At 35.2% G+C, this 57,671-nt stretch carries 49 protein-coding genes (1 of these 49 running past the window's edge); 17 read left to right on the forward strand and 32 right to left on the reverse strand.

Features of this window, described 5'->3' with window-relative positions:
* The 12 genes from OO013_RS00005 to OO013_RS00060 form a co-directional block, all read right to left on the reverse strand.
* Positions 1 to 1,346 (reverse strand): hypothetical protein (locus tag OO013_RS00005; RefSeq protein WP_439651809.1); only part of this gene is annotated, 1,346 nt, incomplete at its 3' end.
* A 62-nt stretch (positions 1,347 to 1,408) separates the two neighbouring features.
* Positions 1,409 to 2,749, reverse strand: a complete 1,341-nt coding sequence (locus OO013_RS00010; RefSeq protein ID WP_266054458.1) for an SBBP repeat-containing protein — start codon at positions 2,747 to 2,749, stop codon at positions 1,409 to 1,411.
* Positions 2,746 to 3,762 carry a porin family protein gene (locus tag OO013_RS00015; RefSeq protein WP_266054459.1) on the reverse strand — a complete coding sequence of 339 codons (1,017 nt, stop codon included), beginning with the start codon at positions 3,760 to 3,762 and terminating at the stop codon, positions 2,746 to 2,748. The genes OO013_RS00010 and OO013_RS00015 overlap by 4 nt, the downstream gene beginning before the upstream one ends.
* 19 nt (positions 3,763 to 3,781) lie before the next feature.
* Entirely contained in the window at positions 3,782 to 6,907 is a 3,126-nt protein-coding gene (locus OO013_RS00020) for an nSTAND1 domain-containing NTPase (protein ID WP_266054460.1), read from the reverse strand.
* Complete coding sequence (locus OO013_RS00025) at positions 6,907 to 8,349, reverse strand: DUF4062 domain-containing protein (protein WP_266054461.1); 1,443 nt, start codon at positions 8,347 to 8,349, stop codon at positions 6,907 to 6,909. Before OO013_RS00025 ends, OO013_RS00020 begins: the two co-directional genes overlap by 1 nt.
* A gap of 102 nt (positions 8,350 to 8,451) precedes the next feature.
* A complete protein-coding gene (locus OO013_RS00030) occupies positions 8,452 to 11,640 on the reverse strand; it encodes a hypothetical protein (protein ID WP_266054462.1) in 3,189 nt (1,062 codons plus the stop codon).
* A 135-nt stretch (positions 11,641 to 11,775) separates the two neighbouring features.
* Positions 11,776 to 12,429, reverse strand: a complete 654-nt coding sequence (locus tag OO013_RS00035; protein WP_266054463.1) for an OmpH/Skp family outer membrane protein — start codon at positions 12,427 to 12,429, stop codon at positions 11,776 to 11,778.
* Positions 12,430 to 12,477: 48 nt separating this feature from the next.
* Positions 12,478 to 13,179: a rhomboid family intramembrane serine protease gene (locus OO013_RS00040; protein WP_266054464.1), complete on the reverse strand. Its 702-nt coding sequence runs from the start codon at positions 13,177 to 13,179 to the stop codon at positions 12,478 to 12,480.
* A gap of 43 nt (positions 13,180 to 13,222) precedes the next feature.
* The gene (locus tag OO013_RS00045) at positions 13,223 to 14,128 is read right to left on the reverse strand and encodes a histone deacetylase family protein (protein WP_266054465.1); all 906 of its coding nucleotides are present in this window, start codon (positions 14,126 to 14,128) and stop codon (positions 13,223 to 13,225) included.
* 42 nt (positions 14,129 to 14,170) lie between these two features.
* Positions 14,171 to 14,659, reverse strand: coding sequence for a hypothetical protein (locus OO013_RS00050; RefSeq protein WP_266054466.1), 489 nt, complete (start codon positions 14,657 to 14,659; stop codon positions 14,171 to 14,173).
* 2 nt (positions 14,660 to 14,661) lie between these two features.
* Entirely contained in the window at positions 14,662 to 15,000 is a 339-nt protein-coding gene (locus OO013_RS00055; RefSeq protein WP_266054467.1) for a phage holin family protein, read from the reverse strand.
* A 27-nt stretch (positions 15,001 to 15,027) separates the two neighbouring features.
* Positions 15,028 to 15,543, reverse strand: a complete 516-nt coding sequence (locus OO013_RS00060; protein ID WP_266054468.1) for a DinB family protein — start codon at positions 15,541 to 15,543, stop codon at positions 15,028 to 15,030.
* A 37-nt stretch (positions 15,544 to 15,580) separates the two neighbouring features.
* Here OO013_RS00060 and OO013_RS00065 point away from each other — a divergent pair, with 37 nt between their 5' ends.
* Positions 15,581 to 16,969 (forward strand): M14 family zinc carboxypeptidase, encoded by a 1,389-nt coding sequence (locus tag OO013_RS00065; protein ID WP_266054469.1) that lies wholly within the window; start codon positions 15,581 to 15,583, stop codon positions 16,967 to 16,969.
* On the opposite strand, the gene OO013_RS00070 is transcribed toward OO013_RS00065, so the two are convergent.
* Positions 16,959 to 17,471: a gamma carbonic anhydrase family protein gene (locus OO013_RS00070; protein ID WP_266054470.1), complete on the reverse strand. Its 513-nt coding sequence runs from the start codon at positions 17,469 to 17,471 to the stop codon at positions 16,959 to 16,961. The two genes, OO013_RS00065 and OO013_RS00070, sit on opposite strands and share 11 nt — an antisense overlap.
* A gap of 73 nt (positions 17,472 to 17,544) precedes the next feature.
* Here OO013_RS00070 and OO013_RS00075 point away from each other — a divergent pair, with 73 nt between their 5' ends.
* The 6 genes from OO013_RS00075 (at position 17,545) to secG (ending at position 23,326) form a co-directional block, all read left to right on the forward strand.
* Positions 17,545 to 18,318: a YceI family protein gene (locus OO013_RS00075; RefSeq protein WP_266054471.1), complete on the forward strand. Its 774-nt coding sequence runs from the start codon at positions 17,545 to 17,547 to the stop codon at positions 18,316 to 18,318.
* Between the two features lie 129 nt (positions 18,319 to 18,447).
* Positions 18,448 to 19,929 carry a tRNA (N6-isopentenyl adenosine(37)-C2)-methylthiotransferase MiaB gene (gene miaB / locus OO013_RS00080; RefSeq protein ID WP_266054472.1) on the forward strand — a complete coding sequence of 494 codons (1,482 nt, stop codon included), beginning with the start codon at positions 18,448 to 18,450 and terminating at the stop codon, positions 19,927 to 19,929.
* A 16-nt stretch (positions 19,930 to 19,945) separates the two neighbouring features.
* The gene (locus OO013_RS00085) at positions 19,946 to 21,241 is read left to right on the forward strand and encodes a sigma-54 interaction domain-containing protein (protein WP_266054473.1); all 1,296 of its coding nucleotides are present in this window, start codon (positions 19,946 to 19,948) and stop codon (positions 21,239 to 21,241) included.
* Positions 21,225 to 21,758: an LptE family protein gene (locus tag OO013_RS00090; protein ID WP_266054474.1), complete on the forward strand. Its 534-nt coding sequence runs from the start codon at positions 21,225 to 21,227 to the stop codon at positions 21,756 to 21,758. Before OO013_RS00085 ends, OO013_RS00090 begins: the two co-directional genes overlap by 17 nt.
* Positions 21,759 to 21,794: 36 nt before the next feature.
* Positions 21,795 to 22,976, forward strand: coding sequence for a DUF8458 domain-containing protein (locus OO013_RS00095; RefSeq protein WP_266054475.1), 1,182 nt, complete (start codon positions 21,795 to 21,797; stop codon positions 22,974 to 22,976).
* A gap of 5 nt (positions 22,977 to 22,981) precedes the next feature.
* Positions 22,982 to 23,326, forward strand: a complete 345-nt coding sequence (secG, locus tag OO013_RS00100) for a preprotein translocase subunit SecG (RefSeq protein WP_266054476.1) — start codon at positions 22,982 to 22,984, stop codon at positions 23,324 to 23,326.
* A 47-nt stretch (positions 23,327 to 23,373) separates the two neighbouring features.
* Here secG and OO013_RS00105 read toward each other — a convergent pair whose 3' ends face one another.
* A complete protein-coding gene (locus OO013_RS00105) occupies positions 23,374 to 24,087 on the reverse strand; it encodes a hypothetical protein (RefSeq protein ID WP_266054477.1) in 714 nt (237 codons plus the stop codon).
* 225 nt (positions 24,088 to 24,312) lie between these two features.
* Here OO013_RS00105 and OO013_RS00110 point away from each other — a divergent pair, with 225 nt between their 5' ends.
* Both OO013_RS00110 and groL read left to right on the forward strand, forming a co-directional pair.
* Complete coding sequence (locus tag OO013_RS00110; RefSeq protein WP_266054478.1) at positions 24,313 to 24,591, forward strand: co-chaperone GroES; 279 nt, start codon at positions 24,313 to 24,315, stop codon at positions 24,589 to 24,591.
* A gap of 29 nt (positions 24,592 to 24,620) precedes the next feature.
* On the forward strand, positions 24,621 to 26,261 hold the full coding sequence (gene groL / locus OO013_RS00115; protein WP_266054479.1) for a chaperonin GroEL: 1,641 nt from the start codon (positions 24,621 to 24,623) through the stop codon (positions 26,259 to 26,261).
* 57 nt (positions 26,262 to 26,318) lie between these two features.
* Here groL and OO013_RS00120 read toward each other — a convergent pair whose 3' ends face one another.
* The 6 genes from OO013_RS00120 to dnaG all read right to left on the reverse strand — a co-directional run bounded on the left by OO013_RS00120 (position 26,319) and on the right by dnaG (position 32,487).
* Positions 26,319 to 26,714 carry a DUF1987 domain-containing protein gene (locus OO013_RS00120; RefSeq protein ID WP_266054480.1) on the reverse strand — a complete coding sequence of 132 codons (396 nt, stop codon included), beginning with the start codon at positions 26,712 to 26,714 and terminating at the stop codon, positions 26,319 to 26,321.
* A 156-nt stretch (positions 26,715 to 26,870) separates the two neighbouring features.
* Positions 26,871 to 27,683 carry a hypothetical protein gene (locus OO013_RS00125; protein WP_266054481.1) on the reverse strand — a complete coding sequence of 271 codons (813 nt, stop codon included), beginning with the start codon at positions 27,681 to 27,683 and terminating at the stop codon, positions 26,871 to 26,873.
* 141 nt (positions 27,684 to 27,824) lie between these two features.
* Positions 27,825 to 28,610: a 5'/3'-nucleotidase SurE gene (gene surE / locus OO013_RS00130; RefSeq protein ID WP_266054482.1), complete on the reverse strand. Its 786-nt coding sequence runs from the start codon at positions 28,608 to 28,610 to the stop codon at positions 27,825 to 27,827.
* Positions 28,603 to 29,274 (reverse strand): hypothetical protein, encoded by a 672-nt coding sequence (locus OO013_RS00135; protein WP_266054483.1) that lies wholly within the window; start codon positions 29,272 to 29,274, stop codon positions 28,603 to 28,605. The genes surE and OO013_RS00135 overlap by 8 nt, the downstream gene beginning before the upstream one ends.
* On the reverse strand, positions 29,213 to 30,418 hold the full coding sequence (locus tag OO013_RS00140) for a bifunctional 3,4-dihydroxy-2-butanone-4-phosphate synthase/GTP cyclohydrolase II (protein ID WP_266054484.1): 1,206 nt from the start codon (positions 30,416 to 30,418) through the stop codon (positions 29,213 to 29,215). The genes OO013_RS00135 and OO013_RS00140 overlap by 62 nt, the downstream gene beginning before the upstream one ends.
* A 113-nt stretch (positions 30,419 to 30,531) precedes the next feature.
* Positions 30,532 to 32,487, reverse strand: coding sequence for a DNA primase (gene dnaG, locus OO013_RS00145; RefSeq protein ID WP_266054485.1), 1,956 nt, complete (start codon positions 32,485 to 32,487; stop codon positions 30,532 to 30,534).
* A gap of 187 nt (positions 32,488 to 32,674) precedes the next feature.
* On the opposite strand from dnaG, the gene OO013_RS00150 reads away from it, so the two are divergent.
* From OO013_RS00150 to OO013_RS00180, 7 genes are read left to right on the forward strand one after another with little or no spacing between them, the layout of a single operon-like run.
* Positions 32,675 to 33,766, forward strand: a complete 1,092-nt coding sequence (locus OO013_RS00150; protein ID WP_266054713.1) for an Mrp/NBP35 family ATP-binding protein — start codon at positions 32,675 to 32,677, stop codon at positions 33,764 to 33,766.
* A gap of 8 nt (positions 33,767 to 33,774) precedes the next feature.
* The gene (locus OO013_RS00155) at positions 33,775 to 34,053 is read left to right on the forward strand and encodes a NifU family protein (RefSeq protein WP_266054486.1); all 279 of its coding nucleotides are present in this window, start codon (positions 33,775 to 33,777) and stop codon (positions 34,051 to 34,053) included.
* A 1-nt stretch (position 34,054) separates the two neighbouring features.
* Complete coding sequence (locus tag OO013_RS00160; RefSeq protein WP_266054487.1) at positions 34,055 to 36,175, forward strand: M43 family zinc metalloprotease; 2,121 nt, start codon at positions 34,055 to 34,057, stop codon at positions 36,173 to 36,175.
* 50 nt (positions 36,176 to 36,225) lie between these two features.
* Positions 36,226 to 37,302 carry a D-alanine--D-alanine ligase family protein gene (locus tag OO013_RS00165; protein WP_266054488.1) on the forward strand — a complete coding sequence of 359 codons (1,077 nt, stop codon included), beginning with the start codon at positions 36,226 to 36,228 and terminating at the stop codon, positions 37,300 to 37,302.
* Positions 37,303 to 37,305: 3 nt separating this feature from the next.
* Positions 37,306 to 38,139, forward strand: a complete 834-nt coding sequence (locus OO013_RS00170; protein WP_266054489.1) for a PASTA domain-containing protein — start codon at positions 37,306 to 37,308, stop codon at positions 38,137 to 38,139.
* Between the two features lies 1 nt (position 38,140).
* Entirely contained in the window at positions 38,141 to 39,961 is a 1,821-nt protein-coding gene (locus tag OO013_RS00175) for a T9SS type A sorting domain-containing protein (protein WP_266054490.1), read from the forward strand.
* Positions 39,958 to 40,275 (forward strand): rhodanese-like domain-containing protein, encoded by a 318-nt coding sequence (locus OO013_RS00180; protein WP_266054491.1) that lies wholly within the window; start codon positions 39,958 to 39,960, stop codon positions 40,273 to 40,275. Before OO013_RS00175 ends, OO013_RS00180 begins: the two co-directional genes overlap by 4 nt.
* A gap of 52 nt (positions 40,276 to 40,327) precedes the next feature.
* On the opposite strand, the gene OO013_RS00185 is transcribed toward OO013_RS00180, so the two are convergent.
* Both OO013_RS00185 and OO013_RS00190 read right to left on the reverse strand, forming a co-directional pair.
* Positions 40,328 to 41,116, reverse strand: coding sequence for a porin family protein (locus OO013_RS00185; RefSeq protein WP_266054492.1), 789 nt, complete (start codon positions 41,114 to 41,116; stop codon positions 40,328 to 40,330).
* An 82-nt stretch (positions 41,117 to 41,198) separates the two neighbouring features.
* A complete protein-coding gene (locus tag OO013_RS00190; RefSeq protein WP_266054493.1) occupies positions 41,199 to 41,798 on the reverse strand; it encodes a DUF4136 domain-containing protein in 600 nt (199 codons plus the stop codon).
* Positions 41,799 to 42,180: 382 nt separating this feature from the next.
* Here OO013_RS00190 and OO013_RS00195 point away from each other — a divergent pair, with 382 nt between their 5' ends.
* On the forward strand, positions 42,181 to 43,062 hold the full coding sequence (locus OO013_RS00195; RefSeq protein ID WP_266054494.1) for a peptidoglycan-binding protein: 882 nt from the start codon (positions 42,181 to 42,183) through the stop codon (positions 43,060 to 43,062).
* 54 nt (positions 43,063 to 43,116) lie between these two features.
* On the opposite strand, the gene manA is transcribed toward OO013_RS00195, so the two are convergent.
* The 10 genes from manA to OO013_RS00245 form a co-directional block, all read right to left on the reverse strand.
* Positions 43,117 to 44,319, reverse strand: coding sequence for a mannose-6-phosphate isomerase, class I (gene manA / locus OO013_RS00200; RefSeq protein WP_266054495.1), 1,203 nt, complete (start codon positions 44,317 to 44,319; stop codon positions 43,117 to 43,119).
* 11 nt (positions 44,320 to 44,330) lie between these two features.
* The gene (locus tag OO013_RS00205) at positions 44,331 to 44,840 is read right to left on the reverse strand and encodes a hypothetical protein (protein WP_266054496.1); all 510 of its coding nucleotides are present in this window, start codon (positions 44,838 to 44,840) and stop codon (positions 44,331 to 44,333) included.
* Entirely contained in the window at positions 44,837 to 46,120 is a 1,284-nt protein-coding gene (locus OO013_RS00210) for a glycoside hydrolase 5 family protein (protein WP_266054497.1), read from the reverse strand. The genes OO013_RS00205 and OO013_RS00210 overlap by 4 nt, the downstream gene beginning before the upstream one ends.
* Positions 46,121 to 46,187: 67 nt before the next feature.
* Positions 46,188 to 50,276, reverse strand: coding sequence for a two-component regulator propeller domain-containing protein (locus tag OO013_RS00215; protein WP_266054498.1), 4,089 nt, complete (start codon positions 50,274 to 50,276; stop codon positions 46,188 to 46,190).
* A gap of 17 nt (positions 50,277 to 50,293) precedes the next feature.
* Positions 50,294 to 51,475 (reverse strand): AGE family epimerase/isomerase, encoded by a 1,182-nt coding sequence (locus OO013_RS00220; protein WP_266054499.1) that lies wholly within the window; start codon positions 51,473 to 51,475, stop codon positions 50,294 to 50,296.
* 22 nt (positions 51,476 to 51,497) lie between these two features.
* Positions 51,498 to 52,922 (reverse strand): MFS transporter, encoded by a 1,425-nt coding sequence (locus OO013_RS00225; RefSeq protein WP_266054500.1) that lies wholly within the window; start codon positions 52,920 to 52,922, stop codon positions 51,498 to 51,500.
* A complete protein-coding gene (locus OO013_RS00230) occupies positions 52,906 to 54,078 on the reverse strand; it encodes a glycoside hydrolase family 130 protein (protein ID WP_305067167.1) in 1,173 nt (390 codons plus the stop codon). The genes OO013_RS00225 and OO013_RS00230 overlap by 17 nt, the downstream gene beginning before the upstream one ends.
* Positions 54,071 to 54,250 carry a hypothetical protein gene (locus OO013_RS00235; RefSeq protein WP_266054501.1) on the reverse strand — a complete coding sequence of 60 codons (180 nt, stop codon included), beginning with the start codon at positions 54,248 to 54,250 and terminating at the stop codon, positions 54,071 to 54,073. The genes OO013_RS00230 and OO013_RS00235 overlap by 8 nt, the downstream gene beginning before the upstream one ends.
* Entirely contained in the window at positions 54,247 to 56,871 is a 2,625-nt protein-coding gene (locus OO013_RS00240; protein WP_266054502.1) for a T9SS type A sorting domain-containing protein, read from the reverse strand. Before OO013_RS00240 ends, OO013_RS00235 begins: the two co-directional genes overlap by 4 nt.
* Positions 56,868 to 57,671 carry the 3' portion of a glycoside hydrolase family 26 protein gene (locus OO013_RS00245; protein WP_266054503.1) on the reverse strand. The gene runs 327 nt beyond the window's last position, so 804 of the gene's 1,131 nt are visible here — the last part of the coding sequence; its start codon lies off the right edge, out of view — the gene reads right to left on this strand; its stop codon occupies positions 56,868 to 56,870. The genes OO013_RS00240 and OO013_RS00245 overlap by 4 nt, the downstream gene beginning before the upstream one ends.

A 57,671-nucleotide genomic window follows, 5' to 3' on the forward strand; every position in this document is an offset into this window, starting at 1 on the left:
CCACTCACTTGTGGTGATACAGTTACGGTCGCACTGCCCGTTGGTGTTGGATCACTACATCCGTTGTCATCCGTCACACTGACTAATGTATAAGTCGTCGTTGTTGATGGAGAGACACTTACTGTCGCCCCATCGGTGATATTATTTGCTGTAAAGTTGGTCGTGCCATCGGTATACACCACATCAAATGGTGCCGTACCAGCTGTAAAGTTAAAGGTCAAATTCGTTGATCCACCGACACATACGGTTGCTCCACCTGATAGACTGCCATCCGGTAGTGGATTCACGGTCACTGTTGGTGTGCCACTCAAGTTAGAAGTAGTCGTACATCCTGAAGCATTTGCGGTAATGCTGGTCAGGCTATAAGTAGCCGTTGCTGTCGGGGTGATTGTTTCTACATGCCCATTACTGATTCCTGTTAAGGTCACCGGAGTGGTGCCATCGGTATAAGTTACATCATACGTTGTCGAAGATCCAGATAAGGTGAAGCTTAGATCAACTGATTCACCAGCACAGATTGCTGAGGGTTCGGCTGACAATAACCCTGAAACAGGTGATTCGATAGTAATGGTAGCAGAGCCTGCAGGATCCTGATCTATACAACCGGCATCATCAGTAACGCTTACTAAAGAATATGTAGTCGTCGTTGATGGAGACACGCTTACAGTTGACCCATCAGTAATATTATTTACTGTGTAATTAGTTGTACCATCGCTATAAACGACATCATAGGGAGCGGCCCCACCAGTCAAATTAAATGTTAATAATGTACTTGTTCCAGGACATATAGAAGTCGTCCCCGATATAATACCCTCAACATTTTTAAAATTAAGATTCCCAGCATTTGTTCCGTTAAGCCCAAAAACATTTGTTCCAGGGTCACTAAAGGTAATATTTCCAGATGTTGCAGCCCCGGTTAAGCGAACTTCTAATCCTGAATAAGTAAGTTCATCAGCAGGCCCCCCTGTTGCAGAAGATACGGTTATATTAATTCTTGCTGTCGATGTAGTTATATAAGCAGCTGTATTTATTGTTATCTTATTTCCATTAGAAACAGTTATTGTACCGGTTGCAGTATTAAACTCAAATCCCGCAGGAAGTACGAGATCTATATCGTAGGTCCCGGCACTAAAGTCAGAGTTGGTAGTTTCAGTAACTATAATATTACTTAAAGGGATAAAACTCCCATCACCACAAATATTAGTCCCGCCAGTTGCTGGTGTAACAGTTACCTGGGAAAAAACCGAGAAAGTTGATAAAAACAGAACAACATACAGAAAAAGCTGTAAGAAACTGTTTTGTGTCTTATTTCGATTATTATTAAAAATTACATTTAAGCTTTTCATTAAAAAATGGCTCTAATATCGTGTATAAAAAGTCTTTTATATCTAAATCTTAATATTCATGATTATTCAACAAAACCTTCAGAATTTGTTTTAATAAGACAAATCATTGTGTTATTACTTTCAATCTGGTCATCAAAACCTATTGTCCCCACTAAAACCAAACCATTATCTGAGGTTTGAATAATATTTCCTGCTTTATCATTACTATTAAATCCGTGTAGCCGTGGAACAGTGTTCCATTCTACATCTTCAATAAAGCTATTAAATGCATTTATTCTATAAGCTGGTAATACAATATCAGTATTACTTCCTGCTTCACTATAATAATTTGTTGAAGATGCTGTAATTATTCTAGCACCAGCTTCAGTAGAAAAATAGGTTAACCCGTTAATTTCACTATTCCCAAGATTATAAATACTCTGAGATATAAATTGCGGGGGTTCTAATGGCTCTTTTCTAAACGATATAATTCTTTGTTCAGGTGTTGGATCAGAAAGACTTGAATAATAATTAGCTGCAAAATAATATATTAAATTATTGCCTGGTCTTGAGACTATATCAGTTGTTTTTAAATAACCATCTATATTATTTGAAGCTTTATTAAATGATGGTTGGGTTTCACTAAAATATTTAGCATCAACTAAAAACACAAAGTCCCCTGTTTGGGAACTTTGACCATCTATTCCTTGAGAAGCATCAGCTAATATAGCTATATTTAATTGATTTATCCCCAGATCAGAATCATCAAAATTTAATAGAAATTTCCCCTCATCCACTCCTTGAAAACCATCAATAATCGTATCTAAAAAAGTGAAACTTGAAAGCTGGTATGCACTAGTTAGAATATCTACAGAATCACCAGTTCCTATTCTCCCATCCTTTTTACATTCTGTGCAACTAGTTTTACCGGTAACAAATAAAAAGTCATTAAAAAAATTGGCGGAATTGTAGGAATAGGAATTAATGCTATCTCCGAAATTATCTTCCATCAATAGCTCCCCTGTCATAGAAATCTTTGAAATATACCCTAATTTCACACCATTGTTAAGCCCTTTACTTCCTACTACTAAAATATTACCTGCAGGATCTATTAAGATATCTTTTCCTTCATCAAATCCAGGTCCACCCAATCTTTTTCTCCATAGTTCATTTCCCTGAGCATCTGTTCGGATCACAATAATATCCTGCCCCCCAAATTGCCCTCCGTAATTTGAATAACTATTTCCAAGGATTACATATCCGCCATCTGATAATTCTAAAACATCAACACCTTCGTCTCTTTGTTCTCCTCCATACATTTTAACAAAGATACGCTCTTTCTCAGGCTCAACATTGACACTGTCGCATCCGCTAACAAAGGCAATGAAAAATCCTATCAATATGTAAAAATACTTCCTAATCACAGCTTCTTATCCTTAATCTTTTTAACCTTATATATTGAATAAATATAACCTACACTAACGCTGAATACATTTAATTGAAAATCATCATCAACATATCCGAATCTATATAATAATTCCCGATCTCCATACCTGTTATCAACGGTTGAAAGATTAGGAAAGCCTTTTTGACCTCGAATATCAATTAAAATATTGTGAATACCAGTTTTAATCTTCACTCCAAAACCACCTATGGCACTAATGTTCACCCGATTTCTGACTCCCGATTCTACATAATCAAAGTTCGGACTTACAATTGGCCTTGTCTCAAACGAACCAACCCTACTTACATTTCCCACAGAAGAAATTAAATATGAAATATCTCCACCCAGATATACAAAAGGTCTAACTTTATTTCCTTTCAAGGTATATCTTACCCCAATCGGTAAACCAATCCAAGACTGATTTTCCTTAACTTCCTGTACATTAAAATCAAATAGGCTACTAGTCTTCGTGTATCTATTCTGTAGAAACTGAATCTCTGCAAAGGCCTGAAACGACTCATTGATCATATATTCACCCACTACACCAAATTGAAATCCTAAATTGATACTGGAACTCGAAGAATCTGCGATGGTATTGTCTACCCCATATAATTCCGTAAGATTAATTGTACTTATATTAGACCCTCCTTTTACTCCAATGCTAAAGGCTGGCCAGGTTTTAAAAGAATTGTATAAATTTATAAACTCGGAAGGATCAAAATCCTCATTGATTTTATAATCAGGCTTTGCATGAAGAAAAGTGATCATGGAAGTATCCGCATCATACCAATTATCTTTAAAGATATCTGTCAATACAAATAATTTTAGAGCCTGAACTTTCTCTTCTTTAGAAAATCCGCCGTCCATACAATCTTCCAGCAGTGGTGGAATATCTTTAAAATGCCCGATGTCATATAATTCCTGTGCCCTGCGAAGATTCTGACTACAAGTTGTTTCCTGTGCATTCACATCTATTGTGATGCATAAAATCATCAGAACTGCTAGTATATATTTATTGTACAATTTCACCACACGTTGTTTCATAATCAATATCAGGCGCTACATATTGATACCATTCTTCTTTTGTAAAATTTCTTTTCAGATACTCACACATATCATTAGCCATAATAGTAGCAGAAATTGGCCTTATGCGGAGATAATCTCTTGATGTACCGGCAATTAAATAATCACCATTTTGTGTAAACTTCAATGAAGTCACCCAGCCATCATGGTCATTCATTACAATTGGCAATTGGTTAACATCAGACATCGGCCAGACTAACACACTTCTGTCGAATGAAGCCGATGCTAGCAATTCATCATTTTGTCCAAATTGTAAAGTTGTAATTGCTGATTTATGACCTCTTAAACGAGCATATTGTTTTTTAATCTGAGGTTGCATTAAAATCACATCACTTCTGTTATTAGCTAATGTTAAACCAACAGCCATGAGAGTTCCTGCCTTATTAAATTCTAAGGCGGTGACAGGCCCTTCGAATTTTTTCCAGGTTACTGGTTTTCTGGAAACATCTGACATTTTTAAAACGTGGCCATTTTCAAGACCAACATAAATTTCTCCGGTAACCGGATTTACAGAAAGTGCATTTGGTCTGCTTTTAGTTTTGTAAAGCACATGGAATACTTCAAAATCATAGTAACCAATTATACTATCCAATCCGATAGATACAATTCCTTTATTACCTTTATAAAAATCGACTTCTACAATAGGTTCAAAATGTCCATTAACAACCTTAGGCTTTCTCCTTAATTTTTCAAGATCAAAAATCTGCATCACATTGGCTCCGGTACCATTAACAAGCCATTTATCATCGTTGCTGATAGTTAAAGTTCTGTTTTCAACTCCTTCATTATGGTAAATCTCTTTTTCTTCCAGTTCCCCATCATTCCATTCCCAAAGCATCAGTTTTCCATCTGATCCTGCCGAAACAAAGGCTTCAGAATTATTATAATGTGCAATAGCTCGGATAGCATCTTTATGTCCTTTTATTTTATTTAAAGGATCTTTATTCAATTCCTTAGTGGCATAATATAATCCATCGTAGATATAAGGGTCATAAATACTTCCACCATAATTTAGGTTAAATAAGTACGCTTGTTGAGCGAGCAATCCTTTTAAGTCTTCTTCATCAGTCTGCACAGACTTAACAGCCATACTCTGAGCAATAGCTCTGTATCTAGCAAACTCGGCATCCTGAGCATAAATATTTGCTTTTAGCCTTTGCTGAATTGCCTCTTCCCTTTTCTGATCAGCTAATTTTCTTAAAGAATCAGCTTTCTTCTTTTCGTTTCTTGCTTCAGCCTCACTTACTTGCAATCTTAAATTAGCTTCCTGGGCTTCTATTCTCAACAGTTCGTTTCGAGCTGCCTCGGCTTTGGCTCTTTCCTCACTTTCCTGAGCTAATCTTGTTTGTCTTTCGGCAATTATCAAGTTATTTTTTGCTTTTTCAGCCTGATAATTAGCTTCTACTTCCTTTCTTTCTGCTCTTTCAGATTCTTCCTGTGCTATCTGAGCTGAATATATTGCTGCTTCTCTTTGCTGTAAGGCAAACAATAAGAAAATAGTACAAATCACCGCAATAGCAGAAAACAAAATAGCAGCAAGGCGGGTTCTTCGTAGTTTTCTTTTTTGTAATTGCTCTTTTAAGAGAAGTTCTCTTTCATATTCTTCTTTTGAAGTTTTCAGAAAGACCATCGCCCGCTCAAAAGACGGGTCATATCGCTGTGCCCACTGTAAAGTCGGTTTATATTTTTCCTGCCAATTTAATGCAAGCTGGAGATCCGGTGGACGAAGCAATGATGCCTTTCCCATTTGATACTTTTCAGCAGCATCAGATAACCTGAGATACATTTGAGCTGCTTCAGACTCTTCTTCAACCCAGTTTCTCAGCCTTATCCAAATCCTCATTAAAGACTCATGAGAAATATCAACTACGGATTCACTATCAAGTTCCTTGTTATAAGGAGGCATCAATAAGGATCTTCCAGGCTCACGGAATTTGTCAATTACTTCTATGAGTTCAGATACAGAGCAACCACAAACAGTAGCGATATAAGAGACTTTTTCAGGCCTTCGAATACCAAAATTATCACTTCCTTTCTTTTCGGTGATTGTTTTAAATAAGGTTTCACAAATTTGCTTTTGCTCTGAGTTTAATTCATCATAGGCCTCATTTGCATGCAAACTCAGTGCCTCCCGGATTGTTCCGACAGCATTATAATGCTTTATATCTAAAGATTCGTCTTCCTCTCGATTATCTTCCCAATATTGCCAGGTTCGCATCAGTGCATGCTGCATTAATGGTAATTGATCCTGGGTATCTCCGATGTCATTTAACAATTGCTGAGTTAATCGTTTAGATATTTTTCCCCCACCAACTGCAACGGGACCTTCTATAGCCAGTTGCTTTTGCCCACGACTAAGCTGAGGAATCAGGTAATGGCTATTATTTATTTTTTTTGTCAACTCAGGGAACTGAGCACATTCTCCAATAAAGTCAGACCTCATTGTCAGGGCTACATATATGGGCTGTTCAGATTGATTTATTGCCTCTAAAAAAAGATCAACAAATGCTATGGACTCATTTACAGCATCACTATGATGCTCTGTACTGGCCCTGTAACGAAATAATTCCTCAAACTGATCAACCAGTATCAGGTAACTTTTTTCTTCATCTCTCCTATATTGTCTTATCAGATCAACCAGACCCAATGAAGATCCCCTTAAAATTGTAGAGTTTATAGCTTGGTTTATTTCAAAGTCTTCAGCATCGTTGTTATCAATATCTGATACCTTCAATACTGCTTCCGCAAGATTGGATATTGGCGATATACCCGGTCTTAGAGTTATAACTTCCCATTTACTTCCTGCACTATTAATAAATCCACCCTGTAACATCGGGAGTAACCCGCAATACATTAAAGAAGATTTACCACTTCCTGAATCTCCTACTACGGCAACAAACTTATGCTTTTCAAGCTTTGTAATTATATCAGAACTCTGCCCCTCACGACCAAAGAACAAATGACTTTCATCCGGACTAAATGGTCTTAGGCCGGGAAAAGGAATAAACAACTTTTCTTCAGTCAAAAATTTTATATGATCCTTATTATCGCTCATTAATTATTAGCTGTTTTTGCTAAAAACCCCTCCAATTTCTTCTCAAAATCATCACTTTGCAGTATGATAGGAAATTCCAGTTTATCAATTAAATCAGTGTTAATATCACAATCTGGTGTATAGATCACATTAAATTCGTAGCTGTGCGCCCTACCCAATCCTTTTGACTTAAGCACGTCCCTTAATCTTGATGTAATCCAATCTTTATTCTGATTTGTATTAAAAATTATTGTGGAAGAACAATTGTTAAGCAAATATTTATGCCTTTCGAAGGTATCAAAAGCATTCCCCTCATTTTCACATATTGAATACTTGACACCAAGTTTATTCAACTTTTCTTTTAATGAGATCACATTGTGCTTATCGTAATCGTTGTACATCAAATACGTCCCTTCACTATCTCCTGCACTATAATCAAGATTTATATCTTCTTGATATTGATCACTATTAATAAACTTCCTCACAAGTGATTTAAATTCTGCAAGCGGTAAATCCACTATTTCTGTCAGTAACTTATCTTCAGATTGCTGTATAACTCTTTCTGCAAAAAACCTTTGTCTATCTGACATTTCTGTCAAATGGGTAGACAACCATACTATTCTTTTAAATTTATTATTTCCCTGGTTTGCACGTTCAAGGGAAAGATCGTGTTCAAGTTCAGAAATGCTGGTTCTGAATTTTTCTGATATATGCCCATATTCTCCGCCAAGCATATGAACTGAAACAGAACAATAAGATAACTCCTCTTTAATCTTTGCACTCAGCTCTACTTTGTTATCAGGCATGCTGCCTTTTGGATAAACATTATATCCATGTCTCTTCAGGTCCCTGATTAATGCCTCTCTTGCCTCAAGGCACTCATTTACAACATTCGCGACGTATATGTTTTTCGATTCATTTTTAAAATATGAACGATCTCCGCTATCTCCTATACTAATTTCATTTCTTATATAATTGATAACCATAGAGCTTAGATCAGAAACACGGGACCAATATTTTTGATTTATACCGTCTTCGTTTTCTGCTTCATATACCACAGGCACATCCGAAAATGGCTCTAATTCGTAAAAATCAACTTTGGGAGATTCTTTAACCACATTATTCAACTCTTCTTCAAAAACAGGAAGATAAACAAGGGCATAAACACTATTACCAATTTTTAATGGATCGTTAGACATCCTTTTAAGATGTTTCCTCAAATACCCCTGACAAGTTTCAGATTGAAGAAAATTAGGGCTGATAACGGGAATGAATATATCAACATCTTCATAAGTATCCTCATCATCAGATAATTTATGAATTATGCATTTTCTCTCAGAAATTCGATCAAGAAATTTCTGAAATATTATTACGAATTGATCAATCCACCCTTTATTTCCAGATTCAAAGTTGGAGTTATCAACCTCTGAATAACATAATATGATTTCACAGGTTTCTTTCACTTTTAAAAAAAATTGGCTCTTTCTTTTTAAAAAATTATTACTAATATAGGTAAATATTAAAAAGAGTCAAACAATAGATGGAAAAATATAATTTTACCAATTTCACAAAACGAACTGTCTATTGTTCAACCTCAGTACCTTTTCAAGTACCTCCTTATGATTATTTAGTAATTCGAGATAATCATCATATTTAATTTTTAACCCAATTATATCTTTTTCAATTACAGAAAAGTAATCATCACCTGAAAGATGTATCCCCCCTCCGATGACGTGACCATTTCCGAATTTGAATGTCTCTCCTTTATTATTAACTAATGAGAGCTTTCCTTTAAATATTAATATCAGATCACTAAAACTATATTTACCCTTAATATTCAAAGTAGTTCCTTCAGGGTAATAAACTTCCTCACATATTTCGAGTACTTCATTTAAAACACTCGTACTCAAAGTATTGAATAACTCTATTTTCTTAAGGAATCTTGCTTTTCCAAACTTTAGTTTGAAAATATCATTTATATTGTGATTATCTATTTCAGGAATTAACTTGGTAATATATCTTTTTGACTGTTCCGGAATTCTTTTACTTAATATTTGAAAATCATAAGGAGAATGAGAGTATATTACCCATGCTGCTGTTTCACACAGTAATTGATCAGGATTGAAAAGTTGGGCAATCAGGTCATCTGAAACAATATCGTCTTCATCTAAAAATGCCATATTAAATAAAGCACATGCTTTAGTCCATCGACTTATTTGATTATAATCCCTATTGATGATGCTTTTAAAAAGATCTGCATCTGTTGCATCCACAAAAGGATCATAAATGTTAAGTTTTGACAACTTATCTTCTATAGGTATATCATCTAAAACTGGTATAATATATTCCTTAAGATCATCATCCAGAAATACATCTAATAATTCTATGGCAAATGTTATATTATCAGGATTATTACTTTCAATATTTTCTTTAACAATTGCAATAGAAGATTTATCATAGATCATTGCCAGTAAAGTGTAAATATGATCAAAAGTCTTTCGGTTTTCTTCTTCAAGTGATTCTATTAACTGGTTATCCATATCAATACGAACTGTTCGTATAGCAAGATGATTCCATACTATATTAATTAAATCACTCTTTATTATGTCTTTGATCTTCGATGCTCTTTCAGCATTAACCACCAGACCAATTCCAGATAAATTACCTAATACTTCTTGTTGAATTTGCTTATCTGGATAATCCATTTTATTCCATAACGCTTCTTTTGCTTTTTCAGAACCGATTCTGCCATAAGTTTTCAAAACTCTTCTCATGGTTTGTAATGACTGTCCTGACTTATAAAATACTGCTTCAAGCCTGCCTATTACTGGATCTCCTATAAGAGAAAGTGATTTTTGAGCGAGTGAACCAAAAGTATTAGATTGAATCAATTCTAAAAGCATTGGCCAAAATTCAGGTCTTTTTATTTTCCCCACTGCAATTATAGCAGACTTTCTTACCTGATTATTTGGATCTCTTAATAACAAATGTAAAAGATTGTCATTTTTACTATTTGATTCATGATTAGAAAGATAATGAGCAACAAATTCTCTTTCATTGACATTGGCTGATCTTGCCATTTGATCAAGCAAAAACCCTTCATCCATAATGCCTTTAAAATGGTAGATCATTGATCTTGCATTCTCAGCCATCATCTTAACCTGGCTATGCTTGGTATTTTCTATAACTTTATTTAATGGTTGTAACGATGAAAGTGGCTTTATTTCAGTAATTAATTTTAGCACATGCATTACCACTTCTTCCTTATCACTATTTAGTAAATAATATAATAGATCATAGTACTGGCCCGGTTCGATTTTTTTAACCAATTCTAAATTTAATTTAACCGTATTTAAATCTGATTTCAATAATCCCAGAATAACGTCATGACTCAAAACTGCAGAATTAAAAGGTAGATTAGAATCAGTACTTTTAACATTCTTTTTTAACGTTGATAATTTCCGATGAAGGACTTCATTATATTGCTTGTGCAAGGCATTTACTACAAAAACCATTAATACTACAATGAACAACAATGATAACAAGAAGTAAGCTCTTTCAAGATTTACATATGAAAGCAAAAGCATAAAACCACCTGCTACCAGGGTTGCAACCTGACCGATAACACCTTCAATTTTGGTCTGGATATCAAATCTGATATTGTCTTCTAATGGAAGGAAATATAATTTAAAGGCTGGATTTTCCATTGCATCCCGAAGCGAATTAGTAAAAACATACGCCCCAACTATAACAATGAAATATGCCGCAAAACCAGCGGATTCAACACCTGAGAAACCAAAAGCAGTTGTAATAAAAATAGCAACTATACTCAGGGTTCCTAAAATTACCGGCATAACCAGGACAGCTGTTTTAACCCCATAATCTGCTATTATTCTGTCATTAACAAAGGTCTGGATCAAAAAGCTCAATATCATTACAGTACCATTGGCGATACCAATAAAGGCAAAAAGACTTTGTTCGTCATTTACATATCTCTGTTCAAGAGCATTAGAATAAATAAACTCAATAAATTTGAACGCTATCATTGAAACGATCAAAAATACAGATAGCAATACGATGTATTTTCGCTTGAAAAGATTTTTGAATTTCAGACTTCTCTTTTCTGCTTTTGTCTTGATCTTAGTAAAATCGATATCGTATTTTTTCACAATTACCAACAGAAAAGCCAGGGAGATTATCAATGAACCATTGGTAATAATTAATATATCCGAAGGGTCTGTAAATTTATTTAAAAAAGGTAAAGTAAAAAAGGTCAAAATTGAAGCACTCAATTGACCACTATCGATTCCTCCTATAATTCTTTTTGACTGACGTAGATTGAATAACCGTAAGAAAACGCCCCAAAACCCCAGTATGATCAAAGCATTAATCGGGCCATACAAAATATACAATAAGTAAATCAACCAATCCTGGCTTCCGTAAAAATGAAAGCAAATACGAATCCCAAGAATGAGGAAAGTCACAAGGACTATATTGCCAATTACGAGTTTAGAATAATGTAGATTATGCTGTATTTTTGAATAAACCCAGGTAACAACAACCCCTAGACATCCTGTCAATACAAATGCTGTATCAAGTTTATCGGCTCCTATTCTGTTAATAAATAAGGTCTGGGCGGTAACTGTATATCCCGCAAGGAATATACCCATAAAAAACCCTTTTGCCAGCAACAACATCACCTTCTCTTTTTCATCCGGCCGGGCTCCAATCAGACCAATAAGCTTGTCTATCATTGATTTACATTAAAAAAATATCAAAAAATCATAATCTAAATATAAAAAAATTGATAGCAAATCAATAAAAATTAATAAAAAAAAGAGAGGCAGTTATTACATGCCACTCTTTTTATATCTTATTACCTGAAATTATTATTTGATAGAATCTTGTTCAGAAGTGCTTTTTTCTTCTTCAGAAGGGTTTTTCTCTGCCTCATAAGAAGCATTTAATCCGTCTACAACATCAGTAGTGATATTCATTCTTTCATCAGAATACCAAACGCTCTCATATTTTAAAATTATATGATATCCGTTTTCTTTGCTGTAAGATTCAATGAATTTGTTAATCTTATCTACAACTTCCTTAGTCTTTTCTGCTTCTGTTTGCCTTAAAGTTTGAGCAAAGTTTTCCCTTTGCATCATTAAGTTTTGCTGCTTTCTCTGCAGGTTTTCTTCAATATTTCTAGCCTGACCCATTGTCAAATTCTGAGCAGATTTTTGATAATCTTCAAATTCCTTTTGTAAACCTTGAGCTCTGCTTTCCAATTGTCTCTCTAACCTTGTTCTCTCAGATTCTAGTTCTTCAAGAACATCCTGATAGAATTTATAGTTTTTAGTAAGACTGTCGGAATTAACATATCCAACTTTTAAATCCGATGCAATTACATCTGAAGTAGTTGACTCACTCTCCTTACCCTCCGCAGTTTCTGAAGTTCCTTGCTGGTTACATGAAACAAAAAACAGCAATGCAACTGTTAGGACAGAACTATACTTAAAAATGTTTTTCATAAAATCTCTACTTTTCATGTTTTATATCGCCTGCAAAGATATAAATACATTTGATTTGAAGAAATTCTATTTACTTTCTTTTTCTTTAAATGTATAATTTATCGCATCTGATTCTTTACCTGTATGAGACTTGGTGTAATCGGGAAGCTCTATCTTATCTACTGGTTCCTCGTCATTATTAACTTTATCTTCAGGAATACTGGGCAATCCCAATAGCGGATGCCTTCTATATATGTACGCTCCAATCAACCCTGAAAATGCTCCTGCTAAATGCGATTCAAATGAAATAAAGGGGTCCCCAGGCAAAATCCCGGGAAATGTAGTCCCATATAACAAAAATACAGCTGAAGAAATAATCAGAGATCGATACTCCCTTCTGAATAAGCCACTAAAAAACAAAAAGAAGACTAATCCATAAACAATTCCTGATGAACCAATATGATATGCTTCACGGGCAAACAGCCAAACGAGAAATCCGCTTAACATGTATATTACCAGGAACACATGGACTGCCACCTTTCTATAAAAAAAGAATGTTCCTGTGATCAATACCAACAAAGGAAGACTATTACTAATCAGATGGTCGAAATTCCCATGAATTAAAGGTCCTGTAAATATTCCCAGCATACCTTTCCCATTGCCGGGAAAGACTCCAAGAAACCCTAAACTTAGGTTCATAGCTATTTCAAGGGCCTTTATACACCACAGAAGTGTTACAAAAAGGACTGCATAAAGAGCACTCATCCGCAAGGCCACCTGATCTTTCATATAACTAAAAACTCATGTAAAAAGAGGTTTGTTACATAATTTATCAGAAAAAAAGCTCTTGTGCCAGTCTATAAGTATTTGCGTGTGCTTCAATTATTAATTTAATATCTTCAGAATACCCACCACCCATACTGATCATTACCGGAATATCATTAACCTTACAGCTTTCAAGAACTTTTCTATCTCTTTCTTTGCAACCGTTTACGGAAAGCCCTAATCGACCAAGCTTATCAGTTTTAAGTACGTCTACCCCACTTTGAAAAAATATAAATTGAGGTTCGTGTTTCTCGATCAATTTACCTAAGTATTCATCGAGAATATCAAGATAAACTTCATCTCCGGTTCCATCAGCTAATTCAATATCAAGATCTGATTTTTCTTTATGTAATGGATAATTATTTTTACCGTGCATCGAAAAGGTAAAGACTTTTCTATTCCCTCTAAATATCTCTGCAGTACCATTTCCCTGATGAACATCCAGGTCAACAATTAGAATTTTATCAAAATTATGCTTGTTAATTAGGTATTGAGCAGAAACTGCAATATCATTTAACAGGCAAAAACCTTCACCTCTATTAGTAAATGCATGATGAGTACCCCCGGCAATATTCATTGCACAGCCAAATTTTAAAGCATACTCTGTGGCATCTACCGATCCCTGAATTATTTGTTTTTCTCTTTTTACCAAACCTTCAGATAAAGGAAATCCGGTTTTCCTTTCTTCAGAACGTGATAAGGTGAGTTGATTTAGTTTTTTTATATATTCTTCAGAATGTACAGTAGAAAAAATCACATCATCTTTGGGAATGGCTGGTGTGAAAAAATTATCGTTTTCCAACGTACCTTCATATAACAATTGTTCAGGGAGCAATGTATATTTTTCCATTGGAAACCTATGTCCTTCCGGTAATGGATGACAATAAGAATCTGCCCAAGCTACTTTTAACATAAATTCTTAACTGAACTAAATAATAAATTGTTAGCAGAATTATTAGTCAAGCTCAAATGAATACAGACTATCATCTAATGAAATTTCATCGTTATTAAATTTATTAATGAAATTAACGATCTCCGATTCAGACACCTCAGGAATATTCAACCCTGCTTCCACCATAAGCACTTCATCTTCATATTCTTCATAAATATGCTCACTTACTTGTATCTCTCCGTCTTCTTCAATTTGATCCATGACCTCCGTCAGGAACATTTCGATCTCTTCAGTTTTGTGTTCAGGAAGTTCCTTCCCTTTTTGCATTTTGGCGTATTCCGGATGACGTTTTAAGGTTTCTTCTTCAGCTTTGGCAAATACTTCAGACTGGTAATACATTTCCAGGGTATATAAAACCGCATTTACTAGTTCCTCCTCACCATTTTTGTCGGTGAGAAAAAAAAAGTTGGCATATTCCGGAGAATTATCTTCCTCCTCATTCATCAAATAGGCTTTCTTCTCCTTTTTAATTCTATCTATTATATCTTTCATATTTAATCTTTGTCAAACGATTCAAAAATACTCACCATAATCGAAACTACAATGGAAAACAATAATGCTGTCCAGAAACCACTCACATAAAACCCACCAACAAGGTAATCAGCCAATAATATAATAAGCGCATTGATCACCAGAAGAAATAATCCCAGTGTAACTACGGTTATGGGTATGGTAAGAATGACCAACAAGGGTTTTATAGTCACATTCAGAATTGTCAAAACTATAGCAAGAATAAGAGCCACTGTAAATGATTCAGTTTCTACTCCCGGAATCAGATAGGCACCGGCAAATACTGCCAATGTTGTAAATAGAATTTTAAGTAAAAATTTCATATTGCCTGAGGGTTTATCTTAATTTAACTAAATTTTGTAACGATCTTTTAAAATATTAACATGATGTTGAGCATGCCCACCTAAAATATAAGGTAGAGCACTGGTTTTAATTGGCGCTCCATTAGCATTGCCTACAAATTCAAGTGCATCCTGACTAATAGCATTAAGCATCATAAGATTGGCTCCTCGCTCATATTGCCACCATTCAGCCAGATCTTCTTTTTCCATATTAATATAAACTGAATTCCGGACGTAATCATCTTCACTAAATCCTGGTATCGAGGTATTATCTTTTCTTGAAAATGCAAGCAATCTGTATCCCATTACCTTTTCAACATCGATTATATGGCCAAAAACCTCAGCAATTGTCCATTTGTCAGGCCCATACCTATAATCCAATTTATTTTTAGAAGTATTTAAAATAAAAGTTTTAATTTCATGCCATTGATTTTCCAAAAATGGTTCTATTTGTTCGGGAACTGAATCAATATAAGATCCGTAGAAAGAGGGATAATTTTCTGGTGATGGTTTTGTGATCTTCATTAAATTTTCACTGAAAAGATTCTAAATAATTTTTTGAATGGAGAAAGATACTAAAGAAAAATTTTTAAAAACAATCTGTAACAACTTCCTTAACTTACAGGATGCAGATAATTATTTCAGATTCCCTTCGTATGATTTCCTAATTGAAAAAATAACCTCACTTGACCAAAATAAATTTGAGGTTAAAAAACTGGGGAGATCGGTAGAATTGAGAGATATATTTGGTATCAAATTCGGTCGTGGACCAATCAAAATCATGGCCTGGACACAAATGCATGGAGATGAACCTACCGCAACTCGCGCTGTTCTGGACTTTTTTTATTTTATTCAGAACCATCCTGAAGAATTTGATGAATTAATAAAATATATTTCAGAAAAATGCACCATGCTTTTTGTGCCTATGGTTAATCCTGATGGTGCAGAACACCATACACGAGAAAATGCATGGGATATTGACCTCAACAGAGATGCACTTCGATTGACAGCTCCCGAATCAAAAATATTAAAAATGATTTTTGATGATTTTCAGCCTGAATATTCTTTGAATATGCATAATCAAAGTAAATATTATGGCTGTGAAAGTACCGGGGAGCATGTGGAATTATCTTTTCTTGCAACCGCTCCAGATAAAGAACGGTCTCTTACTGTCAGTAGAAAAAGAGCTATTTCATTAATAAACAAGATCGTGGAAAAAATTGGTTCACTTGAAAACCAACACATTCCAATGGGAAAGTATGATGATAAATTTGAACCAAGAGCCTTTGGTGATAATTTTCAGGCTGAAAACTCTGGCCTGGTACTTATCGAGTCAGGATATGTTCCAGGTGATGAAAACGAAGAAAAACTCAGAAAACTGAATTTCCTTTCAATATTAATTACTTGTTTGTACACTGATGATCTTGATTATAATGAAAAGGATCTTCAAAAATACAATGAATTACCTTCCATCTCTGAATTTTATTTTGATGTAATAGTTAGAAATGCAACGCTGGAGCGAGATGGTCAGCAATTTATAGCTGATCTGGGGATCAAGCGGGAACGGGTATGGCAGGGAAAAAGCAAATATTATTATTTCGGTTTCATTTCCGAATTGGGAGATTTAAGCACACTGAAAGGCTTTGATGAAATTGACGCCACAAACTGCTTGATTAAACCTGTTAACACATATAGCCAATCCGTACCAAACATTGAAGATGTTAAAAGTTTAAATTTCAAAGAACTGCATAAAAAAGGGATCGCAAGTGTAAAACTTGACAGATTATCTCTTACCAAAGAATCCACTTCTATGCCTTTAAATATTTTACCTCTTCACGAAGATTGGTCACCGGAAAAACTTAGTCCTGCTACATTTCTTATACAGGATTTAATTTCCGGTGAAACAAAATTCATTATTGTCAATGGAGTGTATTTCCCGGTTAATCCTTAAACCAGGAAGCATACATCGGATAATTATCTGCTGTTCTTTGAATAAGTTCCTTCATCTTTTCTCCTCCATCTTTGATTTTTCTTGCAGGATTACCAACATATACAGCTCCTTCTTCAACATTAGTGTTGGCAAGGACTACTGCTCCGGCACCTATTACTGCCCCTTTATTAATAACAGCTCCATCCATTACGATAGCTCCCATCCCTATCAATACATTATCTTTTATTTCACATCCGTGAACTATTGCTCCGTGTCCTATTGAAACATTATCCCCAATCTTAACATCATATTTTTTATAGGTGCAATGTATCACAGCCTGATCCTGAATGTTGACCTTGTTGCCAATCCTGATTGAATTCACATCTCCACGTACTACTGCATTAAACCAGACTGTACACTCATCTCCCATTTTAACATCTCCTATCAAATAAGCATTAGGTGCAAACCAGCAATCATTTCCAACTGTTGGATATATGTCGTGAATTGATAAAAATTTTCCCATTAAATTTAAATTTGTTTAAACAAAAGTCTAACTTTGTCGTTAAACCAATAAAATTAATTAAAGCACGATTGTTATGAAAATTTTTAAAGGTATTGCTTTTGCTACAGTTACAGCATTAATGCTTTCTGCTTGCGGAGGAAGTTCTAACTCAGGAGATGCTGTTGTTAGTGAAGAAAAAGAAGCTGCGGAAGCGGGGGCTACTGCAGTAGTTTACACTCCTACTGATGATAGTCAGGTAACATGGATTGGAAGTAAACCAACAGGTAAACACAATGGATACATTCCGGTTTCTGAAGGAGAATTATTCGTAGAAGACGGAAATATCACAAGTGGTTCATTTACTATGAATATCACAGGTCTTGATGTTCTAGATCTTGAAAATGATCCTAATGATGATGAAGACATGTATGACAAGCTTACTGGTCATTTGATGTCTCCAGACTTTTTCGCTGCTGATTCTTTTCCGACAGCTACTTTCGAAATCACTGAAGTAAAGGAATTTGATCCATCAACAATGTCTGTTGAAGTTAAAGATCAGTTCGAAACAGAATACACTCCTGAATCAGCGAAAGAATTTATGGTAGAAAATCCAACTCATTGGGTAAGCGGAAACCTTACAATGAGAGGAACTACAAAAAATGTTGCTTTCCCTGCTCACGTAAATAAGGAAGGTGATAAGCTTACTGCTAAAGCTAAATTCAATATCGACAGAACTGACTGGGGTTTAATGTATGGTGATGAAGCAAGTGTTGCTGATAAAGCAAAAGATAAATTCATCTACAACACAGTTAATGTAGGTATCGATCTAACTGCTACTCCGGCAGAAGAGGTTGCTGAAGTTCAGTAAGGAATCAAAGAAAATACGAAGTGAAGAGGCAGTCAAATGACTGCCTTTTTTTTTGCTGACATTTTGTCATAAATTCTAAATCCAATTTAGTAGTTTTGCATATTGATAATAGGATAATAGCTTTAAAATATGAGTAAGCAAGAGTTAATCAGTGATATCGATATTTTAACTGAAGAACAGCAGCAGTCGGAAGAAGCTTGTGGAGTTCAGGTAAGTGAGGAAGAAAATACCGGAAAAAACAGAAAAGTTTATATAGAGAGTTATGGTTGTCAAATGAATTTCAGTGATAGCGAGATTGTGTCTTCTATCATGAAAAGAGAAGGGTTTGATACGACTTCTGATTTCTCTAAAGCTGACGTTGTTTTTCTGAATACCTGCTCTATAAGAGAAAAAGCTGAACAAACTGTCAGAAACAGGCTTTCACAATTTAACAAAGTAAAAGAAGACCGACCTGAAATGATGATCGGTGTTCTGGGTTGTATGGCTGAAAGACTTAAAGACAAGCTTCTTGAAGAAGAAAAAATTGTCGATATGGTAGTCGGACCTGATGCTTACCGGGATCTTCCTACATTAATAAAGCAAGTTGATGATGGGAATAAAGCTGTTAATGTATTCTTATCAAAAGAAGAAACCTATGCTGACATTAGTCCTGTAAGACTTGATAGCAATGGAGTTTCAGCCTTCATAAGTATAATGAGAGGGTGTGACAACATGTGTTCTTTTTGCGTAGTTCCTTTTACAAGAGGCCGCGAGAGAAGCCGTGATCCACATTCAATAGTAGCAGAAGCTAAAGAACTATTCGACAAAGGCTACAGAGAAGTTACATTGCTAGGCCAGAACGTTGATTCTTACAAATGGTCTTCAGAGGAGAATAATAAAGGAAGGCTTGAGAGAAAAGAAAAAAAAGAAAGCGATGTTTCAATTGTAAACTTTGCAAATCTTATAGAAATGGTTGCAAAAATCAGTCCCGATTTAAGGGTTAGATTTAGCACTTCTCATCCAAAAGATATTACTGACGAAGTACTTGAAACAATGAACAAGTACGAAAATATATGTAATTACATACACTTACCTGCACAATCCGGTAATAGCCGTGTTTTAAAATTAATGAACAGGACTTACGACCGGGAATGGTATATTGACAGAGTTGATGCAATCAGAAGAATTATCGGTGATGACTGTGGGATATCTTCAGATATGATAGCTGGCTTTTGCACTGAGACAGAAGAAGAACATCAGGACACTCTCACTTTAATGGATTATGTTAAATACGACTTTTCGTATATGTTTTTTTATAGTGAAAGACCAGGTACTCTTGCAGCCAAAAAATATGAAGATGATATTCCACTAAAAGTAAAGAAAAGAAGATTACAGGAGATCATTGATAAACAAAGAGAACATTCTTTAGAACGCAATAAAAAAGCGATTGGCAAAGTTCATAAAGTACTGGTTGAAGGAACATCTAAACGAAGTGATGAGCAGTTACAGGGAAGGAATTCCGAAAATAAAGTAATTATATTCCCAAGAGGAAACCAGGAAAAAGGCCAATACGTTAATGTTTTGGTACACGATTGCACCCCTGCAACACTTTTTGGAGAGGTAGTCGAATAAACACAAGGGCCGACAAATGCATCAATCAGATATATTAAGTGTAAAACAACGTTTTGGAATAATAGGTAACAGCCCGGAGCTGAACCATGCCATTCAACGGGCAATACAAGTAGCTCCGACGGATATGACTGTTTTAATTACTGGCGAAAGTGGTAGTGGAAAAGAGTCTTTCTCTAAAATAATTCACTCGCTCAGTCATCGAAAACATGGGCAGTTTATCGCCATAAACTGCGGTGCTATTCCAGAAGGAACAATAGATTCTGAATTATTTGGTCATGAAAAAGGTGCATTTACAGGTGCCCACGATAGTAGAAAAGGATATTTTGAAGTAACCACGGGAGGCACTATATTCCTTGATGAAATTGGAGAAATGCCATTACCAACACAGTCCAGACTGTTAAGAGTTCTTGAAAATGGTGAATTCATACGAGTTGGATCCTCAAAGGTGCAAAAAACAGATGTCAGAGTGGTAGCTGCTACTAATGTCAACCTTATGGAGGCTGTAGAAAAAGGCGATTTCCGTGAGGATCTGTATTACAGATTAAACACTTTACCCATTTACGTTCCTTCACTTCGTGATAGAGGCGATGATGTTCTTTTATTATTCAGAAAATTCGCTTCTGACTTTTCTGAAAATTACAGGGTCAAACCGGTGGAATTGGATGAAGGCGCTCAGGCTTTAATCAAAAAATATCGTTTCCCGGGTAATATCAGAGAACTTAAGAACCTTGTTGAGCAAATTTCTTTACTCGAAGAAAACAGGTTAATAAATGCTGAAGTTCTCTCTACATATTTACCTGATAGTTCGAGAAACGTACCTGCAATATTTCAACAAGAAAACACCCAGGGTCTTAATGAAAGAGATCTTTTATATCAGATCTTATTTGATATGAGAAAAGATATGACAGAATTAAAAAAACTGGTAGTATCAATTCTCAATGATCAACAAGATGGTGCAAAAATAATCCGGGAAAACCAGGAATTATTTGAAGACATAAAATACAGGTCATCACTACCAGAAGTTAAAAGACCTGGAAGTTCTGCTGAAACCAGTACTGAAAATGATTCACCATTTATTCTGCATGATAATCAGAATACTGAAAGCGATGAGGATGAGGAAGCATATTATGAAGATGTGTATCATGAGCCGGAAGAAGAGGAAGAAAACCTTTCATTAGAAAATAAAGAAAAAGAACTGATTATCAAGGCCCTCAGAAAAAACAATAATAAAAGAAAATACGCAGCAAAAGATCTCGGAATATCCGAAAGAACACTATATAGGAAAATTAAACAGTATGAAATTGAAGCATAATAAATATTTTTTTCTCGTATTATTTTTCATACTCAACGCCTGTTCTGTAAACTATTCTTTTACAGGAATCAGTATCGGTCCTGAAGTAAAGACTATTTCAATCAGTACATTCTTTAATGATACCGGTCAGGGACCACCGACGATTGCACAGCAATTTACAGAGCAATTGAAAGAATATTTTCAAAGAAACTCCAATTTATCAATCGTAGATTATGGAGGCGATCTTCAATTAGAAGGTGCTATAACAAGTTACAGAGCATCATTAAGAGGGGTTAGCGCAGGTACTGGTAATAATAGTATAGATCAAGCTGCTCAGGAAAGATTAACAATAACGGTGACTGCAACATTCATAAATACTTATGACGAATCGCAGAATTTCACAAATAGATCTTTTAGTTTTTACGAAGACTATGACCCGAATACTGCACCGCTCAATGCGAATGAACAACAGTATGTGGATAATATAATTGAACAGATTATATTGGATATTTTCAATACTTCTGTTGCTAATTGGTGATTTTTTTTATTCTTTTAAGCCAAGACTTTAAAATTCATGGTTTCTAAACACGACTTAATTAACTTTTTAAACGATCCGGAAAGAGTTTCTGACGATCAATTCGCTGAAATTCAAGATCTGGCAGCAAGGTATCCATATTACCAGGCTCTTCATATGCTTATTGCAAAAATAAAACAGCATAAAGAAGCAGATGACTCACAGGATGCCCTTCACAAAGCCGCGATCTATACTTACGACAGAGACGTTTTAAAACAATATATGGAAAGTTCCGGATCTCAGTCTGCTGAATCTGAAGAAGAGGATAATTATTCTTCCTCTTATGAAGAGGAGAATGTAGTAGAAGATGCTGAAATTGTCATAGAAAAAAATGATGAACAGTTTGAATCTGATGATGAGTCGGCATCAGATGAGAGCACTACTTACGAGGATAAATCTGAAACTGAAGAAAAAGAGGATGATTCAGAAGCAGTGCAAAAAGAGGATGAAACTGAATGGGCGTCAGGCTATGATTACCCTTCGGAGGATGACGAAGATGAGGAAGTAAAAAGTGAAGAATCTGATTCTGAAGTCAGCAGTGAAGAAAGTGTCTCTGATGAAGATGAAGAAGAATCTAAAGAGAGTGAAGGTGGTGATGACATTTATAGTGAATTAATGGCTAACCTAGCTTCTCTTAAAGAAAGCATGGGGGATTCTGGTGAAAAAGAAGAGGAAGAAGAAGAAAAAAAAAAGCCAATAGAAACTGATAAAGAAAGTGATGACGATTCAGATATAGCCTCAGTCAAAAAAATTGATGACGAAGAAGAGGAAAAAGAAGAGTCGTTAAAGGATACCTCAGAAGAACAAGAAAAACCTGAATCAGGATCAAAAGGGTCTATTCTTGATAGTCTTAAAAAGAAATCCGAACAATATTCTGAAGAGGAATCAGATAAAGATAAAAAAGACAGACAAAAGGATATTATTGATTCCTTTATTAGTCGAAGCCCTAATATAGAAAGGTTCCGTTCAGAAGATCAGGAAGAGCTCACCGACGAAGAAATGAGAGACCTTGCCAAAGACAGCACATCTGTAAATGAGAATCTTGTGTCAGAAACACTCGCTAACATTTATGCAAAGCAAGGGAAGACTAAAAAAGCTATTGAAATTTATAAAAAATTAATTTGGAAATATCCACAAAAAAAGGCTTACTTTGCAAGTCAAATTAGTAAGCTGGAAAAATAAAAAACATGTATATTTTAATTCTTTCTTTAATTATTATCGCAGCAGTATTGTTGGTGTTGGTTATCTTAGCTCAAAATTCAAAAGGTGGCGGATTGTCATCAACATTTGGACAAGCTAATCAAATGATGGGTGTAAAAAAGACAACTGACCTTCTTGAGAAAACCACTTGGGCATTATTAGTATTTATAGTTGCTCTGGCTTTGGTAAGTGCTCAATTCATTGAAAAAGGTGGTGATACTGTAAAAAGTACAAATGTAGAAGCGGTACAGGAAGATGCAGCTCCTGCAGCTATTCCTCAAAATGATGAATTAACTTCTCCTGCAGAACTTGAATCAGACACTGTTCAATAATACATAAAATACTTAATTAAAAAGCCCTGATCTGATCAGGGCTTTTTTTATGAGGCAAGTGATATGTATTTCAAAAAATTAACCTTTAAAACCGGCATTAAAGTTTCCTCGAAAGGCAAATCCCTCTTTGTTGAAATATAAAAAACAGCGGGATTAGGAAGTTCTTTATTCAACCTTGCTAAACGCATCTTATATCCTTCCATTGTATCTCCTATTCCCAATTCAATATCCTGCAAAAAAGATAAATTCAGCCCACGATAAGTATCTTCTGGTCTCTCAAAAATACCGGTTTTATATCTAAACACTTTTTTTCTACCATTAAATAATTGTAATAATAAATACCCCTCTTCCTTATAAAGAGGCACTATACCTACAGGTTCTATTTTCATATCCTCGCCAACAGAAACGAAAATTTCCTCTCCCCTTTCGAGCCAGATCTTCATTTGAGGCATTGAAAAGTAAATTAAATCTTCAATTGCCTTAATTATTTCATCATCATCCAAAATTTCTTTATAAACCAACTTAAGTTTGAGAAAATCTTCCATAGAAATTTCTTTAGGAAAGGATTCTTTCAACAATTCCTTATTTTCTTTAAGTGTATGCAGATTTTTATAATGAAAGATCAGATCAGAAAAAGCAGGATATAACTTAAACTCATTAAAAAAGTTTTCAACACGCTGCAAGTATGCCAACAAAGTATACTTTTTAAATTCGAAGTCTATTGGACTTTCAGTGATCCAGTTTGGACTTAATGTTTTCATAGGCTTAAAAGTTTCAATGACACGTTTTTACAACACTGACATAATTTCTACCAGAATTCATGCCTATTTGTCACTATTTTCATGCCACTCATAAAAAGCATGACATGAAGAGTGACTAAAATGTGAAAAAATGACCGTTTAAATGAAATAATTTCATTTGGCACATAATGTGCACAATGCACCATGTAAAATTTAGCAATAACAACGCTTAAAATCAATACACATATGTCACAACTTAACATTAAGCCTTTGGCAGACAGAGTTCTGGTAGAACCTGCTGCAGCGGAAGAAAAAACTGCATCTGGAATTATCATTCCTGACACTGCAAAAGAAAAACCACAAAAAGGTAAGATCGTAGCGGTCGGTAACGGTAAAATAGATGAGCCAATGACAGTTAAGGTCGGTGATACTGTACTTTATGGAAAATATGCAGGGACCGAAATCACTGTCGATGGTGGAGATTACCTCATAATGAGGGAGTCTGACATTTTCGCAATACTATAAAATCAAGGGTTTATAAAAATTTAAGAAACATGGCTAAAGAAATATTATTTGACACAGTTGCAAGAGAAGCTCTAAAAAAAGGAGTTGATAAACTTGCTGACGCAGTTAAGGTAACACTTGGACCAAAAGGAAGAAATGTAATTCTCGATAAAAAATTCGGAGCACCAACAATCACAAAAGATGGTGTTTCTGTAGCTAGAGAGATCGAGGTTAAAAATCCTGTAGAAAACATGGGGGCTCAACTGGTAAAAGAAGTTGCTTCTAAAACAGCAGATGATGCCGGTGATGGTACTACTACAGCTACTGTTTTAGCTCAGGCAATTTTTAATGCAGGTATTAAAAATGTTGCTGCCGGAGCTAACCCAATGGATTTGAAAAGAGGTATCGACAAAGCAGTTATTGAGGTAGTTAAAGAACTTAGAAAAATCTCTAAGGATATTAACGACTCAAATGAAATCGCTCAGGTAGGTACTATCTCTGCAAACAATGACGATGAGATCGGTAAAATGATCGCTGATGCGATGGATAAAGTAGGAAAAGACGGTGTAATTACTGTTGAAGAAGCAAAAGGAACCGAAACAGAAGTTAAAACTGTTGAAGGTATGCAATTTGACAGAGGTTACCTTTCTCCATACTTTGTTACTAACACAGAGAAAATGGAAGCTGAGTTGGAGAATCCTTACATTCTTATTTTCGATAAGAAGATCTCTTCAATGAAAGAACTACTTCCAGTTCTTGAGCAAGTTGCTCAGACAGGAAAGCCTTTATTAATTATCTCCGAAGATGTTGAAGGTGAAGCTCTTGCTACACTTGTTGTAAACAAGATCAGAGGATCTCTGAAAATTGCTGCAGTAAAAGCTCCTGGATTTGGAGACAGAAGAAAAGCAATGCTTGAGGATATCGCTGTATTAACTGGTGGTACTGTAATCTCTGAAGAAAGAGGATACAAACTTGATGCAGCAACTATCGATATGCTTGGTCAGGCTGAGAAAGTAAACATTGATAAGGATAACACAACTATCGTTAACGGAGCTGGTGATAAAGACCAGATCAATGCTCGTATCAATCAGATCAAAGCTCAGATCGATAACACTACTTCAGACTATGATAAAGAAAAGCTTCAGGAAAGATTAGCTAAACTTTCTGGTGGTGTAGCCATCCTTTACATTGGTGCTGCTACTGAAGTAGAAATGAAAGAAAAGAAAGACAGAGTAGATGATGCTCTTCACGCTACCAGAGCTGCTGTACAGGAAGGAATTGTTCCTGGTGGTGGTATTGCTCTGATCAGAGCCGTAGAAGCAATCAAAGATCTGCAAGGACGCAATGAAGATGAAACCACTGGTATCAACATAGTCCTTTCTGCTCTTGAAGCTCCACTTAGAACAATCGTCTTCAACGCTGGCGGTGAAGGGTCAGTGATCGTTCAAAAGGTAAGAGAAGGCAAAGATGATTACGGTTATAACGCAAGAGAAGATAAGTTTGAAAATCTTTATGCGGCTGGTATCATCGATCCGACTAAAGTCACAAGATTAGCTCTTGAAAATGCGGCATCAATAGCATCTCTTCTGTTAACTACAGAATGTGTTGTTGCTGATGATCCGGATGAAGAGCAAGGTGGCGGCGGAATGCCTCCTGCAGGAATGGGCGGCGGAATGCCAGGTATGATGTAATACTAATAAGTCAAATATACATCAAAATAAAAAAGGGCGATCGTTTGATCGCCCTTTTCATTTATTTTGAATATTTTCTTCAGTCGTCATTATATTAAAAGGAAGATTTATAATTTGCATAAAATCCTCTCCGGTTTCGTGCATGCTCTCATCCTCTCTATCATAAATCCAATTGACGATTACTTCCTTCCCTTTTTTACTACATCTTTCCATTTTTCGAAAGAACTCGATCAGACATTTGCTACTACTGGTATTAAAGTAATCAAGCTTTATATCAATACTCAATTTATTTCTGTCTGGGTCTGAACAGAAAAAATCAGCCCATTTAAAAAGTGGGTTAAAGAAATCAATCGCATTTTCAGGTATTGATCGACCAGATATAGTGATCCTGTCATCTTCAAACTTATAGTCTATAAGAGGAGTTCTTTTTGAAGGTAAGATGTTTAGATCCATTAACATAAATTCGGATAGTATCAATTTTACATCCGAAAGATATTAATTATCTAAAAGAGCCGAGAACATAAATTTATTTAATATGTAAACAAGGAGATTTAGGCGATGAATGGACTAATATTAAAGTTAAATGACACCTGGTTTTATCGTTTAATATTAAAAACCATCGTCATCTTCTTCTTCAACTGGTTCTTCCTTTTCCAAAGGAACAGCTTCAGTCTCCTGAGCTTCTTCCTCTTCATTTTTTTTCTTTTTCTTCTTTCCAGACTTTTTCCAGAATTGCCACCATTTCTTTTTAGGGGCTTCTTCTTCAACAGCATCCCCCATCGGCTCTCCTAGTTGTCCCTCTTCATCAAAGGCATCTTCCTCTTTGAACTTTTCATTTAATTCCTCCTGTTTTTCAAGGTGATCTGTCCAGACGGAATCAATTTTCATTTGACGCTGCTCAAGTATATCATTTCCAATGAGCCACATATAACTCATCTGATCGATGTTGTATTTATCTTTTTGCTGATCCTCATTTGCCAAAACAGGCTCTTCCTCTGGAGTATAATATGAAGCAGTATCTATAAGCTGTCTATCTATATCAGCATCCATTTCATATCTGTTTTCCTTTTGAGTTTTAGGAATATCACCGTCATCAATGTGAAATACAGAATCTTCTTTTTTCTCTTTAGGATAAACTACTTCCATTGGAATGGTGCGCATGTCAGCACTTCTCTTCTTGTATTCATTTCTTTTAATAATGTTGAAATACATTGAAGGAGAAATTAGACCATAGTCGGTCTTCTTGACTGAAGCAGTCATTTTCGGGGATATGCTGTCTGCAAAATAAGAAAACCTTGCCTCACGTTCATCTTCATCGAGTATATAATAACTCTGAAACGCGGGGCAAATCATCTTTTCCTGACAACTCTGTAATAACAACGCTGTTAATACAAAAAAAATAACCAAACTAAATGGTTTCATTCAAATCCGATGCCTTTATATGCTCTAACTAAAAAAACTAGCGTTTATTATATTTTAACCCTTAATAAACAATTCACAACTAGAATTATCTAGCAAAAATACTATTTAAAATGAAAATCTGAAATATAATGTAACTTATTACTACAATTCCCACTCTTCATTCATGTAATTTATTGCATGATGTGCCGTTAAATCAAACTGACAGGGAACTACAGAAATATAATTATTTGCAATTGCCCATTCATCGTTGTCTTCTCCTTTGTCAAAATTAACAAAATTTCCTCCTAACCAAAAATATGGCTTTCCATTAGGATCTCTACGCTGGTCGAAAACCTCTTCCCATTTTGCATTAGCCTGCCTGCAAACTTTAATACCTTTTACTTTTTCAATTCTTTTTGGTGGAATATTTACATTAAGCGCAGTGTATTTTGGCAAGCCTCTTTTTAAAGTTTGCTCAGCAATCTTTAATATCCATTCATCGGCATGATCAAAATCAGCTTCAGGGTCATAATCACACAGAGAGAACCCGATAGCAGGAGTACCTTCAATTGCTCCCTCTATAGCAGCACTCATTGTGCCACTGTAAAGCACACTAATAGAAGTATTTGCTCCATGGTTGATGCCACTAACTACGAGATCAATAGTCCGTTCTTTTAAAACATGGTGCTTACCTAATTTCACACAATCAGCTGGTGTACCACTACACTTATACGCTTCAACTTCAGGGAAAATTCTTTCTTTGAATAACCTGAGTGTATTTCCAATAGTGATCGCATGCCCCATTCCAGACTGTGGACTATCAGGAGCCACAACAACTACCTCTCCTATCTGTTTCATGAGGTCTACAAGCTTCCTGATTCCATTAGCCGTTATCCCATCATCATTAGACACAAGAATAAGGGGCTTTTTTTTATTTGTATTACTCATTAAGGTTATTATAATATTTTGTAATCTCCATTAAGTCATCGGGACGATCGATATCAAAACGTCTTTTTTTAATGTACTGTTTTATCTGATCAGATTTATCGTCCATAATATCTAATAACTCCCTTTTCTTAGGTTCGAAAAAATTGATTTCACCACCTTTTCTCAAGAAATAAAAATTAGTTCGCAGAACATAACTTTCAACCCAATAACTTCTGTAATAAAAACTATTATTGTTTGTAGTTGTCCGAGTATCTATATATTCCCTGCCTAACAAGGTTAAGTCTCCTTCCACTAAAAGTTCGAAAAACATCATCGATTGATAGTTATTTCGTTCATAAGGAAGAGAATAGAATTTTCGGGTTATCCCCAACACCTGATCTTCAATAATAAAAAAAACCACTTTTTGGGACGTAAACGTCTGGATAACACCATTATTTATAACCTGAATAATATTATTTTCAAGGTCATATTTCAATTTACCGCTGATTCTTTTATCGCCTTCCAGAATTGCAGTTCCGGGATGAAACGTTTCAGAGGGAAACTGTTGTGCTAATAAATTATCATTGATGAATAAAAATCCAAAAAATATTATAACTGCAAGCCTAATGGTTTTTAAGAATCGAATGTCCCATTTTATCTCGCTTAGTTTTAAGATATTTCTCATTATGCTGATTAGGTTTTACTTCTATAGGCACAGTATCCACAATTTCCAGGCCATACCCTATTAGTCCAGTCCTTTTTTTCGGATTATTACTTATTAGACGAATCTTTTTGATGCCCAGATCCCTGATAATTTGAGCCCCTACACCGTAGTCTCTTTCATCCATTTTAAATCCTAAATGTAAATTAGCCTCTACAGTATCCATACCTTCTTCCTGAAGTTTATAGGTTTTTAATTTATTAATCAGGCCAATTCCACGACCTTCCTGATTCATATAAATAATTACCCCTTTTCCTTCATTCTCTACTATCTCCATAGCTTTGTGAAGCTGTGGACCACAATCACAACGACAACTTCCAAAAATATCGCCAGTCACACAACTAGAATGGACTCTGACCATTACAGGCTCATCAGGTTCCCAGGTTCCTTTTACCAATGCCATATGGATATCTCCGGTATTCGTTTGAACATAAGGATGCAACATGAAGTCACCATGATCAGTTGGCATACTCACCACTTCTTCTTTTTTGATAAGGCTATCTTTCTGTAGGCGATATCTGATCAAATCTTCGATTGAAACTAATAATAAACCAAATTTATCAGCAACTTTTCGTAGATCAGGAAGGCGAGCCATTGTACCATCCTCATTAAGGATTTCAACCAAAACACCGGCAGGAGCAAGACCTGCTAATCTGGCAAGATCTATAGATGCTTCTGTATGGCCAGCTCTTCTTAATACTCCTCCTTTTTTTGCCTTTAAAGGAAATATATGTCCGGGTTTACCCAGTTCTTCTGGATCAATATCCGGATTGACTAACGCCTGGATAGTTTTAGCCCGATCTGATGCTGAAATTCCGGTTGTACAACCATGTCCAATTAAATCAACAGACACAGTAAACGGAGTTTCATAGGCAGCGGTATTTTTCCCCACCATTAGCTCAAGACCTAATTCTTCACATCTTTCCTCAATAAGAGGGGCGCAAATTAATCCCCGTCCATGAGTTGCCATAAAATTTACTATCTCAGGAGTGATCTTCTCTGCCGCACAGACAAAATCACCCTCATTTTCACGGTCTTCATCGTCTACAACAATTACAACCTCTCCCCTTTTAATCGCCTCTATGGCATCTTCTATTTTATCTAACATTGTTTATTGAGTTCTAATTACTTTATATATTAACTGAATTATGGGTTTAAAGTTAAATATGAATCACATCTATATCATACGATTGTAGGAAAATACAGTTTCTTTATACATTTTCACTTAAAAATCACCACGTTTCCAAGTGCTTTAGCGTATTCCCTTTCCAATTCTTTTAATTCTTTTTGAATTCTCATACTTTGAATGATCTCATCCTCATCCTTAATTTCCTTCAACTTTTCTTTATTTTCATGAAGCATTTTCTTAACATATGCTAATTTCAACCGCAATATCACACCGTTGATGACATTATGCAATTGTTCTTCTTCAGAAGGAACAAAGATCAAATGTTTTTTATGCCAGTTTTCGCTTACTTCGTAAGGTTGAATAAACATATTTACCAGCCTTTGCTGTAAAACTTCATCTCCAAAGGTCATGAAGTAACTAATATCAGGAGTACCTCCTTCCCGTGCAATTTCTCTATATTGAGTGAGAATAGCATTAAACTCAGGAGTAATCATTTCAATATCCTCCAATTCTTCCAGGATAAAATGGCTTATAAGGGTTCCTTCATCATCCATTTCATGATTTCCATAAGAAATAAGGACTCTTATCAATTCCGACTCCTGTGATTGGATGTAATTATCAACATGAGATGCTAATGCAAGATTTTCTTCTTCAGCAGGCTGTTCTTCTTTCTGAAGAGGCTCATCTGACTCATACCTGAATCTATCTTTTGCGGATTGCTTCTGCTCATTCCTTCTTTTCTGAATAATAAGCTTATTCTCTTCCGCAATTAATAAATCTTCATCTACATTAAGATGTGTTGCTGCTTGTTGGGTGTAAACTGTCCTCTTAATTGGATCCGGTATCTTCGCAATGCTTTCTACAATCGCTTTGATCGAATCTGCTTTTGCCTGAGGACTTACTTTCGCCTCTTCAGAGTATATTTTTAATTTATATGATACAAAGTCAGTAGCATTTTCTTTAAGAAATTTTTTAAACTCCTCAGTTCCTAGTTTCTGACTGTAACTATCCGGGTCCTCACCTTCGGGAAATACGAGGACTTTTACATTTAACCCTTTCTCGAGAATCATATCAATCCCCCTCATGGCGGCTTTAATTCCGGCAGCATCCCCGTCAAATAGAACAGTTATATTCTTAGTATATCTTGATATGAGTCTAATCTGATCATCTGTCAAAGAAGTGCCACTGGAAGCCACAACATTTGCCACATCAGACATATGCATAGAGATAACATCAGTATAACCTTCAACAAGATAACATTCATCAAATTGACGAATAGCTTGTTTAGCCTGGAAAATACCGTATAGTATTTTACTTTTATGGTATACTTCAGTTTCAGGAGAATTGACGTATTTCGGTTGCTTTTTAGAAGGATCTAACTTTATAACCCTGCCTCCGAAAGCAATGACTTTACCGCTGACGTTATGAATAGGAAACATCACCCGGCCCCGGAAACGATCATAGACCTTATCTTCTTTTTTTATTATCAGGCCTGCCTTATCGAGATATTCTTCCTGATAGCCTTTTTGCAAAGCTTCTTTATAAAGTCCATCCCATTTATCAAGGCTATAGCCTAAATCAAACTCATTAATGATCTTTTCATTGAAGCCACGCTCCCTGAAATATGATAGTCCGACATTTCTACCCTCGTCGGTTTCTTTAAGCGTTTGATGAAAATATTCAGCAGCATGGTTAAGAACAATCAAAAGACTTTCGCTTGTTGATTGTTTTTGAATAGCTTCCTCTGAGAGCTCCTCCATCTCAAGCTCAATTCCATATTTATCAGCAAGAATCTTTATTGCTTCGAGATATCCTACCCCTTCAAATTCAGTAATAAACTTAATTGCATCACCTCCTTTACCGGAGCTAAAGCATTTAAATATCTCTTTTGAGGGAGAAACATAAAAAGATGGAGTTTTTTCATTGGTGAAGGGACTAAGACCGCGATAATTCTGCCCTACCTTTTTTAACTGGACATATTCCCCGATAACATCAACAATATCGACATACGACTTAACCTTTTCTATAGAATCATCTGAGATCTTCAATATTTCTCCCTTTTTAAATATGCTAGTAGCTATGCGTTTTCCGCAAAATACAAAATTAACTAAATATGTTTTTTGATTGAAATTAATTTCATGTAGTAGTGAAAAAAAATATGATTAACTTGCACAAAATTTGTTTAAACTTATTATTAAGTCAAACGTTACCAAAGTAGAAGATCAAAAGATTAATATGGCAATAACGAAGGAAAAGGTACTCAGTGCACTCGGAGAGGTGATCGACCCGGATCTAAAGAAAGACCTGGTTACATTAGGCATGATTGAAGACATTGCAATAGAAGATAAAAAGGTAAGCTTCAAAGTTGTTTTGACTACTCCTGCTTGTCCATTAAAGGAAATAATCAAAAATGATTGTTTAAAAGCTATTGAAAGAAATTTAGGCTCTGATATAGAGGTTGATATCGATATGACTTCCAGAGTAACAACAATAAGAGACAACTCCCCTGTTTTGCCTCAGGTTAAAAATATAATTGCTGTGGCTTCCGGTAAGGGAGGTGTAGGAAAATCTACGATCACAGCCAATTTAGCAGTTGCGCTAAAAAATGAAGGAGCGAAAGTAGGTATTATCGATGCGGATATTTTTGGTCCTTCTATTCCAACAATGTTTAATTGTGAAAAAGAACAACCTAGTGTAAGAGAAGTAAATGGCAAAAACCTACTACAACCACTGGAACAATATGGCATCCAGCTTATGTCAATAGGATTCCTAGCTCCTCCAGATCAGGCTGTAGTATGGAGAGGCCCGATGGCATCTTCAGCATTCAGACAATTTTTCACCGATACAGAGTGGGGTGAATTAGATTATCTATTGATCGATTTGCCTCCAGGAACAAGCGATATTCACCTTACACTGGTACAAACAGTACCTGTAACAGGTGCAGTTATCGTAACCACTCCGCAAAAGGTTGCTTTATCAGATGCACAAAAAGGATTGGCAATGTTTAAGCAGCCACAAATCAACGTTCCTGTATTGGGAATTGTTGAAAATATGGCTTATTTTACTCCGGAGGAATTACCTGATAATAAATATCACATTTTCGGCGAAGGTGGTGGAAGAAAATTTGCTGAGATAAATAATGTACCGTTTATAGGGGAAATTCCTTTAGTAATGGGCATTCGCGAAAGCGGAGATTCAGGCTATCCTGTAACAATGAAAGATTCGCCTGTGGCAGATAACTTCAGAGCACTAGCAAGAAGTCTTGCTCAGGAAGTAGCAATAAGGAACGCTAAACAGGATAAAACTAAAATTGTAGAACTCAAGTAACTCTATATATGACACTCATACAAAAAGTTGAAGAAGCTATCAATAATATCAGGCCTTATTTAGAGGCTGATGGTGGCGATGTAAAGGTGTTGGATATCAACGAGGATAATATTGTTAAAATCGAGTTATTGGGAGCTTGTGGAAGCTGTCCGATGAGTACGATGACTCTAAAAGCCGGAGTTGAGGAAGCTGTCAAAAAAGCAGTTCCTGAAATAAACGGTGTTGAGGCAATTAATATTACTAAACCCGGAGATCCCCAGGCCAAATTACCCGACACTATGATATAAAATGATAAGATTTAATTTTTTAGCTCTTCTTATAATAATATTGATTCAGTTCCGTGCCTTTCCGCAAGAAAAGTGCGGAACTGTTTTATTATCTAAGCAAAAGTATGGAGACTCATATCAAAAAAAGGTCTTAAACTTTGAACGGTGGCTAAATAAAAAAGAATCAGAATCCAATAAAATATTTAATTTCAATGAAGGTAATGTGGTTCAAATTCCCGTTGTAATCCATATTGTACATAATGGAGAGCAATTGGGAGTCGAAACTAATATTCCTCAAGAGCAGATTCTTAATCAACTGGAAACACTAAATGAAGATTTCAGGAGAATGAATGCTGATTCAGTTTTTACAAGAAGTTTTTTCAAACCCTTCGCTGCTGATACTCAAATAGAATTCGTCCTGGCAAAACAAGATCCGAATGGACTTCCCACTACAGGTATCGTCCGAACACAAGGTCCTCAGAATTCATATTCGTTGAGCCAATCTGATGAATTTGAACTTAAGTCTTCAAGTTATTGGCCTGCGGAAGACTACCTTAATATTTGGGTTGCAGACCTGAGCTTTACTCTAATAGGTTATGCACAGTTTCCAGTTAGTGATTTACCTGGATTGGAAATTGCTCCAGATAATAGACTTACTGATGGAGTAGCTATAGATTATGAATATTTTGGAACAGGATTTAATACAGTCCCATCCAGTAAAGGCAGGACCCTTACTCATGAAATTGGCCATTTTTTTGGTTTAAGACATATTTGGGGTGATGGAAGTTGTGATGCCAGTGATTATGTAGCTGACACTCCAAATCAGTTAACTTCTACAAATGGTTGTCCGGAAATTAGTTTTACTTGTGAAAGTGAAGATATGTTTGAAAATTATATGGATTATACTCGTGATGAATGCATGAACATTTTCACCCGGGATCAATCTTCCAGAATGCATATAGTTTTAAATGAAAGTCCACGAAGAGCAAGCCTTCTGACTTCTCCGGGCCTGATTCCCCCTGAGGAATATAACAATGACCTTCGAATAGGTGATATATTATATCCTGGATTAATTCATTCAGATGAAATTTTGACTCCTGAGTTTGAAATCATTAATGCAGGAAAAACGGCTGTAGAAGATTTCACTATAGATATTATTGGTGGATCGAACAGAATAACATTAACACCTACCTCTCCCATCCCGGCAGGGGAATCAGTTATTGTATCTGGAGCTGACCTGACTTTGTTAGAATCTGAAAATTTTAAACAGGAAATTTTAGTGAAAATTAATTTTTCCGAAGACGAAAATTTATCTGACAACACTAAAAACAAGACTTTTTATTATCATCCTTTTCAATTGGTTGTACCATTTAGAGAACGATTCGAAGGACCAACCAATTGGTTGAATATTGATGAAGAAAATCAATTAAAATGGCAGTATACTAATTCAGTATTTTCACCTTCGGGAGAGTCTTGTATAGTAGGAACTTTTGACAATATATTTGAAACAATTGGTAACCCAATAATCATTACACCCGAATTTGATCTTTCCGAAACTAATGAAGCTTCAGTTTTTATTGATGTAAGCTACAGACCTGCTTCAGGTACAATAACTGATATATTAAATATACTTTTATCTACAAATGGTGGCGAAAGCTTTGATGTAAATTTAGCAACCATTTCAGCAAGTACATTAAACTCTGAACCTTTTAGAGGATCATGGCAACCCTCTTCTATCTCTGACTGGACAAGGGTATTTATTGACCTTACAGATTATGCTGGAGAAAAAAATTTAAGAATGGCATTTCAGGGTATTAACAATGGTAGTAATAATTTTTATTTCGACAACATCGAATTATTTCTGAGTAACAATCCAGAGCCATTATTTTTGAATGAACCTGATGTAAGAGTGTATCCAAACCCTTCAATTGATTATACGAACATCTCATTCTATCTTGATAAAATACAGGATCTCAACATAAGGTTAATAAACAGTAGAGGTCAAATTCTGGAAGAAAATCGAATAGAAAATGTGCTTAATCAAAATTACCGTCAAGACTTAAGAAATTTAAGTTCAGGAATATATTTTATTCAAATTCAAGGAGAAACTTTCACGACAACTAAAAGAATCCTCAGGCAGTAATATATATAGAGTATTTTTTAATATTTTAGCCATCCAGTTATAAATTATCAATGCAAAAAAAGAAAGTAGCACTTTTATACGGAGGTAAATCTGTGGAACATGATATTTCTATCAGATCTGCAAAGAACATATTTGATGCAGTAGACAAAGAGAAATATCAGGTTTATTGTATAGGAATATCCAAAACCGGAGGATGGTATCTTACGGACAAGGTTATTAATAATATAACTCAAGGCGTACCTTTATCTTTACAACTCAACAATGGTAAAATGTCTTTCTCAACCGCAGAAGGGCAAAACTTACTTTTTGATGTTGCTTTTCCTGCACTTCATGGAACAGATGGTGAGGATGGCAATATTCAAGGAATGCTGGAAGTTACCGGAACTGCTTATGCGGGATCTGATGTAATGGGTTCTTCCATTGCAATGAATAAATTTTTCACTAAGCAAATACTTGAAAAGCAAGGCATTCCTGTTTGTAAATATCTTTATTTCACATACCAGGACGATCCCGAATTTGAATTCATTACTGATAAATTAGGGCTTCCTTTTATAATTAAACCTATAAACCTTGGTTCTTCAGTGGGCGTTTCAAAAGTAAAATCCAAAGCAGATTTTAAAACAGCATTGAAAGAAGCCTTTAAATACGATAATGAAATAATCGCTGAAGAGTTTGTTTCAGCCAGGGAACTTGAATGCAGTGTGCTCGTAGAAAACAACGAAATAAAAGCTTCTGTTCCAGGAGAAATAGTCGTTGACAAAGAATATGAATTTTATACTTTTCAGGCAAAATATGTTGATAGCAAAGCTGCTAAGCTGGAAATTCCTGCTTCAGTACCTGAAAACATAGAAAATACTATTAAGAATCTATCCATCAATGCATTCAAAGCGGTTGGGTGCCAGGGATTTGCCAGAGTAGATGTTTTTTACCAGGAAGACCAGGGAATGTGTTACATTAATGAAATTAATACAATTCCTGGATTCACTAATTCTTCAATGTTTCCAATGATGTGGAAGCATGATGGATACACTTTTTCAAGCCTCATCGATACAATTATTACTGAGGCAATATATCGCTTTGAAAGAAAAACACGTTTAAAAACTAACTTTAATTCAGGATTAGAGTAAAATATGAATTTTAAAAAATTTTTTCCGAAATCAAATACATTGCAAGGCCTTCTACTTAATATCGGGCTTATTCTTATAGCAACGTTTTTTATTCTTTATTTGGTATTTTATGTGATATTACCAAAAATCACTCTTCACGGAGAAGTGATAACAGTTCCTAATGTTACTTTAAAAACCATTGAAGATCTTGAAGAAGATCTTTTATCCAGAAATCTGGAATATGAAATTAAACCTGATTCTGACTTCAATAAAAATTTCCCTGCTGAAGTAGTATTGAAGCAATATCCAGAGCCAGGTACTAAGGTGAAAAAAGGAAGAGTAGTATCATTAACTTTGAATGCTTCTCACCCACCAGAAATAAAAATGCCAAAACTGGTCGATTCCGGGGTGAAAAGTGCCATGAAAGAATTAAAAAGTTATGGCTTAGAAGTTGGAGAGATAATTTATGAACCGGGTATGGCTAACCTTGTTTTGGATCAACAAATTGATGGAAAAACTATAGAGCCTGGAACAATGATTTACAAAGGCACACCAGTAGATCTGGTTGTCGGAGACCAGGGAGCTCCTATAGATAACCCTAATATTAAAGGTTTAAATTATTTTGAAGCAGAAACGATTCTCTTAGGTTCTGGCTTGAAAATTGGAGAGATCTTTCAGCAATCGGTACCTGCAGACTCAGCTGGACCTGGTACAGTTCTTAGACAAATGCCTCCTGCCGGTCAAAAAGTTTACACTGGTACGTTGATAGATCTTTGGATTGTCGAGGTTGACAGTTCTGCAATAGAAGAAATGAAATTAATGAATTCAGGAAGAGGAGAATCTCCTGATTTTAATTAGTATGTTTAAATATCTACTGAACATATCCATATTTATTATTTTCTGGAATAGTGCATTTTCCCAGATTGAGGAAGTAATGATTACCTCCCAAACTGGAAAAACTAGTGCTTTTGCAGTCGTACGTCAATCAAATGACACATTAATTAATCAAATTCCTTTATTTGATGACTTTTCTGACCATAGAACTGGATTTAAACAGAATTTATGGCTGATAAATGAAAATGTTGAAATACTAGAAACTGGGGGGAAGAACATCCCCTCTATAGGTAGTATAAGATTTGACGGAACTAGAGGAAATGGGACACCATATTCAAATGCCAATGTAAATGGTTATGCTGATGAATTGACTTCTCACATAGTTGATCTTAGTATGATCCCTGCTAATCAAAGAGATTCAACTTATCTTGGGTTTTACTATCAAAAACAAGGTTTTGGAGAGATACCAGACAGTGAAGACTCTCTGATAATTGAATTTTTATCTCCCTCAGAAAATTGGATCAATGCTTTGAGTATATCAGGATCAGATTTAACACAAACAGATACATTCTTTTACCAATCTATAAAAATTCCTGATTCCTTATTTCATCAAAAATTTATGTTCAGGTTTCGGAATTACGGAAATCTGTCGGGTCCATTTGATGCCTGGAATATTGATTATATAACTCTTTTAAACAATGAAGACGGACGTGAAGGAATTTATCCAGACCGAGCTTTAGTTAGCATGCCTGGTCAGCTATTTGGACAGTATTTCTCAATGCCTCTCGACCACCTGAAGGAAAACATCCCTCCAAACACTTCACCAATTGGGGTATTTGGAAAAAGCCTTTCATCGAATTTAAGAGTAGTCGAATATGGCATGAACCTTTTAAATGCTGAAACAGGAGAACTTATAGATTCATTGCAAAAGCCAATCGTTAAGGACACACTTTTTTCAAGGCTTGGTCAAAAATTATATTATTCAATACCCGAAAAGGAAATTAACACTCTGGAAAATTACCTTTTAAATTATGAAGGTGATAGTCTTTTCATTGAAGGCTTTTTTTATTCTCAACCTGATGATTCAATTTTTTACAATTCTGTAGATTTCAGAGTCAATGATACTGTTAGCGTTAAATATCCTTTTATAGATTATTATGCTTACGATGATCACAAACCAGAGGCTGGTTCGCAAGCCAATGGAAGTGGTTCTATTATAGTAGCTGAATATATTATACCTAAATCAGATACATTAACTGCAATAGATATTTATTTCTTAAACGATGCGGGAGAACTAATTGTACCTTATGCTTCAACTGATTTATCGCAAAATCAAAATAAAAGAACAGCATCTGTAATCCTGCCCAGTGACGGCTCCCCTGCCAGATACAAAATTGATCCAGTATTTGTTGAAGACACAATTTATGTTGGGTTTCAAAAGTTTGCTGATTTTGGATTGCCTGTCGGATTGGATAAAAATTCCGATAATGGGGATAAAATATTTTATAACCTTGATGGAATCTGGCAAAAAAACAGAGAAGTAAAAGGAAGTATCATGATACGGCCAGTATTTGGAAAACAGGAAATCATTACGGGAATTAAATCACCAGACAACACTTCTAATAAAATAAAAATATATCCAAACCCTTCTAATGGGTATATTAAGCTAACCGAAAGTGTTAACCATTGGTCAATTTATAATGTTAAAGGCCAGTTGATTCTTCAAAATGATGAATATAAAAAAGAAAATATAATAGATTTGCAAAATCTTCCTGAAGGATTATACATCTTTCATGGAATCGACATTAACAATAGTCCGATCAAGTTAAAATTTATTATTCAATGAAAAACCACTTATCACCACAGGAATACCTAAGCCTAAAGGAGAATATGCCCACCTTGATAACTATTGATGTGAGAGAAAAGTGGGAGCATGAGGAAGACCCTATCGGTACTATTCATATCAGCGTATATGATCTACCAAAAAACCTGGAAAAAATCATCCAGTACAAAAATCATGATATCGTAGTTTGTTGCAAAACAGGAAAAAGAGGATTAATTGCCATGAAGCTACTGAAGGCTAATGGTTTTACTTCAGTAAAAAACCTTTCAGGCGGATATGTGGCTTTGAAAGAAAGCTATCAAACTAATTCTCATTAAACACGGCGTTGGTATAGATCCATCTTTTTACATCCAGCAAAGAACGTGATATTTATCGCCTAGGACCAGTTGATCTTCTACTATGACTTTTTCTTTGGATTGTGAAAAATTTAACTTGCTTAAGTAAAGTAACTCCGATATAAAAAGACTGAGGTGAGCTTTCTATATCATGTTTAACGTTCAAAAACTCACCATAAGGATCAACAAAAATTTCGTCATCCCTTCCAATATTTGAATGCCCTCTTCTATATTGCGCTTCAAGAGAAACGATATAACCTCGCTCAAATTTATAAAAATATCCAAATCCAAAATTCATACTCCATCCAACCCTGTTTAAATCAGAAGCATTAAAAGTGGATCGATCTCCATCTCTTGGTCCTTCCTTAAAAGTATAATTTAATTCTTCAAAGGTCAGTGGACTGCCAACTTGGGGTGTAATTGTTCCACTACCACCCAGAAAAAGGTTTAAAGATGGCCCCACACTAAAAAAGAATCGGCTATTACCAGTAGGCAAACTAATCCTTAGATTCAGAGGAAAATCAAGGTATCGATAATTAGCTCTATTTTTGTAGTTTAACTCAGTCTGAGTTTGGTTTTTACCCTCTACAGTAAATAATGCTCCACTTTGGATCGCAAATACATCAGAAATATCATAGTGAACAGAGAGACCTGCAGAAAAACCAGGCTTAAAACTATATGTAGATCGCTCTCTTTCAGAACTACTTCCGATATAAGAATAGCCATGACTTACTCCTATTTCAGGCCCCATATAAAGCTGAGAAAAAGAAGTAGCAGGGATTAAAAACGTAAATGCAAGTATGAAGTAATAAATCCTAACCATAAAAAAATACAATTGACCTCAAATATATAAAATCAATTGTATTTTTTTATGTTAAGGTAATAAAATTCCTAAGAATGAACGCTTAAAAGGTTCCTGAAGCCCTCTGTTGTTCTTCAACAAATAGTCGGTAACGATCAAAAATAGATCGGACGGCATTTTTAACAATCTTCTGATTATCTGTATAGGTACCTGCGTATAAACCACTGGCATATCCTTGCCATATTGTAGCTCCTTTTTTACGGTCCATGAGCTGAATAAGCATAGTCCCTCTTACTAACGGTATCTTTATGGGATCATAAGCCTCATCGTTCTTTTCGATCTCTTCTTCATCATCAGGCTGATACTTTACATAATATTCTAATTCTGGCTGATTGTAGCCTGTATATTTAAAATCTTCCTCATATAACTTATAGAAAACCAAAATATTAGGATTCTTATCCTTGTAATTATACCCTCTTACATTCATACGATAGAAAATTTCATCCCGTATCATATTCTCAAGGGTAGTATCAATCGGATGTTCTGAATACATATCCACGAAGGCAAAAGTTTTATATTTCTTAAAGACTCCTTTGTATGAATAATCAGAATCGGTTACGTATTCATTATAATTTGAACAGCTTGTTATAAACAAGGTAGCAACAAACAATATGGCTATTAGGTTGATGGATTTATTTTTCATAATACTCTTGGTGTTTAGAACTATTTACGGCTATAACATAATTTAAGATTTAATTGTTTGACTAACAACCATAATCACAGAATAAATAGTGTCAAAACAACGACAAATCAACATATTATTCTAAAACAAATTCCGGGTTTAATTATTTAGTTTAAATACAGCCTAATTAACTTTTTAACCCTTTTAATCATTCTAAGACCTTAAAAATATACCCAACCTTGGGTATTTAATATTGAAAAGAATTTAAAGAAATTCAGAAAGGCATTGAAATATTATAATGGCTACTTTTTTTTCGTAATCCTTTAAGTTCCATTTTACCCCTGAAGTTATGTTCATATTTAAAGCATCACACTTACAAAAATTATCAGTGATAAATCAATTTATGCTTCCAGAAAACGAAATGATATTTTTTGGTTTAAGAGGTTGTACGACGATACATGATGATTCAATGGAATTTAAAGAGGAACACACTATTGAAATAATAAACTACGATCATATACATCCCAACTGCATAATAGGTCAGTATCATAAAGAAAAAGGAATTGCTCTCTTCCCGGGAAGTACAGTACCTCATTTTAACTATGTTAGCAAATCTATTCCTAAAAATGGCAGAGGTACTAATATGTTACTTACGGGATATTATAGTGATTATAGAAAAGGATGGCATAAAGCAGGAAAACCTACAGGACATGAGGCATTCAGACAAGATAATAAATTACCAGTAAGAAGAACAATGGATGATGCTGATTACGATAATGATGACAGAGTGGAATACACTAGACCTTACGATAATATTCATGCCGCCTGGTGCATGAGCGCTAGTGATCAGAATTTTGCCAGTGCAGGTTGCCAGGTAATCGTAGGATATCCAAAATGCAAACGAAGAGTAGACCCAAATTTAGATTTACTCCCTGAAACTGGTCCCTGGAAATATTTCAGGCAAAATGCATACGATATTGATCAGAAGTCTTTTAACTATTTATTGTTAAACGGAAAGGATGCTTTGAAAGTAGCTACACAAGGAAACACGAAATTATCACCCCGTTTGAGATATGGGTCTCAAGGTAAATTGGTTAAGGAAGTTCAAAAAATTCTCAAGAACAAAAATTTTTATGAAGGAAGAATCGACGGAGATTTTGGTTCAAGAAGCCTGAGAGCTGTTTTAGAGTTTCAGGAAGTAAACTTCGGGTTAGATGGTGATGATGGTATCGTTGGACCTATCACAGCTTCTGCTATGGGTTTAGAATGGCCAGAACGCTATTAAGAACAATGTGGATAAGCTTTTATCAAAATATAATCTTAAGCTCATTTAATTGATTCATAATTCTACAGGACATTTTGCTTTATAGATAATTGCACTCTCATTACTTTTCAATGTATACTTTGCTCCTGCTTTCACACCAAAAACCTCACCTTTATTTAGTTTTAATAATGAATGACCAGAAACAACCACTTCTCCCTCAAGCACAATAAAAATCTCCAGATTATTCGAAATGCTTGAATATAAAGAATCCACTGATAAAGAAAGCTGACTTAGTTCGAAATCCTTCGCAGGGCTCTTATAAACTCTTTCTATGTTATCAGACTGAAGTTCACCTTCTAATTTAACAGGTAGAATAGACTCAAATTTAATATTTCTCAATAACTCAGGTACGTCAACATTTTTTTGTGTCAGACCACCCCGTAATACATTATCAGAATTAGCCATCAATTCCATATTCTGACCTTCTAAATATGCATGGGGAATTCCTGCATCTTGAAAAATTGCCTCTCCTGGATTCAATTTGACAATGTTGAAAAAGAATATGGAATATATACCTTTATCCATTTTATTATCAATACAAAAAGATTCAAATGCTTTTTTTGCCCAATATTCCGGGCTCGACTTATTCCATTCAAGCTTAGAAGATAAAAGTCTGCTTTTTAATGCAGATAATACTTTATCTGTTTCTGATTGTGGCTCAAGCATCACTTGCTGATATAACTTTTTAATAGAGCCTTCTTTAAAGACAGGCAACAAATGAGCTAATTCTGGCACCTGTTTTAAATTATCACCTAAATCATTATCTGATAAAAATCCATGTAAAAGCCAAAATTCACTAAGGGCAACCATAATCTCAGGTTTATGATTGTTGTCCTTATAATTCCTATAAGAAGAATTGAGAGGTATTCCTTTTTCATTCTCTTTTGTATAGCCCTTTTCAGCTTCTTTCTTGGAAGGATGAACTTGTATGGATAACATGTCATTTACATCTAACACCTTAAACAAATATGGCAGCCTTCCAAATTTTTTAAAAACAGGATAACCCAATAATTCGATCGGTTTTTGTTCAATGAGTTCTTTAAGGGACTGACCATTGTTTTCTACTATTGAAGGGCCTTTAATATGGTCTCCCATCCAATACTCTGCATAGGTATTACCATCAGGCTGAATACCCACCAAATGAGGAAGGAAACATTCACCTCCCCAGGAATAATTTTGCATTACTCCTTTAATTTTAAATATCTCTGGTAAATCCAATTGTATTATGATTAATCGTTATTATTAATAGAATCAACTATTCTTTCAATTGGATAAAGACCTCTATGTTGTACTTTTTGAATACCATTATCATCGTACCATAGCATATATGGATAAACTAATTCTTTTTCTAAAAATGGATTAACTTCCTCTTTCTTGGCCTGAGCAAAAGTAATAGATGAGCTTTCTTCCGGAAAAACAGATTTTTTTAAATCTTTAATCACTTCCAGTTCTTCAAATAACACAAATACTACCTCTGTGTTCACAAAGCTATCCATATAATTTTTAACCTCACCTATTTCCATTTTACAGTAATCACATTGAGAATTTATCAGAAAAACAATTGTATGTTTATTATCTCCTAAACTTGCAACTGATGTTATAGTATTATCTAAAAGGACTAGTGATATATTCGGGATAGAAGGCTTATCATTATTATCAGGCTTAAAAAAAATATAGATCTGATAAACAATTAATATCCCAATTAGAACCAATACACCTGTTTTAAAATACTTTATCATTTTACTAATTCATTAATTTTGATTGCATATTCATTTATAATTTTGATAGTGGTGGTATCATGATCATATACAGAATACCATCCTTGTCTCTCATGTGGGGGATCCCCTATCAAATCACTATTTTTTCCCCACATTCCTCCCGGTTCAGATGCCTTTCCTTCTCCTCCCCATGACCAGAAGTTACACCCCTGAATCAAACCACCTTCTTTTATATTTTTATAGGTATAATCAAATAGATATTCATAAAATTTATTTCTGTAGTGAATTGGTGAAGTCATTGAAAAATCAGCATTATCCCTACTAACCCCAAACTCTTCAATAACAACAGGTTTCTTTAACTTAGCTGCTTTATTTAATTGATTATCCAAATACTGTTGTGCTTTTTGAATTGCTTCTGAAAATGTCTCCACGTTATAAGGATCATACCAGCCCCAGTTTTGAATCCAAAGATGAATTGTTGCATAATCAATAGCTTCAAAATGATTGTCTTTATATAAATCAATCCCATCCCTTTCTGATCCTCCATCTCCTTCAGCCCCGAGTGAAATCATGTGGTTCCCATCAATTCGATCCAGAAAATCAGATGTTGTTTTAATCCATACCCTATACTCCTCTTTTTTATTATACCCCCTTGGCTCATTGGCTAATTGCCAGGAAAGTATGGTTGGGTCATTCTTATATTTAATACCGGATATTGTATTTCGGCGGTTAACAATCTTTCTTAAGTGCTTCCTGAAAAGTCTTTGTGCTTTTTTGTTATCATAAAACAAAAGAGAGTAATTAATAAACGGCTCCCAAGTGCCATTCTTTTCAATATCAGGCAAGGGAATTTCTGTACCTTCAGCCCAGGAAATATATTGAGGCATCCCTCCACTCCACATCCAAAAATTATTTAACACCACAACAGCGGTCATGTCTCGTTTTCTTATTTCATTTAAGAAATAGTCTAACCCTTTAAAAACCGCTTCATTATACTTGCCTTTGGAAACCAATAACGCAGGTGTTATCTGATACATCCCACTTCCTTCAGAGGACCCTAGTATTCGTAGATTTTTTATTCCCAGTGATTTCAAATGATCTAATTCTCTTATTAGTCGATCCCTATCGCCAGGTCCTGATTCCATTCCCAAATACATGCCATACCAATAGTTAGCACCGAGGAAACTATATTTTTCTTTACCCTGATAAAAATGACCAGAATCAACTCTTATGAAATCAATTTCCTGAGAGTAAAATGAAGTGTTTATTAAAAACAGAATTAAAAATACATTGAATTTCATATGACGAAATTCTATAAAACAATGACACTAATACAGGGTCATATCTACCAAATATGACAGGTAAATATTACAATTGGTCCTCATTCTCATTTAAACCATTATGGGCTTCTTCTTTATAATTTGATGGATTTACTTTAAACTGTTTTTTAAAACATTTCCTAAAATATTGAAGATCAGAAAAACCACACAAGTATGTAACCTCAGAGACTGTATATTCACCGGTTTTAAGTAATTGCGCTGCTCTTTTCAGCCGGATATTCCTTATGAATTCATTGCCAGATAGACCTAACATGGCTTTTAGCTTTCTATATAATTGCATTCTACTCAATCCTACATCCCTACCAAGATCCTCCACTGAATAGTCAGAGTTCGACATATTATTTTCTATGCTTTCTAAAGCTGTCTTTATAAAAACTTCATCTGATGAGGTAAATGAAATCATACCTGGTTCTAACTGAAGTTCATTTCTCTCATTAAAAATTTCTCTAAGCTTCCTCCTCTGTCGAATTAAATTATTTACTCGTACTTTTAACAAACTACTCGAAAAGGGCTTTGAAATATAATCATCTGCCCCACTTTCATAACCTTCAGTTTCGAAAATTAACGATGTTCTTGCTGTAAGTAAAATAACAGGAATATGAGAGGTCTTTGTATTTGTTTTGAGGTTTTTACAAAGAGTGATTCCATCCATTACAGGCATCATTACATCACTTATAATTAAATCCGGAACTTCATCTATTGCAATTTCAAGAGCCTCTTCTCCATTTGAAGCTTCTAAAACAATATATTTCCTTAAGAATGTAGACTTTATAAATGATCTGACATCAATGTTATCCTCCACAATAAGGATTTTATCAAAATCCTTTATATCAATATTATTTACTTCATTTCCCTTTAAGTCTTCCTCATTTGCAATCAATGCGTCATCCAGATACTTTTCAATCTTTTCACTATTTCTAAAATCGTCAATTATCTGCTCTTCATTAAAATGATCGCTACCTTTCCTAATTGTAATTTTAAACTCCGTCAGTTCATTTTGAATACTATTAAAAGTAATTTCTGCATGATGCAGGCGGACCAGGCTATTTACCAGTGCCAAACCGATCCCAGTCCCTCCTATTGCTGTTTCACCTGAATAAAATCTGGTAAATATTTTTTCAAAATTCTCCTTAGGTATACCAATACCATTATCCTCAACTATCAAATCAACAGTTTCGTGGTTTTCGACAATTTTAATCGTTACCTCTCCTCCTTTGGGAGTATTTTTGAATGAATTAGAAAGTAAATTGTAAAGGATTTTCTCAAATTGATCCCTGTCAAAATATAGATTAATTATGTTTGAAGAGTAGTAAATATTAAATAGTATACCTAATTCTTCAGCCCTGGAGTCAAATGATAATTTAATTTCTTTAACAAACTTTACAAAATTCCCCTCTGCGACACTAATTTTGAGGTTTCCTGATTCTGCCTTACGGAAATCTAAAAGTTGATTTATAAGTCTAAGAAGCCTGGATGCATTTCCTTTAACAATCCTTAATTGTTTTTTTGTAAACTTATCAGTACTTGTTTCAATAAGATTTTCAATTGGTCCTAAAATCAAAGTGAGTGGAGTTCGAAACTCGTGTGAAACATTAGTGAAAAACTGAAGTTTTGCTTTATTAGTGTTTTCAAGATTTTCCCTTTCAAGTCTGGCTAGTTTTAAGTTATTCTTGTAGGTAGTTCTGGCAATTATAAGATACCTAAAGCCAATCAAAAGCATAATAAAGCCTACACTAAATAATATGTATGCCCAGATAGTTTTCCACCACGGAGGTAAAATTTTGATTGCTATTTCCGCAGGATTTTCAGACCAATCGACACCATTAATAGATGCTTTTACCCGAAAGGTATAATCACCAGGTTTCAAAGTGGTAAATGATATAAATCTTTCTTTACCTAAATACACCCAATCATTATTCAAATTCGACATCTGGTATGCATAAACTATGTCGTTTTGAGAGGTAAAATTTATTCCTGTATAATGAATAGTGAAAAAATTCTGATCGTTTTTCAGGGTTATACTTTCAGTATATAGCAGACTGTTTTTAAGAATATCGTGATTCCCTCCCACCCTAAGAGGTTCATGAAACAAACTAACTCCTGAGAGATAAACATTTGGAGAATTATTATCTGTCTTTATATCATATGGATTGAAAAGATTAAACCCATTATTTCCTCCAAACACTAATCTACCATCAGAAAGTTTATACGAACTTCTAGGCATAAATTGAAAGCCTTGCAATCCATCATCCACATCAAAATTTTGAAATGTCTTTAAAACAGGATCGAATTTACTTATACCTCTATTTGTACTGATCCAAATGTTACTTTTTTCATCCTCAAGTAAGCCGACAATCACATTATTAGGCAAACCATCTTTTGTCGTGAACAATTTAAAAGAATCAGTTTCCCTGTCGTATAAATTAAGTCCTGCCCCATTCGTTCCAATCCAAATTCTATTTTTGCTGTCTACCAATACACTATTCAATGCATTAAGGGCAATTGATGATTCATCACCAGCTTTATAATGCTGGAACTTACCTGATTCAGGATCAAATCTATCCAAGCCTTTGAATTCAGTTACAATTAATAAATCTCCGTTATAATCCTCTGCAATTTGATTTATTGCGGACCCGGCAAATGATTCGGGATTATCAGGATTATGTGTATAATTTATAAAATGGTCATTTATGGGATCATATTTGCTAATTCCATTTCCCCATGTTCCAATCCAAATATTCTTTTTAGAATCTTCGAAAATCTCATAAATATTGTTATCTGTTAAAGAATTTTTGTTGTTTTCATTATGAACATAATGAGTGATTTGACCACTTGGAGATATCTTGTTTAAGCCATTCCCCCAGGTACCTACCCACAGATTTCCTTTACTATCATATTTTAAGGATAACGTTTTATCACTTGCCAAACCATTTTCTTTCTTTGTTAATTTTTTAAAAGAATGGTCCTTCTCATTATATATATTAATTCCTCCCCCATCAGTTCCAACGACAAGTTTGCCATCTTGAGTCTCCGTAAAACCTGTGATTTTATCACTTGACAAACTCCCTGGTTCGTAACCTTTCTTTTTAATGTGATTAAATTGATGGCGATAAGGGTCGTACATGCAGATCCCTCCCAGTCGGGTAGATACCCACATTCTTTCCTGATCATCAATGAGAATACTTGTAATAATATCGCTCGACAGGCTATAAATATCTCCAACTGTACTCGTGTAAGTTTCAAATATCCCATCTCCTTTGTATAGCGACAATCCATTATCAGTTGCTACCCAAATCTCCCCTGCTTCATTTTGCGTGATGTCATATACATAATTATCAGGCAACAAGCTTTCAGGACCTTTCCTAAGAAAAGTACTAGTCGAATCACTAAAGTCAATAATGCTTATTCCTGAATTAAAATGGCCTACCCAGAGATTGTTGTCCTTATCAAATAAAAGCGATATTATCTTTCTTGAACTATATAATTCTGTATTTAAGAGTTCAATTTGATTATTCTTAACAATGTAAATTCCATTTTCAGCTCCAACAAACAAAGAACCATCGGGTCCTTTTAAAATGCTATGAATAGTCTGAGCATTTAATAACTGAAAACTTTCCGGTAAATCTATAAATATGTTTTTTTGAGTGTCAAATGCATATAATCCAGCCCCTGTACCGACCCATAGAATAGAATTACCTGATATGAAAAGAGAATAAATTATATTAGCATCAGAATTATTTTTTTGTGAAACAGGGCGATAAGTAAAAAACCGGTTTAGTCGTCTATCGTATTTATTTAGCCCATCATATGTACCTATCCAAAGATTACTTGAATCTCCTTCGATCAAATCAAAAATTCTATTATTACTAATATTTAAATTTTCATTATCATTTGAACCATAGGTAAAGGTGGTAAACTCATATCCATCAAATTTATTAAGGCCATCATCGGTACCAACCCAAATATACCCCAATGAGTCTTGGATAATACAGGAAGTGTTCATATTAGAAAGGCCTCGTTCCATCCCCATATTTTCAAACCTGATATCGGTCTGTGCAAATACACTAAACACTGAGTAAAAAATGGGAATAAAATGTATTAAAAACCTAACTCTCATATATTTGACCCGTTAAACTAATTCTTTAATCGCAAATAGCATTCTATCATTGCTCTACCATTGTGATAGGGACATTTCCAGGGGCCGGCTTTATCTTCCTCCGTATCTTTCACTCCTTCTTTAGATACTTTCCAAAACCATTCTCCATGCTCCTTATCCACAAGTTTACTTTTAATAAATATCCAGGTTTTAGACGCTTGTTCCAAATACTTTATATTCTTTGTTAGTTGCCAGGCATTGATTAACCCCACCAATGCTTCGGCCTGAGGCCACCAATGTTTATCAGAATCTGTAATACCGGATTCATCTCCTTCATTCATAAGTCCACCATCTGAATCCATTCCTTTCAGTGAGGCCTCAACCATGTCAATAACTGTTTTTTCAACCTTTCTTAAAATTTCTTCGTCATCCAGAATTTCTGCGGCTTCAAACAACAACCAACTACCTTCTATATCATGCCCAAATGAAAACTCATCACTTAGAAGCTTCCAGTTATCATCATAAAAAAGATTAAAGTGATTCTCTGAAGATACAAACAAAACAATCATTATATCAATTAGGTTTTTTAATTTATCTCTTAATTTATCATTTTTCCAAACCTGATATAAATTTGTATATGCTTCAAGAATATGAAGATGGGTATTCATAGTTTTTTGGGCATTCAAGTCCTTTTCACTTAATCTCACATCATCTCTGGGATTCCACGACCGATCAAGAGCTTCATAGTATCCATTTTTATCAGGATCAAAAGCATGCTTTTCAATTAAATTAAAAAGATCTATAGAGATAGATAATGCTTTTTCTTCCCGGGTAATTTTATAATATTCCGTCAATCCATAAATAGCAAAAGACTGAGCGTATATTTGCTTTTTTGTCTCTACTGGATTCCCAATAACATCCAACAACCAATAAACTCCACCAAACTTTTGATCTATGAAATGATCGATAAAGTAATGGAATGCTCTATCTGCTATCTTTTTATATTTCGGATCAGATATTAGATTAAAAGCAGCCGAAAAGGTCCATAATATTCGTGAATTCAGGATTACTCCTTTATTAGCTTTTTCATGTAATTCATTCTTCCCATCAATTCTTCCATAAAAACCGCCACGGGTTTCATCTTGCATATTAGTTGACCAATAATCCAAAATATTGATCAGCTCATTTTTGAATTCCAGAGGATTTAATTCTTTTATCATATAAATCTGAATCATTTCATACCTAAGCTGCTACAAAATCCTTTTCTTTCTCTTTGATCAAATCCTTCTTTACTTTTGACATTGTTTCCTCATCCAGTTTGTATGATCGAATAAAAAGAAATGCCATAAATGCTCCCAGCCCCGCAATCACGCTTATCATAAGTCTTATTCCCAGAATAGCCGTTTCTGTCTGTTCAACATTGGGTTCAAACCCAAATGCGCTCAGCATCCAACCTGATAATGCACCTCCAATTGTCCAACCAAATTTTTGAGACATAGACCCCGATGAAAATACAAGCCCGGTAGCTCGTCTTCCAGTCTTCCATTCAGAATAATCTGCTATGTCTGCGTACATCGACCAGCCAAGGGGTAATACAATGCCTGAACTTATACCAAGTAGAATGTTTAATCCGTAAATAGTAAAAATCTGATTCGGTTCGACAAAAAAGAATGCAAAACTGAATATGGCAGAGGTTAATGCTGAGAGAATAAAAGTATTTTTCTTACCAAAGCGAGATGAAAGTGGTTTAGCTAAGACAACACCAATGATATTGGTGGCTAACCAAATAGACATATATGCAGAAGAAAGATTTGCAGATGACCACTCATAGGTATTGCCAAAAACTTTAACAACCTGATCACCAACTACATATTTGAAGTAAAAAAGAATAGATCCATCGCGCATTGAAATAAAAATGAGCGTTGAAATATTAGCTCCCAGCATGATAAACCAGGGCTTATTTTTCCAAAGATCTTTTACATCATCTTTAAGAGTTCCAGATTTTTCCTCTTCTGGAATAACGCGTTCTCTTGTACCAAGAAATACTAAAATAAATAGTACAGCCGCAACGATTGCATAAATTGTAATAGTTACCTGGAAGCCATCTGCCTCACTTCTGCCTTTACTAAAATATTCAATCAAAGAATTTGCAGTAGCTGTAACAAACAACCCCCCTGAGAAAGCCCCAATAAACCTCCAGGAAGCCAGCGATGTTCGTTGGTCACCATCATTAGACATCACTCCCATTAAAGACCCATAAGGAACATTTATAGCTGTGTACACCATCATCATTAAAGTATATGTCACATAAGCATATATCAACTTACCTGATTCATTAAGATCAGGTGTGGTAAACGTTAATACACCTATTAAACCAAATGGTACTGCTACCCAAAGAAGGTAGGGTCTGAACTTTCCCCACCTGGTTGTTGTACGGTCGCTAATAACACCCATAATAGGATCATTGGCTGCATCCCATACCCTTGTCACCAAAAACATAGTTCCAACTGCAGCTGCCGAGATACCAAACACATCGGTATAAAAAAATAGCATATACATGGAAAACAACTTCCAGAACATAGAAGATGCAAAATCACCAAGGCCATAAGCTACTTTTTCGGAAATTGGCAATTTCCCTATTACAAGATTCTTATCTAAGCTTTGCATTCTTCATATATTCTAAATTCTTTTTAATCAGACCATTACGTGCTTTCACGGAAGCATAAGAAGTCAATCCATCAGCAGGTGTGTTTTTGCAATAATCAATCAATCTCTCAACTGTGCTGGTTGCGACATGCATTCGGGTATCCGAAGAAGCGTAATAGATATAAACATCTCCATTTTTCTCTACCCATCCATTAGTAAATAGGACATTGGAAACATCGCCAATTCTTTCATCGCCCCTGGGAGCCATGAAGTGACCAGCTGGGGAATAGATAACTTCTGATGGATCATCCAAAGAAGTCATAAACATATATAAAACATATCTCAGTCCAGCGGCAGTATTTCTTACTCCATGGGCCAGGTGAAGCCACCCCTGGTCAGTTTTGATAGGTGTCGGCCCCTGACCATTTTTCACTTCCTTGATGGTATGATACACCTTTGGATCTATAATTTTTTGATTCTTGACTATTGGCTTTTCAATATTATCAATCAGCGCCCATGCAATTCCTCCACCACTTCCGGCATCAATAAACCCATCCTGAGGTCTTGTATATAGGGCATATTTTCCATTGACAAATTCTGGATGAAGGACCACATTTCTTTGCTGGCTTTTCCCTGAATCAAGATCAGGCAATCTTTCCCAATCAATTAAATTTTTGGTCCTCGCAATACCACACTTTGCTTCTGCGACGGATTGATCAAATTCAGGTGCGTTTTTGGGCCTGCGTTCGGTACAAAACAATCCATATATCCAGCCATCCTCATGTTTAGTGAGCCTCATATCATAAACATTGGTATCGGGCTCATCAGTCTGGGGTAAGGTGATTGGATAATCCCAGTATCTGAAATTATCAATTCCATTGTCGCTTTGGGCAACCGCAAAAAATGATTTCCTGTCATTGCCTTCAGTCCTTACCACCAGGGTGAATTTATTATCATACAATATGGCGCCTGCATTAAATGCGGCATTGATACCCTGTCTTTCAAGCATCAATGGATTTGATTCAGGGTTTAAATCATATTTCCAGAAAACTGGTACGTGATCTGAGGTAATTATTGGATGTTTATATCTTTTAAAAACGCCAGTATCTTGTACGACTTCGTTCTTTCTAGACAGAAGCTCTTCTTGATCATTTAAAAGTCTTTTAATATTATCCATGTGATTGGTAATTATTTTCTAAAAACTGAAATGAGTTAATCTGATGACTAAGATTGAGGTATTCTCCTAAATAATTTGAATAGCCAGATAAAAGCATCGAAATGGATCTTGACGGATTTGCAATTATGTTTTGAACAACATAGTGTATTTTTATGTATAGCTTTTTTCTCATCTTTTAATAAATCTTTTGAATAACTTCTCACTATCAGAGATAAATTGAATAATGTATATTCCAGGGGTATAATCTCCTATATCTAAAGATTTAATAGGATTATAATTCTGAAATTGATCAACTAATTGCCCTCCTGAATTATAAATAGCTATTTGATTAGGAATCTCATTTTGACGGCTCATATCAAGAGTCAGCCTTTTTTCTACCGGGTTAGGGTAAATGATTATTGAACTTAGCTCCTCCTGGATTCCAAGAAAATCATCCTCTACCACGATGTTGAAAGATGTTGAAACAGTTTCACCAAATGGATCAACGGCGGTAACAGTTACTACAGAAGAACCAGTTTGGTCATCTTCAAAAATCAAAGTAAGACCTACACCACCAATTGAAAATAAAGGCCGAACCAGATTATCATTAGAATTTTCAATTTGAAAAGTTAAATATTGTGGGTGCTCTACATCTATGAAAATATCTTCAAACCTGATGTAATTATTAATATTTTTAACGTTGCTCAGTTGCAGGGTTAAGTCTTCAATGGGCTTAATTACCTCAGGTGGTTGATTGTTTTCAATAAACTCTGAGGTAATTTCATTAATCTTAAAATTTCGATTTTCATCACTGTTAGCCAATAATAACCTAAGAAAGCGCCCTGAGATAGATTCATTTGTTGTATAAATAATCTCCGAGCTAAGTCCATACGTTTCATCGAAGATAGTTTGCCACGTCAAGCTATCTTCAGATACTTGAAACTCAAATGTTGAAATGGATAAATTATCCCATTGTATAGAAAAAAAGTTTTGACTTAAATTGGATTCGAGATCAATTACTAACGTATCATAATCATATGATTTACTCTCCCAGGCAGTAGCTGTATTTCCATCATTTGCATAGACATTAAATTTTTCAAATGCTTCGGTAGAAGTATAGATTGGTTTAAAGTAAGCTTGATTTTGTGCATTCCCTTCATAACTCCCCAATAAAACCACTGACTTAGTTTCTGCATACCAACCAATATTATCTGCAGCCCGAAAATTAATTTGAGTTAGCCCTGGCTTTGGATCTGTAAATTCCAACCCCACTTCAGAGTCGTTTTGAATTACTGGTATAGTTCCTGTTTCACCCGTTACTTCCAGGATGCTATAATTCAAATCATTTCCTTGTTCCTCATCATTAAAGAAATTTTTAAGATCAAGGTAAACTTCATTTCCACTAATATCTTCAACAATAGCTCTATAGGGTGTTATATTTTTTAGCACATAAGGTATTCTTTCGATATCTATATCAGCTGGTATTACCAGGTCGTCAGGAATTAGCTCAGATACAGCATTCAATCCCCTTGAAGTGGTACTAAAATCTCTGTTAAAATCAGATGTCGAAGACCAGGACCAGGACATTATTCCTGCATACCCATAGTGAACAGCTAATTCATAAGCTTTTTCAACCGAAAACCCTGGATTAATACGGCCTGCGACAGTATCTGCGGGGAACTCACCGATGACTACGGGAGCATCTAGTTCCCAATAAGAGGCCGGACGATGAAAAGGTGACTGATTTGGCCCAAAATGTTCGGGGTAGAAATGTACCTGATAAAAGTCCAAATACCCGTCTTGATCGCCACCTTCGGCTATTAGATTTTCTTTGGAGTAATAATTTTTAAATCCATCTACATCTGTATTTGTTCTTATATTCCATGCACCGTTCGACACCAATGCCTGGTTAGTGTTTCTATGAATAGCCCCTGCACACATGTTTACGAACCTCTGCACATCAGACATTTCTATTCGATCAGGAGTCCAACCAAATCTAGAAGTCATTCCTTCTGGTTCATTAAATATTTCCCAGGTCATTACGGCCGGGTGGTCTCCTAATAATTCTAATACCGGAATCAACGCATTGTCAACGTAAGATTGAATATTAACCGAATCGGTAAGAAGTAACTTTAAGGCACTTCTATCCTGATTTTGATTTTGTAACATATCAAATGACCACAAGCACATGCTGATTACTATCCCTTCATCATAAGCCATATCAAGAACTTGTTTCATCCCTTGAATAGTTTCCAGGTCAATCCCTACTACAAAACCATTTGTATTGATTTCAGGAGTGTTTGCTCCATTTGTATGAAGCCACCAACGAACAGCATTGCCGCCATTCGAAGTTATTGAATCAAACATTTCCTTATAGTATTCTTTGTCCGCTGGGGTAAACTCATTAAGGTCGTTAGCGTAGTCCTTCCAGGCTATATTCATGCCGGAAACAAATCTTGGCAGGGTATTTCCCCGAAGAGGAAGTCTGTTTTTATTATAATTTGTGGTATGACCTAGAAAAATATCCACGATATCTGAGTCTGTATTTCCTTGTTCATCTTCAATAATTAGGGTGAACCGATTTTGCTTTTCAGATATTGAAACTTCCAGAGAAATGTCATTACCTATAGTATCGTTCTGATACACCCAGAAGTAATTTAAAATGGGATTTTCGGAAGTGCTTCCTGAAGCATCCAGGGTAAAACTTGCAGGGAAAACCTCAGCCATTACCACCGTATCTCTACCCGCATCGGCCTGCTGTGAAATCACATCAAGGGTCAGAAATAAAAGAGATAGGATAAATAAAAACCTCATTTGCTCTTCTTGTATGGGTTTCTAATATCCTTAAGAAACAAGGTGCTTTCATCTTGTTCAAAGGCAATAAAATCCTCTTCATTGGGATGACCTTTATAGGGAACAAAATAGTGCTCTTTATTAGCATTTCTCCATACAAGTACCCATGCAAGGTTAGCATTGCTACTTTTCAATGGTTCTAATAATCTTTGAGTATACCAATTAGGAAGTTTAACAGTCTCATTTCCTGTTTCGGTCAAAGCAGCAAGCTTATTTCTCTTATTTGCAATGTTGGTAATTAACTTTATGCTGTTCGCAAAATCTAATAATTGCTCTTCAGAAGGTTTAGGATTGACCGGATGCCCCATATCCCAGTAATTATCCAGACCTATTATGTCAACATAATTATCTCCCGGATATCCGTAATGGTAACTTTCCCACGTAAGTTCCATCCTGCTTCTATCAGGACTGAATGCATAAATCAGATTATGTAAATTCTTTTCATTTTTCAGATAATCTACAGTAAACCTCCACAAAGAGATATATTCTTCCTCTTTATTGAAGGCTTTACCCCACCAAAACCAATCACCATTATGCTCATGAAAAGGTCTGAGAATAATTGGGATTTTGGTGAACAATCCTACCTTGCATTTCTTAATGAATCTAGCTAATTCATCCAGCTTATTAAGATAGGCCTCATGGCCTGATCCACCAGGTAATAGTTCACCAATACCTGACTCTTTATCCCAGGATGAACCACCCGTCAGCGGATTATCCATATGCCATGAAATTGTGTTTATACCACCTTTCTTATAGACATA

The sequence above is a fragment of the Mangrovivirga halotolerans genome, assembly GCF_026241165.1.
Classification (GTDB): Bacteria; Bacteroidota; Bacteroidia; order Cytophagales; family Cyclobacteriaceae; genus Mangrovivirga; species Mangrovivirga halotolerans.

Bases quoted from the DNA above. Each gene is read 5' to 3' on its own strand.
- OO013_RS00050 (WP_266054466.1), bottom strand. From the start codon at position 14,659: ATGAAAGATATAATAGATAGAATTAAAAAGGAGAAGAAAGCCTATTTG.
- OO013_RS00055 (WP_266054467.1), bottom strand. From the start codon at position 15,000: ATGAAATTTTTACTTAAAATTCTATTTACAACATTGGCAGTATTTGCC.
- OO013_RS00105 (WP_266054477.1), bottom strand. From the start codon at position 24,087: ATGAAAACATTAAGTCCAAACTGGATCACTGAAAGTCCAATAGACTTC.
- OO013_RS00235 (WP_266054501.1), bottom strand. From the start codon at position 54,250: ATGAGAAAAAAGCTATACATAAAAATACACTATGTTGTTCAAAACATA.
- OO013_RS00175 (WP_266054490.1), top strand. From the start codon at position 38,141: ATGTTTAAATATCTACTGAACATATCCATATTTATTATTTTCTGGAAT.
- OO013_RS00165 (WP_266054488.1), top strand. From the start codon at position 36,226: ATGCAAAAAAAGAAAGTAGCACTTTTATACGGAGGTAAATCTGTGGAA.
- OO013_RS00180 (WP_266054491.1), top strand. From the start codon at position 39,958: ATGAAAAACCACTTATCACCACAGGAATACCTAAGCCTAAAGGAGAAT.
- OO013_RS00210 (WP_266054497.1), bottom strand. From the start codon at position 46,120: ATGAAATTCAATGTATTTTTAATTCTGTTTTTAATAAACACTTCATTT.
- OO013_RS00215 (WP_266054498.1), bottom strand. From the start codon at position 50,276: ATGAGAGTTAGGTTTTTAATACATTTTATTCCCATTTTTTACTCAGTG.
- OO013_RS00020 (WP_266054460.1), bottom strand. From the start codon at position 6,907: ATGAGCGATAATAAGGATCATATAAAATTTTTGACTGAAGAAAAGTTG.
- OO013_RS00195 (WP_266054494.1), top strand. From the start codon at position 42,181: ATGCTTCCAGAAAACGAAATGATATTTTTTGGTTTAAGAGGTTGTACG.
- OO013_RS00045 (WP_266054465.1), bottom strand. From the start codon at position 14,128: ATGTTAAAAGTAGCTTGGGCAGATTCTTATTGTCATCCATTACCGGAA.
- OO013_RS00125 (WP_266054481.1), bottom strand. From the start codon at position 27,683: ATGAAACCATTTAGTTTGGTTATTTTTTTTGTATTAACAGCGTTGTTA.
- secG (WP_266054476.1), top strand. From the start codon at position 22,982: ATGTATATTTTAATTCTTTCTTTAATTATTATCGCAGCAGTATTGTTG.
- groL (WP_266054479.1), top strand. From the start codon at position 24,621: ATGGCTAAAGAAATATTATTTGACACAGTTGCAAGAGAAGCTCTAAAA.
- OO013_RS00220 (WP_266054499.1), bottom strand. From the start codon at position 51,475: ATGATAAAAGAATTAAATCCTCTGGAATTCAAAAATGAGCTGATCAAT.
- OO013_RS00150 (WP_266054713.1), top strand. From the start codon at position 32,675: ATGGCAATAACGAAGGAAAAGGTACTCAGTGCACTCGGAGAGGTGATC.
- OO013_RS00035 (WP_266054463.1), bottom strand. From the start codon at position 12,429: ATGAAAAGTAGAGATTTTATGAAAAACATTTTTAAGTATAGTTCTGTC.
- OO013_RS00135 (WP_266054483.1), bottom strand. From the start codon at position 29,274: ATGAGAAATATCTTAAAACTAAGCGAGATAAAATGGGACATTCGATTC.
- OO013_RS00085 (WP_266054473.1), top strand. From the start codon at position 19,946: ATGCATCAATCAGATATATTAAGTGTAAAACAACGTTTTGGAATAATA.
- OO013_RS00160 (WP_266054487.1), top strand. From the start codon at position 34,055: ATGATAAGATTTAATTTTTTAGCTCTTCTTATAATAATATTGATTCAG.
- miaB (WP_266054472.1), top strand. From the start codon at position 18,448: ATGAGTAAGCAAGAGTTAATCAGTGATATCGATATTTTAACTGAAGAA.
- OO013_RS00030 (WP_266054462.1), bottom strand. From the start codon at position 11,640: ATGATAGACAAGCTTATTGGTCTGATTGGAGCCCGGCCGGATGAAAAA.
- OO013_RS00155 (WP_266054486.1), top strand. From the start codon at position 33,775: ATGACACTCATACAAAAAGTTGAAGAAGCTATCAATAATATCAGGCCT.
- OO013_RS00060 (WP_266054468.1), bottom strand. From the start codon at position 15,543: ATGAAGATCACAAAACCATCACCAGAAAATTATCCCTCTTTCTACGGA.
- OO013_RS00120 (WP_266054480.1), bottom strand. From the start codon at position 26,714: ATGGATCTAAACATCTTACCTTCAAAAAGAACTCCTCTTATAGACTAT.
- OO013_RS00095 (WP_266054475.1), top strand. From the start codon at position 21,795: ATGGTTTCTAAACACGACTTAATTAACTTTTTAAACGATCCGGAAAGA.
- OO013_RS00065 (WP_266054469.1), top strand. From the start codon at position 15,581: ATGGAGAAAGATACTAAAGAAAAATTTTTAAAAACAATCTGTAACAAC.
- OO013_RS00170 (WP_266054489.1), top strand. From the start codon at position 37,306: ATGAATTTTAAAAAATTTTTTCCGAAATCAAATACATTGCAAGGCCTT.
- OO013_RS00185 (WP_266054492.1), bottom strand. From the start codon at position 41,116: ATGGTTAGGATTTATTACTTCATACTTGCATTTACGTTTTTAATCCCT.
- OO013_RS00205 (WP_266054496.1), bottom strand. From the start codon at position 44,840: ATGATAAAGTATTTTAAAACAGGTGTATTGGTTCTAATTGGGATATTA.
- OO013_RS00040 (WP_266054464.1), bottom strand. From the start codon at position 13,179: ATGAAAGATCAGGTGGCCTTGCGGATGAGTGCTCTTTATGCAGTCCTT.
- OO013_RS00015 (WP_266054459.1), bottom strand. From the start codon at position 3,762: ATGATTTTATGCATCACAATAGATGTGAATGCACAGGAAACAACTTGT.
- OO013_RS00230 (WP_305067167.1), bottom strand. From the start codon at position 54,078: ATGGATAATATTAAAAGACTTTTAAATGATCAAGAAGAGCTTCTGTCT.
- OO013_RS00075 (WP_266054471.1), top strand. From the start codon at position 17,545: ATGAAAATTTTTAAAGGTATTGCTTTTGCTACAGTTACAGCATTAATG.
- OO013_RS00070 (WP_266054470.1), bottom strand. From the start codon at position 17,471: ATGGGAAAATTTTTATCAATTCACGACATATATCCAACAGTTGGAAAT.
- OO013_RS00225 (WP_266054500.1), bottom strand. From the start codon at position 52,922: ATGCAAAGCTTAGATAAGAATCTTGTAATAGGGAAATTGCCAATTTCC.
- OO013_RS00190 (WP_266054493.1), bottom strand. From the start codon at position 41,798: ATGAAAAATAAATCCATCAACCTAATAGCCATATTGTTTGTTGCTACC.
- OO013_RS00110 (WP_266054478.1), top strand. From the start codon at position 24,313: ATGTCACAACTTAACATTAAGCCTTTGGCAGACAGAGTTCTGGTAGAA.
- OO013_RS00140 (WP_266054484.1), bottom strand. From the start codon at position 30,418: ATGTTAGATAAAATAGAAGATGCCATAGAGGCGATTAAAAGGGGAGAG.
- surE (WP_266054482.1), bottom strand. From the start codon at position 28,610: ATGAGTAATACAAATAAAAAAAAGCCCCTTATTCTTGTGTCTAATGAT.
- OO013_RS00090 (WP_266054474.1), top strand. From the start codon at position 21,225: ATGAAATTGAAGCATAATAAATATTTTTTTCTCGTATTATTTTTCATA.
- OO013_RS00240 (WP_266054502.1), bottom strand. From the start codon at position 56,871: ATGAGGTTTTTATTTATCCTATCTCTTTTATTTCTGACCCTTGATGTG.